Origin of the sequence: Massilia sp. LC238 (assembly GCF_000735635.1) — a bacterium.
Classification (GTDB): domain Bacteria; phylum Pseudomonadota; class Gammaproteobacteria; order Burkholderiales; family Burkholderiaceae_D; genus Telluria; species Telluria varians.
Map to the genome: position 1 here is coordinate 56812 of NZ_JNNN01000012.1, position 56855 is coordinate 113666.

The window sequence follows — 56855 nt, forward strand, 5'->3', positions numbered from 1 at the left end:
GGATCGTCGCCAGCTGCTTGCCCTGCGGCGAAAACACGCGCACCCGTTGCGCCGCATGCTCGGTCACGTACAGGTTGCCGTGGCAATCGACCGTCATGCCGTCCGCACCTTCCAGTCCGCTCACCAGGGAGCGCCCGGCCTGCGGCACGCCTTCGACAATCGGATAGGCCACCAGCAAGCCGTCGCTGGCGTTCACGTACAAGACGTCCCCGGCAGGCGACAGCGCGATCCCGTTGGGATTCGGACGCGTGCCGTCCACCAGCGTCACCTCGCCGTTCGTGCCGACGCGGTAGACGCCCGTCACCGGCTGCCCGCCGGGCGCGGCCGCCTTCTGCCAGTCCGGATCGGTAAAGTAGATCGTCCCGTCGCCCGCGATCGCGATGTCGTTGGGCGAGTTGAACACATTCCCCTTGAAACCGGCGGCCAGCCGTACGGCTTGGCCATCCGGCGCATGGCGCACCAGCGCCTTGTCCTTGTGGCTGGCCAGCACCAGCCTGCCGTCGGCGTCCACCGCCAGGCCGTTGCTGCCGCTGTCCTCGATCGCGGTGCTTACGGTGCCGTCCTGGGCCAGCTTGCGCACGCGCGAGGGAAAGCCCTTGGCGAAGCTGAAGTCGGAGAAGTAGAGCGCATCCTTGACCCACACCGGCCCCTCGAACAGGCCGGGTTCGGCGCGCGAGGCCGTGACGGCGGCAACGCGTTCGGCCTGAAGCATGCCGGAAGGCGGTGCGCCGCAGGATGCGGCGAGGGCGTTCTTCGCCACCAGGGCGAGCGAAAGGAATAACACGTTCGTGGACACAGGCATCAACCCTCCAGGTCCCCGAGCGACTGCTGGATTCCGAGCTGCACGTCGCGCAGGAAGGCGCCGCCCTGTTCGGACAGGGCAATGCCCGGCACGGCCAGCTCCACCAGGCATACCAGCGCCTGGCGGAACCACTCCATGTCGGTGCCCATGAGGGGCAGGGCGTGGGCGTCGTTCAGGTAGTGGACCGCGCGCGTGAGCAGGTTCGGATCGCGTCCGGCGCGGGCGACACCGGGTGCGAAATCGACGACTTCCCGGAAGAAGCGGTCTGCCAGGGTCTCCAGGATGTCGTTCGAGACCTGGGGCTGGCCGGCGGCCAGCACCACCCGGGCCAGTTCCTGGCAGGCGTCCTGCAAGCTCTGTTCGTCGAGGCGCTCGGTCATGGTGGCCTTTACTGTGCGGCCCAGCCGCCGTCCATGTTCCAGGCCACGCCGCGCACCTGGTCGCCGGCCGGGCTGCAGAAGAACACGGCCAGCGCGCCCAGTTCCGCCGGGGTGACGAATTCGCCGGAAGGCTGCTTTTCGCTCAGCAGGGCCTTCTTGGCCGCGTCGTTCGAGAGGCCGTCGCGGGCGGCGCGGTCGTCCACCTGTTTCTGCACCAGCGGGGTCAGGACCCAGCCCGGGCAGATCGCGTTGCAGGTCACGCCGGTCGCGGCGAGTTCGAGCGCGGTCACCTTGGTGAAGCCCACCAGTCCATGCTTGGCCGCGACATAGGCCGACTTCCCGGCCGAACCTACCAGGCCGTGCACCGAAGCCAGGTTGATGATGCGCCCCCAGTTTTTCTGCTTCATGCCGGGGATGGCCAGGCGGCTGGTATGGAAGGCCGAGGTCAGGTTGATGGCGATGATCGCGTCCCACTTCTCGGCCGGGAACTCGTCCACGGTGGCCACGTGCTGGATGCCGGCATTGTTGACCAGGACGTCGACGCCGCCGAACTTGTCGGCAGCAAAACGCATCATCGCCTCGATTTCAAGCGGCTTGCTCATGTCGGCATTGTGGTAGGCGGTCTGCACGCCGAATTCGGTGCCCACGTCCGTGTAGAGCTTCTCGATCTGCTGGGCGTCGCCGAAGCCGTTGAACACGATGTTGGCGCCCTGTTCCGCCAGCGAACGGGCGATCCCCAGGCCAATGCCCGAGGTGGAACCGGTGACGAGTGCTGTTTTACCGCTGAGCATATTGGATTTCATTGCGTCCTCTTTCGTGGGTGAACGGGTTGCTTCCTCAGAATTGGTAGAATTCTAATGGCAATGCCAAGTAAAATGGCGTGTTGCGATGCAAAGTAATCAATATTGTCATGACTGAGCGGGGGCGAAGGTGCAAATCGGCGAAGCCAGATTGAATAGCGTGCAGTGCAGTTCGCCCGCCGGCCTGCACCGCATGGCCTACAAGGAGTGGGGCGACCCCGCGAATCCGAAGGTGCTGGTCTGCGTGCACGGCGTTACCCGGGTGGCCGACGACTTCGATGGTCTGGCGCGGGCACTGAGCGACGAATACCGCGTGGTCTGCCCGGACGTGGTCGGCCGCGGCCGCTCCGGCCGCCTGCGCGATCCGGAGTACTACACGGTGCCGCAGTATGTCGCCGACATGGTCACGCTGATTGCGCGCGTTACCGCCGACGACACGCTCGGGGTGCACTGGTTCGGCACCTCGATGGGCGGCCTGATCGGCATGATCCTGGCCTCGCTCGAAGACAGCCCGATCCGCAAGCTGGTCCTCAACGACATCGGTCCGGTGCTGGACCAGGGCGCGCTGGCCCGCATCGGCGAGTACATCGGCCAGGACATCCGCTTCCCCGACTTCGACACCGGCGCGGCCTACGTGAAAGCCGTGTCGATGTCCTTCGGCCCGCATACCGAGGAAGAATGGTTCAAGCTGGCGAGCGACGTGCTGCGCCAGGAGCCGGGCGGCCAGTGGGTGCGCCATTACGACCTCGGCCTGGCCCAGCCTTTCCGCGCCATCACGCCGGAACGCGCGGCCGGCGACGAAGCCCAGATGTGGGCGGCCTGGGATGCGATCCGCTGCCCGACCTTGCTCGTGCGCGGCGAGCAGTCCGACCTGCTGTCGCGCGAGACGGCCCTCGAGATGTGCACGCGCGGACCGAAGCCGCGCCTGGTCGAGATCCCGGGCGTGGGCCATGCGCCCACCTTCGTGCGTGCGGACCAGATCGCGATCGCACGCGAATTTTTAGTCGGCGGAGCATGAGGCTTCCGCCAAGTTTTATAAGAAAGCAGCTATGGAAATCAAACGACTCCACGTAGGCAAGCGCCTGTCCGAAACCGCCATCCACAACGGCACCGTCTACCTGGCCGGCCAGATCGCCGAAGACACCACCCAGGGCATCGAAGGCCAGATGCGCGAGGTGCTGGGCCACGTCGACCGCCTGCTGAACGAAGCCGGCAGCGACAAGTCCTGCGTGCTGATGTGCCAGATCTTCATTTCGAGCATGGAGCACTTTGCCGGCATGAACAGCGTCTGGGACGAGTGGGTGCCGCAGGGCCACACCCCGCCGCGCGCCACCGTCGAGGCCAAGCTGGCCAATCCCGCATGCCTGGTCGAGGTCTGCATCACCGCCGCACTGCGCTGAGTCGGAGGCATACAAGCTAGATGGTATCAAGCGTTCTACTCGGTGACGCCAGCACCCAGCTGGTCCAGGGACTCAGCGTGGAAGACTGCGCGCGGGTCCAGACGGCGCTCGACTACGCCAGCAGCATGTACGGCGAGCGCAGGGCCGGCACGGGCCAGGATGCGTTCGAATTCTCGCTCGGCGTGGCCGGCACGCTGGCGGTGCTGCGCACCGACGCCGAAACCCGCATCGCCGGCCTGCTGTTCGAGCTGGCGATGATGGATCCGGCGGTGGCGGGCTCGCTCGAGGAGCGCTTCGGCAAGGAAGTGTCCGACCTGGTGCAGGGCGTGTACCAGCTGGTCAAGCTGCGTGACCTCACGGCCGGCAAGGACCAGGTGGCGGAAGCGAAAAATGCGGGCAAGAACGCCGCCCAGCAGGCCGCCGCCCAGGTCGAGACCCTGCGCAAGATGCTGCTGGCAATGGCCTCGGACATGCGCGTGGTGCTGATGCGCCTGGCCGCCTGCGCCGCCAGCCTGCGCTATTTCTCGGAGCAGAAGCGCTTCGACGAGGTCACCCGCGCCTATGGTCGCGAGGTGCTCGAATTCTATGCGCCGCTGGCCAACCGGCTCGGCATCTGGCAGCTCAAGTGGGAGCTGGAAGACCTGTCCTTCCGCTTCATCGAGCCGGACGCCTACAAGCAGATCGCCAAGATGCTCGAAGAGAAGCGCATGCAGCGCGAAGGCTTCGTGCAGTCCTCGATCGACCGGCTGGAAAAGGAGCTGCGCGACGCCGGCATCAAGGCCGAGGTCTCGGGGCGGCCGAAGCACATCTACAGCATCTGGAAGAAGATGCGCGGCAAGGAGCTCGATTTCTCCTCGCTGTACGACGTGCGCGCCTTCCGCGTGATCGTCGAGGACGTCAAGGCCTGCTATACGGTGCTCGGCATCGTCCACAACATCTGGACCCCGATCCCGAAGGAATTCGACGACTACATCTCGCGCCCGAAGCCGAACGGCTACCAGTCGCTGCACACGGTCGTCACCGCCGAGGACGGGCGGCCGCTGGAAGTGCAGATCCGCACCCAGGAGATGCACAACTTCGCCGAGTACGGCGTGGCCGCGCACTGGCGCTACAAGGAAGAGGGCGGGTCGAACTTCAAGAGCCAGAAATACGACGAGAGGATCGCCTGGCTGCGCCAGCTGCTGGCCTGGAAGAGCGACGTGGCCGACGTGGTCGCCGGCCAGGAAGACCTGCAGAAGGAATGGGTCGAAAAGCTCAAGGCCGCCACCCTGGACGACCGCATCTTCGTCCTGACTCCGCAGGCGCGGGTGCTGGAACTGCCGCAGGGCGCGACCCCGATCGACTTTGCCTATCACCTGCACAGCGAGGTGGGCCACCGCTGCCGCGGCGCCAAGATCGATGGCGCGATGGTGCCGCTGAACACGCCTTTGCGCAACGGCCAGACCTGCGAGATCATCACCGCCAAGGGGCCGACCGGCACCCAGGGGCCGTCGCGCGACTGGCTCAGTCCGGGCTATACGGTCAGCAGCCGGACCCGGTCGAAGATCCGGGCCTGGTTCCACGCGCAGGAACAGGCCGAGACCCTGGCCCAGGGGCGCGCGCTGGTCGAAAAATCGCTCCAGCGCGAGGGCAAGACCGCCGTCAACCTGGAAGCGCTGGCGCAAAAGCTCGGCTTTGCCAAGGTCGACGAGCTGTTCATTCAGGTCGGCAAGGAGAAGTTCAGCCTGCGCCACGTGGAAGCGGCCCTGCACGACACGGTGGAAGCGCCGCCGCCCATCGACGAGGCGGTGGTCAACAAGAGCCGCGCCTCGAGCGTGGAGCAGGGCGCCAAGTCGGGCGTGCTGGTGGTCGGCACCGAGGGCCTGATGACCATGCTGGCCAAGTGCTGCAAGCCGGCGCCGCCGGACCCGATCTGCGGCTTCGTCACGCGCGGCAAGGGCGTCTCCATCCACCGCCTCAGCTGCAAGAACTTCGCCGAGATGCGCGCCAAGGCGCCGGAGCGGGTGATCCAGACCGAGTGGGGTTCGGCCGGGCTGGAGACCGTGTATCCAGTCGACCTGTTCATCCTGGCGATGGACCGGCAGGGACTGCTGCGCGATATCTCGGACGTGTTCATGCGCGAGAAGATCAACGTGATCGGCGTGAACACGCAGAGCAGCAAGGGGCAGGCGCGCATGGTCTTCACGGCGGAGATCGGGTCGACCGGGCAACTGAACAAGGCGCTGGCGGCAATCGCGGAAGTGAAGGGGGTGATGGAGGCGCGCCGCCAATGACGGGGTTCGCGCTGCCGGCGGTATCGATTCGATACAAAAAACGGGCATATCCACCAAAATTTGTATCATATTGACACCATGCGCCGAACCCTCAACCTCTACGCCAAGCCAAGCCTGTGGGGCCTCGCGTTCCTGCGCTACCTGCGCAGCTGGTGGTACATGGTGCACCTGGGCGCTGTCGCGCTGGTGATGGCGCTGTCGCCCTCGACCTACAACCGCGCCAACCGGCTGGCGGCCGCGCGCCACATCTACGCCAGCACCTGGCAGGTGCTGCCGGGGTTCTCGCTGGCCTCGGCCCTGATCAGCCTGGTCATCATCCGCATCGTGCTGGTCACGGCCAAGAGCTACGGGCTGTCGCATTTCGCACTCGAGATGGTGGTGCGGGTGCTGGTGCTGGAACTGATTCCCCTCTCCGCCGCGATGTTCGTGGCCCTGCGCGCCAGCATGGCCTTCGACGCGTCGGCCCTCGGGCTGGCGCGTGCCGGCCTGTCGCCGCAGGCCGCCAACGACGAAGCCCTGCGCCGCCTGCGGCGCGACATGGTGCCGCAGCTGCTGGCGAACTCGGTCGCGGTGACCAGCCTGGCCATGGTCACCAGCACCATCGTGCTGGTGCTGGCCTACTTGAACGTGTACGGCCTGCTGCCCTGGGGGATCACGGACTACACCCGCACCGTCGGCCGCGTGTTCTCGCCCACGGTGACGATCGGCTTCGTGCTCAAGACCGTGTTCTTCGGCCTGGCCGTGGCGCTGATCCCGACCGCCGCCATCCTCGAGCTGCAGCGCTATCCGCGCCGCGTGCATTCCACCGTGCAGCCGGGCGCGCTGCGCCTGCTGTTCGTGCTCCTGGTGATCGAGGCCGCCTCGCTGGCGCTGAAATATATTTAAAAGAATAGGAAGCCATGACCGAACCTTTGCCGGACGAACCGAAACATGTCGAACTCAAGGCGATGATCCTCCTGGCGGCGATCGGCATCCTGGTCGTCGCCTTCTTCGGCTACGTGATGCACGCGCGCGGCGTGTTCGAGCCGACCCAGCGCCTGGTCCTGGAAACCGACGACTCGTCCGGCGTCATCCCCGGCATGGACATGAGCTTCGCCGGCTTCCCGATCGGGCGCGTCAGCCAGGTCGAGCTCTCGCCCGAGGGCAAGGTGCGCATCCTGGTCGACGTGCAGAGCAAGGACGCCAAGTGGCTGCGCACCTCGAGCGTGTTCACGCTCGAGTCGAGCATCGTCGGCGAAACCCGGCTGCGCGCCTTCACCGGCGTGCTGAACGATCCGCCGCTGCCCCCCGGCGCCACCCGCCAGGTGCTGCGCGGCGACGCCACCGCCGAGATCCCGCGCATCGTCGCCACCGCCAGAGCGCTGCTGGAAAACCTGGAGACCATGACGGCGAACGACTCCGACATCAACGCCAGCCTGGCCAACATCAATGCCGTCACCGGTCGCCTGAACGGCCCCGGCGGGGTGCTGGGCGGCGTGATGGGCGGCGATGCCGAGGCGCGCAAGCTGGGCGAGGCGCTCGACCGCATCAACTCCCTGCTGGGCAAGACCGAACAGCGCGTCTACGGCAAGAACGGCGTGATGGACGACGCCCAGGTGGCGATCCGCCAGCTGCACGTGGTGCTGCAGGACGCCAGCACCACGCTCAAGAAGGTGGACGCGGTGCTGGTCGAGGCCCAGGCCGTCGGCGCCAATGCGCGCGTGGCCACCCAGGACCTGGGCGCACTGCGCGGCGAGGTCGACGCCAGCCTGCGCAAGGTGAACCGCCTGGTGGACGAGATCAACCGCAAGTGGCCCTTCGCCCGCAGCAACCAGGAGATCAAGCTGCCATGAAAATCGTCGCCTTCCTCGCCGTGGCCATGCTGGCGGCCTGCGCCAGCAAACCGCTGCCGCCCGACTGGCAGCTTGATGCCAAGGGGGCCCTCGACGGCTCCGTCGAGGATTACCTGAAAGGGCACACCGCTGCCGCAGCCGCGGAATTCCGCACTGCGCGTACGGCCACCACGAGCACCGGCCGCGCCGATCATGTGGCCCAGGTCGAACTGGTGCGCTGCGCCGCACAGGTAGCCAGCCTCGACTTCGACGACTGCCCGGGCTACGCCGCGCTGGCGCAGGAAGCCACGCCGGAACAGCGCGCTTACGCCGACTATCTCTACGGCCGCTGGGAGGGCTTGAACGTGGCGCTGCTGCCCGGACAGCACCAATCCGTCGTCGCCACCGGCCAGGTCGCCGCCGTGGCCGATCCGCTGGCGCGCCTGGTGGCCGCCGGTGCCGCCTTCAAGGCCGGGCGCATCAGCCCGGAAGGCATCGTGCAGGCCATCGACACGGCCTCCAACCAGGGCTGGCGCCGGCCGCTGCTGGCCTGGCTGGGCGTGCAGGTGAAGCGGGCCGAGGCGGCCGGCAACGCGCAGGAAGTGCAGCGCATCCGGCGCCGGATCGCGTTGGCCTCGGGGCAAGCTTGAGGCGCGGACCGCCGGTCAAGCGCATGTATCAGGAACTGGGCGGCACAAGCCTGCACCTCGAGCCTTGAGCGCTTGCCGAGGAGCGCACATGCAGCGTCCCGACGTTTTACTCATGGACATCTTGATCCGCCAACTGACGGCGCTTGGCGTCGGCCGTGGCGATGCGGTCATGACGCACGTCTCGCTGCGCGCCGTCGGGCCTCTCGCTGGCGGCCCGGCGGCCCTGCTCGAAGCGATCCTGGCCTGCGTCGGCGCGGAGGGCAACCTGATGGCCTACGTCTCCTGGAGCGACTCGCCGTACGAGGAGACACTCGGACAGGCTGCCATTCCGGACGCCGTGCGCGACAGCTGGCCGGCATTCGATCCCGACCACGCGCCTACCTATCCCGGGTTCGGCGCCTTCAACGAGTTCATCCGGATGCACCCGGGATGCCGGCGCAGCGCGCACCCGGATGCCTCGATGGCGGCGATCGGCGCCGATGCGCTCTGGCTGGTCGCTCCCCATCCCATGGACAGCGCCTATGTTCCGGGTTCGCCGATCGAGCGTCTGTTGCACAAGCGCGGCAAGATCCTGTCGATCGGCGCCGGTCCGGACGCCATTACCGCCTTGCACTATGCCGAAGCGGTGGCGCGGATTCCCGGCAAGCGCCGCGTCAGCTATTCGATGCCCGTGCTGGATGAGGAAGGCAAGCGCGTGTGGGTGACGGCCTCGGACTGGGACTCGAACGGCATTCTGGACGAGTACGCGCAAGCCGGCCAAGCCGATGCGGTCGAGCGGATCGCGCGCGACTATCTTGCGTTCGGACGGCATCGGGAAGGGCAGGTGGGCCGCGCAGCAGCCCGGCTGATCGATGCGAACGATATTGTCCGCTTCGGCCAGGCCTGGCTCGAGCGGCGCCATCCCCAGGCGGCTTCGGATGCGGCCCGTCTGGATGAACCGGAAGTGAGCCGCGGCCGGCCCCAATAAACTTTTCCCGGTCTGGCCTAAACGATAATTTCCGGTGCACAATTGAAGCGTATCCACTCAGCATACGCGCCATGACCGATCCTGCTCCCCAAGCCTTCGCCTGCGACGATGCCGGCGTCTACCGCACCCTGCTCGAATCGACCAAGGCCATCCCCTGGCGCATCGACTGGGCCACCATGCGCTTCACCTATATCGGTCCGCAGATCGAGGCGCTGCTCGGCTGGAGTCCGTCCAGCTGGCAGTCGGTCGACGACTGGGCTGCGCGCATGCACGAGGACGACCGCCAGAAGACCGTCGACTTCTGCGTCGCCCAGTCGAAGCAGGGCGTGGACCACGAGGCCGATTACCGCGCGCTGACCCGCGACGGCGACTACGTCTGGATCCGCGACGTGGTGCACGTGCTGCGCCGCCCCGACGGCAGCGTCGAGGCGCTGGTCGGCTTCATGTTCGACATCACGGCGCGCAAGCAGGCGGAAGACAAGATCCTGCAGCTGCAGCGCGAGCTCGAGGTGCTGTCCTACCGCGACAGCCTCACCGGCGTGGCCAACCGCCGCATGTTCGACACCCTGTACCCGGTCGAATGGGCCAAGGCGCATGCGACCGGGGAGCCCTTGTCGCTGCTGGTGGTCGACGTCGACTACTTCAAGCAGTACAACGATTACTACGGCCACATGCAGGGCGACGAATGCCTGCGCCAGGTGGCCGCGGCGCTCGACGCCGGAGCGTCACGCTCGCGCGACCTGTGCGCGCGGCTGGGGGGCGAGGAATTCGTGCTGTTGCTGCCGGCGACCGATGCGGAGGCGGCCCGCAATGTGGCAGAGCGCTGCCGCCGGCTGCTGGCGCAAAAGGAATTGCCGCACGCGCGTTCCGGCGTCGGTCGCCTGGTCACGGTCAGTATCGGCGCCGGCACCATCGTGCCGAGCAAGCAGGACCGGGCCGAGGTCTTCCTCGACCGCATCGACCGGCGCCTGTACCAGGCCAAGTCGGCCGGGCGCGATCAGGTCTGCGACAGCGAGGCCTGATCCGGCGACGCCTGTTCCAGCGCGGGCCGCAGCGCCCACGGTAGCATATTGTGGATGGTCGTCGCCGCCAGCGCCGCCTGCCCGGTCGCCACCGCGATCTGGTTCAGTCCGCGCGTGACGTCGCCCACCGCGAACAGCCCCGGGACCGAGGTGCGGCAATGGTCGTCCACCAGCAGCTTGCGGCACTCGACGGTTTCCGCCCCGAGCGAACTGGCCAGGTCGGAGCGCGCGTTCTCGCCCAGCATCGGGTAGAACACGTCGCAGTGATAGTCCTCGCCGTCCTTGGTATGCAGGATCGGCTTCATGTCCTCGCTCATGCTCACGCCGGCCAGCGGCGAATCGATGTAGCGCACGTTGGCGGCCGCCAGGCGCTGGCGGTCCTCGTCGTTGATGGTCGATACCGGGCCGCGCTCGAACAGCAGCACGTCGGCGCTGAAGGTGCGCATGAACAGGGCGTGGCCGACCGGGTTGACCTCGGAGGTGACCACGCCGATGCGCTTGTCGATCACGTCCCAGCCGTCGCACACCGGGCACAGGCGCACCGCGCCGCAGCGCACCGCCTCGTCCCAGCGCTCGACCGGCATGCCGGCGTCGACCACGCCGGTGGCCAGCAGCACGGTCAGCGCCCGGATCTGGCAGGGCTCGCCGCCATCCAGCGGCGCATAGTCGCCGACGAACACCCCGTCTTCCAGGCGCAGGTCGAGGATCTCGCCGGGCATCACGCTGCCGCCGTAGTTGGCCAGCTGGGCGCGCAGGTTCTCGAGCAGCGCCACGCCGTTGATACCTTCCGGAAATCCGGGGTAGTTGTGCGAGACCGGAATCCAGGACAGCCGGCTATTGCCCTTGTCGACCAAGGCGATGTGGCGGGGGAAGCGGCGCAGGTAGACGCCGGCGGTCAGGCCCGCCGGGCCGCCGCCGATGATGAGGGTGTCGAATACGGTGCGTGAACAGTCCATGCGCCGATTATGCTGACCGGGCAGCGTCCCGGATATCGGCGTGCGGGCAGGGCGCGGGTAAGAGAGTGCTTACAAGGTTTCAAAGCGACTTGCCGCCGGCCGCCTCCGGCTGCAGGGTGACGTGGTCGATGCCGTGCTTTTCGCGCAGCATCGCGCGTACCGCGGCCAGCACGGTGGGCCACTGCTCGAGGCTGGCGATCTCCAGGTGGCCGATCAGGGCGGGGTGGCCGGGCGACATGTCCCACACGTGCAGGTCGTGCACGTCGAGCACGCCGTCGATCGCCTTCAGGCTGGCGCCGACTTCGAGGTAATCGATCTCGTGCGGGACGCCCTCCATCAGGAAGTGGTAGGACTCGCGCAGGATGCCGCTGGTGGAACGCAGGATCAGCATCGCCACGAAGATCGACAGGATCGGGTCGACCCGCAGCCAGCCGGTGAAGTAGATGATGGCGCCGGAGGCGATCGCGGCGATCGAGCCGAGCAGGTCGCCCATCACGTTCACCAGCGCGGCGCGGGTGTTGATGCTCTGGTTGTCGCGCGACAGGATCCAGGCGACCAGCAGGTTGATGGAGGCGCCGATCGCGGCCACCACCAGCACCACGCCGCCCTGCACCGGTTCCGGGTGCAGCAGGCGCTGCACGGCTTCCCAGGCGATCCAGGCCACCAGCGCCAGCATGGCGAGGCTGTTCACGAAGGCTGCCAGCGCTTCGGCGCGCACGAAGCCGAAGGAGTGGCGCGAAGAGGGCGGGCGCTTGGCGATGGCCTGGGCCAGCAGCGCCAGGCCGAGGGCGGCGGCATCGGTCACCATGTGGCCGGCGTCGGAGATCAGGGCCAGCGAGTTCGAGATGAAGCCGGTAATGACCTCGATGACGGCGAACAGCAGGGTCAGGCCGAGCGTGACCCCGAGGGCCAGCTGGCTGCGGCCCTCGATGACGTGGGTATGGCTGGCATCGCCGTCGAGGTGGGCGTGCAGGTGGTCGGAAGAGGGCTCGGCTTGGTTGGCAGACATCGTCGGCGTGGTGATTTGAACAAGCTTCTAGTGTAAAGCAATGGCCGACCGGGGGCGCAGGCCGGCTCGCCAGGAAACTTTAATTCGGACAAGGCTTGCTTAACGCGTGTGCGCTCCCTATAATGGCGGCATCGGGCGGTTAGTTCAGCTGGTTAGAATACTTGGTCGACATCCAAGGGGTCGCAGATTCGAATTCTGCACCGCCCACCAGAATACCCAGCGAGGCTCAAAGAAGCGTAGCGAGCGGCAGCAGTTCCGGTTGAGAAGCGCAGCTGTACTTGAGTACAGCGAGCATCGCAAACCGGAAATGCAACGCGCAGTAGCTTGTTTGAGTCGCGCACATGTAAGAGCGAGAAAGGCACCGACGGTTATGACACCGCGAACTACGACTATGTTGTGGGGGAATCGCTAGACGCGGTACGGTGGTCTTTTGTCCAAAGAAGCTCGACAACACTGAAGAAAACGCGCCTAGTGCGCGTTTTTTTTCGTCCAAACTTTTTTGCTTTCAATATTTTCAACATTTAACGGCGCGCGCTGCGCCACATGGAGAACAGCAATGCTCAACGTTCGACTTCCGGATGGTTCCAGTCGTCAGTTTGACGGCCCGGTCACCGTTGCCCAGGTGGCCCAGAATATCGCCCCGAGCCTGGCCAAGGCCGCGCTCGCCGGCAAGGTCAACGGCAAGGTGGTCGACACCTCGTTCCTGATCGAAGACGACGCCGACCTGGCGATCGTCACCGACCGCGATCCGGACGGCCTGGAGGTCATCCGCCACTCGACCGCCCACCTGCTGGCGCACGCCGTCAAGGAATTGTTCCCGGAAGCGCAAGTCACCATCGGCCCGGTCATCGAGAACGGCTTCTACTACGACTTCTCGTACAAGCGTCCGTTCACCCCGGACGACCTGGCGGCGATCGAGAAGAAGATGGCGGAGCTGGCCAAGAAGGACCAGCCGGTCACCCGCAAGGTGCTGCCGCGCGACGAAGCGGTCAGCTACTTCAAGTCGATCGGCGAAGACTACAAGGCCGAGATCATCGCCTCGATCCCTGCGAACGAGGACGTGTCGCTGTACGAGCAGGGCGGTTTCACCGACCTGTGCCGCGGCCCGCACGTGCCATCGACCGGCAAGCTGAAGGTCTTCAAGCTGATGAAGCTGGCCGGCGCCTACTGGCGCGGCGACTCCAGGAACGAGATGCTGCAGCGCGTGTACGGCACCGCCTGGACCAAGAAGGAAGACCAGGAACAGTACCTGCACATGCTGGAAGAGGCCGAGAAGCGCGACCACCGCAAGCTGGGCAAGCAGCTGGACTTCTTCCACTTCCAGGACGAAGCCCCGGGCCTGATCTTCTGGCACCCGAAGGGCTGGACCATCTGGCAGCAGGTCGAGCAGTACATGCGCAAGACCTATCAAACAACCGGCTACAGCGAAGTCAAGGCGCCGCAGATCATCGACGTCACCCTGTGGCAGAAGACCGGCCACTGGGACAACTATCGTGAAAACATGTTCACGACCGAGTCGGAAAACCGCACCTACGCCCTGAAGCCGATGAACTGCCCGGGCCACGTGCAGATCTATAACGCCGGCCTGCGTTCCTACCGCGATCTGCCGCTGCGCTACGGCGAATTCGGCCAGTGCCACCGCAACGAGTCCTCGGGCGCGCTGCACGGCCTGATGCGCGTGCGCGGCTTCACCCAGGACGACGGCCACGTGTTCTGTACCGAAGAGCAGATCGCTCCCGAGGTGGTGGCCTTCCACGCCCAGGCGATGAAGGTCTACGAGGACTTCGGCTTCGAGAATATCGACGTCAAGATCGCCCTGCGTCCGGAAAACCGCATCGGTTCCGACGAGGTGTGGGACCAGGCCGAAGAGGCCCTGCGTTCGGCGCTGCGCGGCTGCGGCGTGGAATGGACCGAGCTGCCGGGCGAGGGCGCCTTCTACGGCCCGAAGATCGAGTACCACCTGAAGGACAGCCTGGGCCGTCCATGGCAGGTCGGCACCATGCAGGTCGACTTCTCGATGCCGGGCCGCCTGGGCGCCGAATATGTCGCGGAAGACAACACCCGCAAGGTGCCGGTCATGCTGCACCGTGCGATCGTCGGCTCGATGGAACGCTTCATCGGCATCCTGATCGAGAACTACGCCGGTGCGCTGCCGCTGTGGCTGGCTCCGGTGCAGGTCGCGGTCTTGAATATCTCGGATGCGCAAGCAGATTATGTGAAGCAGGTCGAAGCCAAGCTGCGCGCGGCGGGCATCCGCGTTCACGCTGATTTGCGGAACGAGAAGATTACTTATAAAATTCGCGAGCATTCTGTCCAAAAACTGCCGTACATTCTGGTTGTTGGCGATAAAGAACGTGAAGCAAATACGGTGGCCGTGCGTGCCCGCGGCAATGTCGATCTCGGCGTGATGCCGGTCGACGCGCTCGTGGAGCGCCTGGTTGGCGAAGTTGCCGCCAAGGCGAAATAATCCCGGCCTCAATCAATACTTTCAAAGGAAACGACATAGCTACTGACAAACAGCATCGCATCAACGGCGAGATCACCCATCCCGAAATGCGCCTGAACGGTGTGGACAACGAACCGCTGGGCATCGTGAGCCTGGCGGAAGCGTTCCGCATGGCCGAGGAAAAGAACGTCGACCTGGTCGAGATTGCGCCGAACGCGGTCCCGCCGGTCTGCCGCCTGATGGACTACGGCAAGTTCAAGTACTCCGAGCAGAAGAAGGCGCACGAAGCCAAGCTGAAGCAGAAGATCATCCAGGTCAAGGAAGTCAAGTTCCGTCCGGGTACCGATGAGGGCGACTACAGCATCAAGCTGCGCAACCTCATCAAGTTCCTGGAAGACGGCGACAAGACCAAGATCACGCTGCGCTTCCGCGGCCGTGAAATGGCGCACCAGGACATCGGCATGCGCATGCTCGAGCGCCTGCGCGGCGACCTGGAAGAATACGGCCAGGTCGAGCAATTCCCGAAGCTCGAAGGTCGCCAGATGATCATGGTGGTCGCGCCGAAGAAGAAGAAGTAATTCTTCGCGCCGTCAGATGAATGGGCCGGGTCCCGGTGTCAGCGTGAGCTGCGCCTGGCCCGGCCTGCGTTCGTTTGTGCGCTTCGTCGGACTCGGCGACAAAACCCTGGTGCCGCCCCAACAATTCCCTGCAAACCTGTGCTATCATCTGCGGTTCCTGTTTTTAACAAACAGGTTGTAGTCGACAGGAAGTGGCGTCGGCTGCAAGACAAGTGAAAGCAGGCATCCAAGAGCGGCGTTGCCGCCACCTGCAATCCTGTCGTATAGAGGCTGCCTGTAAAAGGGCAGAATACTATGCCAAAAATGAAAACCAAAAGCTCCGCGAAGAAGCGTTTTCGCGTGCGTCCGGGTGGTACCGTCAAGTCGGGTATGGCGTTCAAGCGTCACATCCTGACCAAGAAGACCACCAAAAACAAGCGTCAACTGCGCGGCACCCGTAACATCAATGCATCGGACGTGACGAGCGTCTACCGCATGATGCCTTCCGCTTAATCTCACTAATCATATACAAAGGGAGCTACCATGCCTCGAGTAAAACGTGGGGTTACTGCACGTGCCCGTCACAAGAAAGTCCTTGAACTTGCCAAAGGCTACCGCGGCCGTCGCAGCAAGGTATTCCGTATTGCCAAGCAAGCAGTCATGCGCGCTGGCCAGTACGCCTACCGCGACCGTCGTAACAAGAAGCGCGTCTTCCGCGCCCTGTGGATCACCCGTATCAACGCGGCATCGCGTTCGCACGGCATGACCTACAGCGCCTTCATGAACGGCCTGAAGAAGTCCGGGATTGAACTGGACCGTAAAGTCCTGGCCGACATGGCAGTGCACGACAAGCCGGCATTCGCCGCGATTGTCACCGCCGCCAAGGCCAAGCTGGCTGCCTAATCAGTCAGTTAGCTAGCAAGACCAGCTTTCCCGCCAACGGGAAAGCAAAAAGAGCGGGGCACACGGTCGAAATACCTGTGCCCCGTTTTTGATTGTGGTGGGGACTCGCAGAAGCTACTGCGCGTTGCACTGCCGGCCTGCGATGCTCGCTGTACTCCTCGTACAGCTGCGCTTCTCGGCCAGCATTGCTGCCGCTCGCTACGCTTCTGCGAGTCCCTGAAGCGCCGCCACCTAAACAGGAAAAGAACAAGCATGCAATCGCTGGAAGATCTCGTCTCCTCGGCCCAGGCTGATTTCACCGCCGCCGCGGACGCCGCCGCGCTCGAAAATGCAAAAGCCAAATACCTGGGCAAGACCGGCCAGGTCACCGACCTGATGAAGGGCCTGGGCAAGCTCGACCCTGAACAGCGCAAGGCGCAGGGCGCCCTGATCAATGCCGCCAAAGAAAAAATCGAACAGGCACTGACTGCCCGACGCGACGCCCTGGCCAACGCCCAGCTCGAAGCGCGCCTGAATCTCGAGGCCATCGACGTGACCCTGCCGGGCCGCGGCCGCGCCAAGGGCGGCATCCACCCGGTGATGCGTACCTGGGAACGTGTCGAGCAAATCTTCCGCTCGATCGGCTTCGACGTGGCCGACGGCCCCGAGATCGAAACCGACTGGACCAACTTCACCGCACTGAACAGCCCGGAAAACCATCCGGCCCGTTCGATGCAGGACACCTTCTACATCGAAGGCAATGACAGCACCGGCAAACCGCTGCTGCTGCGCACCCACACCAGCCCGATGCAGGTGCGCTATGCGCGCACCCACACCCCGCCGATCAAGGTGATCGCGCCGGGCCGCACCTACCGCGTCGACAGCGACGCCACCCACTCGCCGATGTTCCACCAGGTCGAAGGCCTGTGGATCGGCGAGGACATCAGCTTCGCCGACCTCAAGGGCGTGTACCTGAACTTCGTCAAGGCCTTCTTCGAGACCGAGGACCTGGAAGTACGCTTCCGTCCGTCCTACTTCCCGTTCACCGAACCGTCGGCCGAGATCGACATTGCCTTCGGCTCCGGTCCGCTCAAGGGCCGCTGGCTGGAAGTGTCGGGGGCGGGGCAGGTGCACCCGACTGTCGTACGTAATTTCGGCCTCGATCCGGAGCGGTTCATCGGTTTCGCCTTCGGCTCCGGCCTGGAGCGCCTGACCATGCTGCGTTACGGGATCAACGACCTGCGCCTGTTCTACGAAGGCGACCTGCGATTCTTGAAGCAATTTAATTAATACGGTCGCTGATTCAGTACGCCCAGTCAACAACGCGGTTACAAGGTAAAAAGAACATGCAATTCTCCGAAAACTGGCTCCGTTCCATGGTCGATCCGAAGATGACCTCGAGCGAACTGTCCCACCTCCTGACCATGTCCGGCCTCGAAGTCGAGGAAGTCGAAGCGGTCGCGCCGCCGTTCACCAACGTGGTGGTGGCCGAGGTGAAGGAAGTCGCCAAGCACCCGGACGCCGACCGCCTGAACGTCTGCCAGGTAGACGTCGGCAGCGGCACCCTGCTCAACATCGTGTGCGGCGCCCCGAACGTGCGCGCCGGCATGAAGGCGATCTGCGCCAAGGCCGGCGCCGTGCTGCCGCCGGGCGCCGACGGCAAGCCTTTCGCGATCAAGGTCGGTAAACTCCGTGGTGTCGAGTCGCAGGGCATGATGTGCTCGGCCAAGGAACTGAAGATCTCGGAAGAGAGCAGCGGCCTGATGGAACTGCCGGCGGACGCACCGGTCGGCGCCGACATTCGCGACTACCTCGGCCTGGACGACCTGAAGTTCACCATCAAGCTGACCCCGAACAAGGCCGACTGCCTGTCGGTGCTGGGCGTGGCGCGCGAAGTGGCGGCCCTGACCGGCACCCCGCTGCACGTGCCGACCACCAAGCAGGTCGCCGTCAACCTGGATGAAACGCTGCCAGTGAAGATCTCGGCGCCGGACCTGTGCGGCCGCTTCTCGGGCCGCGTCATCCGCGGCCTGAACGCGCGCGCCGCCACCCCGGACTGGATGAAGCAGCGCCTCGAGCGCAGCGGCCAGCGCTCGGTGTCGGCCCTGGTCGACATCTCGAACTACGTGATGCTGGAAGTCGGCCGTCCCTCGCACGTGTTCGACCTGTCCAAGATCCACGGCGGCCTGGACATCCGTTGGGGCAGGAAGGGCGAGCAACTCAAGCTCCTGAACGGCAATACCATCGAGGTCGACGAGTGGGTCGGCGTGATCGCCGACGACAAGGAAATCGAATCGCTGGCCGGCATCATGGGCGGCGACTCCACTGCCGTCACGCTGGATACCACCGACATCTACCTGGAAGCCGCGTTCTGGTGGCCGAACGCCATCCAGGGCCGCGCCCGCAAGTACAACTTCTCGACCGATGCGGCGCACCGCTTCGAGCGCGGCGTGGACTACGCGACCACGGTCGAACACATCGAACGCATCACCGCGCTGATCGTCGAGATCTGCGGCACCGCGGAGACGAAAGTGGGTCCGGTCGACGATCAGTCGGTCAACTTGCCACAGCCAAAGCCGGTTGCGATGCGCACCGCCCGCGCCGCCAAGGTGATCGGCGTGCCGCTGACCGATGACGTGGTTGCGGACATCTTCACCCGCCTGCAGCTGCCGTTCACCTTCGACGCCGGTGTCTTCCACGTCACCTCGCCGTCCTATCGCTTCGACATCGAGATCGAGGAAGACCTGATCGAGGAAGTCGCGCGCGTGTACGGTTTCGAGAACATCCCGACCCGCCCGCCGGTTGCGCCGACCGCGATGCTGATCGAGCCGGAAAACACCCGCTCGCTGTTCGCGATCCGCCACCAGCTGGCCGACCTGGGCTACCAGGAAACCGTCAACATGAGCTTCGTGGAAGCCCAGTGGGAACAGGACTTCGCCGCCAACGCCGACCCGATCCGCCTGCAGAACCCGATTGCCAGCCAGATGAGCGTGATGCGCTCGAACCTGGTGGGCAGCCTGCTGGCCAACGTGCGCTACAACGTCAACCGCAAGGCCGGCCGTGTGCGCGTGTTCGAAGTCGGTGCCGTGTTCAAGCGTAACGCGGCGGTAGCGGACGGTCCGCTGTCGGTGGCCGGTTTCGAGCAGCCCAAGCATGTCGCCGCCATGGCCTACGGCCCGGTCAATGACGAGCAGTGGGGCGAGAAGACCCGCCAGGTCGACTTCTTCGACGTCAAGGCCGACCTCGAGGCCCTGTTCGCACCAAGCGTGCTGCGCTTCGTGAAGGGCGAGCATCCGGCGCTGCATCCGGGCCGCAGCGCCTTCGTCGAACTGGATGGCAAGCAAATCGGCTTCATCGGCGAGCTGCACCCGCGCTGGCTGCAGAAATACGACCTGCCGCAGGCGCCGGTCGTGTTCGAAGTCGATGCCGAAGCGCTGCGCCAGCGCAGCGTGCCGGCCTATGCCGAGATTTCGAAGTTCCCGGGCGCCACGCGCGACCTGGCGCTGGTGGTGAAGCAGGGCGTCGCGGCCCAGGAAGTGCTCGATTGCTTCCATGCCGAGATCGCTGCGAATCCTGGCGGAAAGATCGTGCAAGCCGTTGTTTTGTTTGATGAATACCGCGGCAAGGGCCTGGAGACGGATGAAAAAAGCCTTGCTTTCCGCTTTGGCTTGCAAGATACTCAATCGACGCTGCAGGACGACGCGGTGGACGCCATCATGGCGGCCGTGGCCCGTGCGGCACAAGAAAAAGTCGGCGCAAAGCTGCGTGCATGATGTGTTTTACGGGCGCTCCAACAGAGCGCCCTGGTAAAGCATGTCATATCGTTCCAAAACATCGTTTCTTGAAGGTAGGGCTTCAAAATTAATAACAACGACGTTGATTCGGCCGTGTTCCAGGAAGCGCTGGCGGCCGATCTGCATCGCGCGACACAAGTGGCGCGGATGCGGAAGGAAGCAGAGAAGGACCTGCCGACCCTGACCAAGGCCGAGCTGGCCGAGCTGCTGTTCGAGCAGGTCGGCCTGAACAAGCGTGAAGCCAAGGACATGGTCGAGACCTTCTTCGACGAAATCCGTAACGCGCTCGAGCGCGGCGAGGCCGTCAAGCTGTCGGGCTTCGGCAACTTCCAGTTGCGTGACAAGCCGCAGCGGCCGGGCCGCAACCCGAAAACCGGGGAAGAGATCCCCATCACGGCGCGCCGCGTCGTGACTTTCCACGCGAGCCAGAAGCTCAAGGGAATGGTCGAGGAGACTAGTCCGCCGAGTAACTCTCTGGCCCGCGCCGCCTGAGTACAATACGTAGATGAGCGAACGACCGAACAAGCCTGAGCCCGTGGTGCTGCCGCCGATCCCGGCGAAGCGCTATTTCACGATTGGTGAAGTGAGTGATTTGTGCGGCGTCAAACCGCATGTGCTGCGCTACTGGGAACAGGAATTCACCCAGCTAAAGCCGGTCAAACGCCGAGGTAACCGTCGTTATTATCAGCACCACGAAGTGCTGCTGATCCGCCGCATCCGCGAACTGCTGTACGAACAGGGCTTCACGATCAGCGGCGCGCGCAATCGCCTCGACGGCCGCGGCCATGTGGTGGACGCTGCCGACGAAGTCGAGCTGCCGCCGCCGGCACCGGTCGTCGATGTCGAGATGCTCAGGGCCGAGCTGCTGGACATTCTCGCTCTCCTGAAGCACGGCAGTCACGCCGGCATCGCCTGAGCGCGTTCAGGCGCGCCGTACCGACGCCGCGCTGTCTTCTTGACGGAGACTCCCGATGCATTGCGCTCGTCAAAACTGTCCGATAAGCCATTGCGCGGACTTGTTGATGGGTGCCGCGCATAACTCAGCAAGTGTGTGCCTTGATGCCATGCGCCGTAGTGATAGAATGTCACTTGCGGTCATGCTTATATATGCATGCAAGCCGGGGCGTATGCACGGACCTGGCACTTTCCTGAAAAGGGAAAATTTAAGGGAAGACAATGATACGCGTTGCCATTTGTGACGATCACCAAATAGTTCGAGCAGGATTCAAACAGATTTTCTCGTCGTCGGGCGAGTTCGAAGTCGTCGCCGAAGGCGCCACCGGCCGCGAGGCCCTCGATATCGCACGCCGCGAAATCTGCGACGTCCTGTTGCTCGACATCGCCATGCCGGACCAGAGCGGCATCGATATCCTGCGCACCATCCGCCAGGGCCAGCCCAACCTGCCGGTGCTGATCTTGTCCGGTTATCCGGCGCAGCAGTACGCGCTCAACCTGTTCAAGATGGGTGCCAACGGCTATCTGAACAAGGAATGCGAAGCCGACGAGCTCAAAACAGCAGTGCGCACCGTGTACCAGGGCCGCCGTTATGTGAGCTCGACCGTGGGCGAGCTGCTGGCCCAGAGCTTCGACCGCGACCCGAACACGGCGCTCCACACCGAGCTGTCGGACCGCGAGTTCCAGGTCTTCCTGCGCCTGGCCAAGGGAGCCACCGTGTCGGACATCGGCAACGCCCTGTCGCTGTCGATCAAGACCGTCTCCACCTACCGCACCCGCATCATGGAAAAGATGGGCCTGCAGTCGAACAGCGACCTGACCTATTACGCCATGAAGAACAATCTGCTCGACTGAGCAGTTCCCGGACGCGCCGGCCCCCGGCGCGTTTCCCGTGCCGCCTCCGCTGTCCCTCCGGCTTGCCAGCCAACAACTGTTTCCAAGCGTTACAAAAATTTCGCCGCTGTGCAACATTTGTATTGCATACCGCCGCGTCCTCGCGCACACTGCTAAGTGCCTGCCACCCAGCATTTCTGTTTCCATTAACAATGGCTGGCATCCGCGTAACGTCTGGTTACCCCAAGGGCCTCACTGCACTGTCGAGCTAACGCGACTATAATCGGCCCGGACGGCATCAGTTGCGCGAAAGGAAGCCCATGTACTTTTCCACTGCCTTCGACGGCAAGCGGCTGCGTGGTCTGCCGCTCTCCAAGACCCTGTTGTGCGTGGCCTGTGTCGTCATCCTGGTCATCAACGCGGTCTTCCTGATCCGTAACCTGGATGACCTGCGCTCCGCGAACGCCCTGCAGGCCCAGACCGCGCGCGTCTCCGACGAACTCCAGTATCTGAACCTCCTGGTCACCGATGCCGAGAGCGGCTTGCGCGGCTATTTCCTGTCCGGCTCGGAAGTCAACCTCGGGCCTCTGCACGCGGCGCCCCAGCAGATCGACAGCCAGTTGCGCGCGCTGGGCGTGCTGCTGGCCGACAATCCTTCGCAAACGAAAAACCTGGCCCAGCTGCGCAGCCTGGTGCAGCGCAAGCTCGGCCTGATGCACGAGTCGCTCGAGGTCTACCGCCGGGGCGGGCTGGTCGACATCGTCGCGATCTCGGCGGCCGCCGACGAGCGCGGCCAGATGGACGAAATCCGCCTGCAGGTCGTGATCATGACGCGCGAGCAGAACGAACTGCTGGCCAGCCGCACTGCCGCGTTCTATGAACAGTCGCGCCGCACGGTGCTGCTGGGGGTCGGCATCAATGCCGCCGCCATCCTCGTGATCCTGTTATTCCACAGCCTGGTGCAGCGCAGCTTCGGCCTGCGCCTGGAAGCCGAGCGCGCGCTGCAGCAGACCAACGACAGCCTGGAAGCGGTGGTTGCCGAGCGCACCGAGCAGTTGTCGGTGCTGTCGCGCCACCTGATCCGGGTGCAGGAAGAAGAAAAGTCGCGCCTGGCGCGCGAGCTGCACGACGAGATGGGCGCCAACCTGACCGCGATCGGGATGGACATGACCTCGGTCAGCGAACAGCTCAAGGGCACGCACCCGGAACTGGTGTCGATGCTGGGCCGGGCCCGCAAGACCCTGATCGACACCGTGCAGCTCAAGCGCCGCATCATCGAGAACCTGCGTCCCAGCCTGCTCGACAACATGGGCCTGTCGGCCGCGCTGCAGAGTTATTGCGCCGATTATGCGCGGGTGACCGCGCTCGACTGCGATGCCCTGATCGATGCCGAGGCGGACCGTGCCGGCTCGATGCAGGCGATCGCGCTGTTCCGCATCACCCAGGAAGCCCTGAACAACATCGCCAAATACGCCAAGGCGCGCACCGTGATCGTCAACCTGACGCGCGAGCCAAGCGGCTGGGAGCTGGAAATCACGGACGACGGCATCGGTATCCCGGCGGACGCGATGGCCAAGTCCAAGTCGCACGGCCTGCTGGGCATGCGCGAGCGTGCGCTGCTGCTGGGCGGCAGCCTGCAGGTGGCGCGCGGGGTGAACAATGTCGGCACCTGCGTGCGCGCCTGGATTCCGGCGGCCGCGCCGGGCGGGGATGGCAGCGCCAATGCCGCTCCGGTGTTCGCCGGCGCAGAAACGACAACGCCGTCCCTGTCGATCGGGACGGCGGTCGAAGCCAGGAGCGGCAAGGCGCCCGATGGGGCGCCGGTCAATTCTTAACGGGCCACGTCGCTCAGCAGGCGGTCGTATTCCGACTTGGCGACCTTGTAGCATTCGCCTGCGTACTCTTCCAGGCCGGCGCGGTCCAGCACGGTGATGTTGCCGCGGCGGTACTGGATCAGGCCTTCGTCCTGCAGCTTGCCGGCAGCAGCGGTGATGCTTTCGCGGCGCACGCCCAGCATGATCGAGATGAGTTCCTGGGTCACTTTCAGCTCGTTGCTGGCCGAACGGTCCAGGCGGTCGAGCAGCCAGCGGCACAGTTTCTGTTCGATCGAGCTGTGGCGGCCACCGACGGCGTTCTGGGCCATCTGGGCGAACAGCGCGTTGGTGTAGCGCATCAGGAGCTGGGGCAGGGCGCCGCCTTTGGCGAAGGCGTCACGCAGGAACTGGGTCTTGAGGCGGTAGCCGTAGCCGGCGCTCTGGACCACGGCGCTGCAGGTGGCGCGTTCGCCCATGAACAGCGACACGCCGACCGCGCCTTCGTGACCGACCACCGCGATCTCGGTGGTGGCGCCGTCTTCCATCACGTACAGCAGCGACACGATTGCCGTCGTCGGAAAATACACGTATTCCAATTTGCTGCCATACTCGAACAACTCCTTGCCGAATGGCAGAGGAACGAGTTCCAGGTGCTCGAACAGGGTTTCCAGGTCTTGGCGGGGCAGGGCGCCGAGCAGTTCGTTCTGCTGGGTGCCGCTGTAGCTGACAACGGGGCGGGACGCGGCTTTCACAGTCTCACTCGTGGCTGGGATCTTGTGTTGCGCTTTTTGCGTACCACCAAGCTGAGCGTTGTTCATTTTCTGTCCTCTTATCTCTAACGTGTGTCGGTTTGCGATTGCTTGAGGTCTTGTTTTCGTTTCCTCATCGCGATGTGTGAACAATAAAGCTATAGTCTGTTGGCGAACATAAGACTGGCAGTCGCCCCTGTGTAGGCTTGCCGCATCCGGTCTTGTAAGTCCAGTCCTACTGGAGAGATTGTCGCTCTGTCATCTCTTTTTCTTTTGCTGAGGAAACGCTTTTGCGCCCGTTTCGCGCATAATGTGGCTTTCCTTTTGCCCCGCCCGACAATGCCCTTGCCACTGCTGCTGGTCGAAGACGATGCCGTGCTGGCCGACGGGCTGCTGCGGACCCTGCAGGCCCAGGACATGCAGGTCGAACTGCTGCATGACGGACTGGCCGCCGATGCCCGGCTGCAGAACCCGCAGTCGGCGGCGCAGCTGGCCGTCATCGTGCTGGACATCGGCCTGCCGGGCATCGACGGCTTCGAAGTGCTGCGCCGCCTGCGCGCACGCGGCGCCAGGACCCCGGTGCTGCTCCTGACCGCCCGCGACGCCGTCGAGGACCGGGTGCGCGGGCTGGAGGCGGGCGCCGACGATTACCTGGTCAAGCCATTTGCCACTCCCGAACTGGTGGCGCGCATCCGCGCGCTGGCGCGGCGCTTCGCCCCACCCCCGAGCCAGCTGGGGCTCGCGCGGCTCAGCCTCGACGGCGCCACCCGCCGCGCGCGCGTCGGCGAACGCGCCCTCGAGCTGTCGGTGCGCGAATGGGGCGTGCTCGAATACCTCCTGCAACATGCCGGCCGGGTGGTGTCGAAGCAGCAGATCATCGACGCCATCGCGCCCTGGGGCGACGACCTGACCCTGAACGCGGTCGAGGTCTACGTCTCGCGCCTGCGCCTGAAGCTCGACGGCGCCGGCGTGGCCATCCGCACCATCCGCGGCTTCGGCTACCTGCTCGAAGCCGGGAACTAGGGCCTTCGCGAGCGGCCCATGAGCAGCATCCGCCTGCGCCTGCTGAAGTGGCTGGTCGCACCCATCCTCGTGTTCAACCTGCTGGCCGCGAGCCTGACTTACCTGCTGGCCTGGACCCCGGCCCAGCGCGCCTTCGACCAGGGCCTGCTGGACGCCGCCACCGGACTGGCCACGCGCCTGCGTCCGGGCGGCGCGTCGGTCGACCTGCCCGCGAACCTGCCTGACGCGGCGCGCGTGCTGGGCGCCGGTTCGCCCGACGCCAGCTGGTTCGTGGTGCGCGATGCGCGAGGCCGGGTACTGGCCGGCGACCCCGCTTTTCCGCGCCGCAGCGGCAGCGCGCCGGTGCGCGACGATCGCATGCACGGGCAGCCGGTGCGGGTGGCCAGCCTGCTGGTGCCCGGCAGCGGCGGCCCGGTCGAGGTGGGGGTGGCGCGCACGCTGAGCCAGCGCCAGCAGGTCCGCTCGGCCATCGTGCGCGCGCTGGTGCTGCTCGAAGTCGTGTTCAGCCTGGCCCTGGTCGGCCTGGTGTGGTTCTCGGTCGGTAACGGCCTGGCGCCGCTGGCGCGCCTGCGCGCCCGCCTCGATGCGCGCGGCAGCCACGACCTGGCGCCGCTCGAGGATGGCGGCATGCCGCGCGAGCTGCTGCCGGTGGTGAACGCCTTCAATGCGCTGCTGGAACGCATCGCCGCCGGCGCCAGGGCCCAGGACGACTTCCGCGCGAACGTCGCGCACCAGCTGCGCACCCCGCTGGCCGGGCTGCGCCTGCAGCTGGAATGGCTGGCCGGCCGCCATCGCGACGATCCCGAGACCCTGCGCACGGTCGAACTGCTGTTGCAGGCCAACGAACGCATGATCCGCCAGGCCAACCAGCTGCTTTCGCTCGAACGCGCCGGGCCGGAGCGCTTCGCGCAGGCGCGCTTCACCCGGCTCGACCTCTCGGGCATCGTCGGCGAGTCGGTCCAGTCGTTTGTCGAGCGCGCGCTGCGCAAGGACATCGACCTGGGCTTCGAGCTGGCGCCGGCGTGGCTGGAAGGGGAGCGCCACATGCTGCGCGACCTGGTCGACAACCTGGTGGACAATGCGCTGCGCTACACGCCGGCGCAGGGCAGGGTCACGGTCTACTGCCGCCCGACGCCGGATGGGGTCCTGTTCGCGGTCGAGGATTCGGGCCCGGGGATCGCGCCGGAGAAGCGGGCCCAGGTATTCCAGCGCTTCGTGCGCCTTGACCAGCACAGCCAGGGCTCGGGCCTGGGCCTGGCGATCGTGCGCGAGATCGCCGCCGCGCACGGCGCCCGCGTGGAACTCGGCGAGGGAGCGGGGGGAAGCGGCTTGCGGGTCGCAGTCCGCTTCCCCCTGGAACGGTCGCTACCCGTTCAGTCGGCGCCCGAGGTATAGCTGTAGCTACGCTTGCGCCGCGAGTTGATGTTCGGGCGGATCTTCTGCGGCGCGATCGCCACGCTGGCGCCGGCGCTGCGCTGCACCGCGCCGATCACGACCGTGGTCGCCTGCGGCTTGCCGTCGACCGTGACCGGCACGCCGGTCGCCAGCACCGGGGAGGGCGGCAGGCCGCCGCCCACGAAGGGCGAGGAGCGCTGGCCGCCGCAGGTGGCGTTCACGCCGATCGCGCCGGAGCCGTTGAGCAGGTTGACCCAGTAGCCGCGCGCTTCGCCGAGGGTGGTGGAGCAGGTCCCGGCCAGCGGCGGGATCGGACGGTTGGTGCTGAAGGTCACCATGCCGCCGGCGATCAGCGCCGAAGTCACGACCTGCTCGCCCTGGCCGTTCTCGTTCAGGTCCATGAACCAGCCTTTCAGGCTGCTGCCGGGCAGGATCGCCGTGTTCGAACAGGTATTGCGCGCATTCGCGCTGTAGTCTTCCAGGGCGTCCAGGTTGGCCGGATCGACGTTCGCGCCGTCCGTCAGGCTGTCCTTGTACACGTAGAAGCGGTTGGTGACCCCATTGAACGGGTACTGGCTGGCCAGCGGGTGCTCGCGGTCGCCGCTGCCGATCGCCACGTAGACGTGGTCCTGGGCCGCCAGCAGGGCCGGCGCGAACAGGAACTTGCGTCCGTCGCCGCTGGTCCCGGCTACCTTGCGGCTGGTCCAGGCGCTGCTCGATCGTGCGCTGCGGCTGGCGTCGACGAAGTCCACCCGGTACAGGTTGCCGCCGGTGTCGGCCGCGTACGCATAGTCGGGCATGGCGTCATTGTCGACGTCCACCATCGCGATGTCGGCCGCCACCGGGCGCGCGGTCGGGAAGCTGCGCAGGAGCGCGCCGTTGTTGGCGTCGAGGACGTAGATCACGCCGCCCTTGGCACTGGCGCAGCTGGGCGCCTTGCTGTCGGCGTCCTCGCAGCTGTCGTAGCCCCCGCCCACGACGATGACCGGGCTGGCGCCCTGTTCATAGCCCTTGAGGAAGGCCACGCTCGGCGTCGACCAGGTCTGGCCGATGCCCGACATGCCGGTGGTGCAGCCGGTGTCGTTGTCCAGGTTCGGGCAGCCCGCCTTCCATTTGAACTTCGGCGTCAGGGGCTTGCTGACGTCGAGGGCATAGATCATGCGGCCGCCGCGGCGCATGGTCGGGAAGATCCAGACTTTCGAGCTGTCGGCGTTCTGGTAGACGCCAGTCGAGCCGTCGAAGAAATAATCCTTCCGGGTCGGGGCGATGTCCTGGTCCGGCATGCCGGGATAGGCGACCAGCGGCGTGTTGCTCATCAGGCGCGACAGGCGCGGGAAGAACTCGGGCGCCACGAAGGCCCAGTGCTCGACGCCGGTATCCGCGTCCATGGCGCGCAGGGTGCCGTCGTTGGCGCCGTAGAACACGGTCACGCCGAACTTCTTGCTGTCGACCTCCTTGCCGCCGTAGTTGATGGGCAGGGGACGGGAATGGATCACGTCGCCGTGGATCGAGGGACGGGTGCTGCTCGCGCCGACCGTGCCCTTCTCGCCGGTGACGTCCTCGCCGCGGATGAACCTGACCAGGTCGGCCGCCATGCCGCTGTTGGCGCTGGTGAGGTCCGTCAGGCCCGAGGCGGTATGGGTGAGCACCTTGCGGTTGACCGCCTGGGTGCCGGCGCCGTTCCCCTCGCGCAGGACTTGCGCGGCCGCGCCTTTTTCCACGAAGGGCCCGTCGGGCAGGTCGGAGAAGGGATCGAAACCCTTGGTGTCGCAGGTGCCGAGCGGCGCCGGGTCGATGCCCAGGCCCTCCCAGTAATTCTTGCTGTCCTTGGTCCAGTAGCTGGCCGCGCAGGGCGTCACGAAGCCGGTGACGGTGTTCACCGCGACCTTGCCGTTGACGTCGCCCAGGTCGATGTTGCCGTTGTTGTCGATCAGTTGGTAGCGCTTGAGGTTGCCGAACCAGCGCGGCTTGGCCTTCTTGTCGGGACGGAACATGCCGATGAAGACCTGGTTTTCGTTCTGCGACCGGTTGGTGGCGTTCACCGGCAGGCTGGTCGAGGCGAAGGTGCTGTTGACCGCCTGGATCTCGATCAGGATGTTCTTCAGCGCCTCGACGATCGAATCCTCGTTCTTGGCCAGGAAATACTTGCCGCCGCCGGCGCGCGCCATGCTCAGCAGGAGCGAGGTGTGCTCGGCGTTCGGCTGGGCGTTATGGACGTCGATCGTGTATGTCGTCACGTTCGGGCGGATGCTGCCGCTCGGCATGGCAATGCCGCGGTCGTGCAGCAAGCGCGCCCATTCGTCGGCATTGCGCGGGCCGGTGTCGGTGCTGAAGGTGCCGGTCGGGCTATTCGTGATCTCGATGTCGGTGGCCACCACGCTGTAGCGGCTGTTGCCGGTGGTGCAGACGCCGACTTCGCTGGGCACCGCATTGCCGATCTTGCAGCCTTCGGTGTAGCCGTCGCAGACGGTGCTGAAGGAGGGCAGGGCCGAGGCGGCCGCGGTGGCGCTGCCGTAGCAGGCGGCGGTGGTGCCCACCGTGGTCGAGGTGGTCGTGCTCTTGCTGCTGAAGTTCGGCAGGCCGAGCTGCTTGACGGGCTGGCCGTTGAGCGTGTTCAGCAGGGCGGTGTTGGCGGCGCTGTCCTTGGACGGGCCACTGGCATTGGGATTGCCGATGAAGATGACGAAGCTCTTGCCGCACAGGTTGTCGAGCGTGAGCGGCGACTTGAAACGCGAAAAGGCCGTGGTGTAGCCGTTTTTGTCGGCCTTGCTCGCCAGCGTGGCGCCAGGCGAGTACGAATTGGCGCCGGCAAAGTAGTTGTACACGTCGTACATCAGGTTGCCGTAGGGCGTGTTCGAGTTGCGCTTTTCGTCCGGGCTGTTGATGTTGTTGTAGATCGTGGTCAGCTGGGTGCTGATCGCCTCCCGGTTGGTTTGGTCCATCGGCTGGACCGCGTAGCGGATGAAGCCGCCGTCGTCGTTGGCGTTGCCGCCGGTGACGTACTCCATCAGGCCCAGGCTCACCGAGCCGTCGAGCTCGGCCACGACGCGCTGGATCGCCCTGACTTCGGACTGGCCCTGGGTGAGCCCGCCCGGCCATTTCTGGTTCTGGCGCGCCCAGTTCGAGGTGTTGTCGAGCACGATGAGGATGCGCGGATTGAGCTTGTCGCCCGCCGAGGCGCCGGTGAAGATGTCGATGTCGTCGGCGCCAGCCGGCAGCGGCAGCAGGGCCAGCGAGCTGGACAAGCCCAGGGTCAGGCGCAGGGCGGCCGGACGGGAAAAGAGGCGCATGGTGCGGAACATGGTGAATCCTTCTCGGCTTCAGGTACTGGGGCAATTGTTGGTAACGTCGTCGCGCGCCACGCGCACGGCCACGCCCTGGGTGACCGTGACCTGGGCCTCGGTCTCGACGTCGGTGGCCTCGGCGCTGATTTCCCAGATGCTGTCGGCGCAGGCCGAGTTGCCGTCGACGGCGCCGGCCACGCCGAAACTCTGCGAACTGCCCATGCTGCACACCTGGTCTTCGGCCTTGGCGAGGTCGAGCGCGGTGTTCTTGATCACCGGCGCCTTCACGCATTTCGGGCTCGGCGCGATTCTGACCCGCACGTCGTCCTTGCCGTCGCCATTGGTGTCGACGCAGCGCTGGTTGTCCTCGCCACAGGGGTTGGCCAGCACGTGCTCCGGCGTGACGGTGAAACGGGTGTTGCTGATCACTTCCTCGATGGTTTCGCGGGCCGCTGCTGCGGCTTCGTCGCGCTGCTGCATGTTGCTGACGATTTGCAGGTTCGACTTGCCGACGTTGAAGGTGGTCAGCGCGACCAGGGTCAGCAGCACGAGCAGGACCAGGGCGGTGATCAGGGTGACGCCGCGCTGGCGGCGGGCAATCGTTGTCATGGCAGCCTCCTTCCGGCCGGGTTGGGCAGCGCCACCTGGGTCTGGAAGACGTGGCGCTTGTAGGCATCGTTCGCGGCGTCGATGGTGTGGGGTTCGCCGTCGGCATCCAGGCCGAGCGTGTAGCTCTTGCGGTCGACGTAGCCGGGGCTGGCCCGGGTGTTGCGCGCCAGGACGTGGATGCGCACGGCGACCGCGGCGCGCCAGTTGGCCACCGCGCAGGCGGCGCTGGCGCAGCCGTCATAGGTGGACGGATTGGCCGTGGTGACGTCCGCCACGCCATCCTTGGCCAGGTCCAGGCCGTATTCGACCTGCAGGTTCTCGATGCCTTCGGCGAGCGGCACCACGGTGTTCCAGGTCGGGGCCTGGCCGGTGCTGCCCAGCTCGAGGCGCTTGAGGGTCGGGATGCCGTCGCCGGCGCGGTTGTTGTTGGCCACGTAGTAGATATGGGTCAGGTAGCGCCGCTTGGCGGCCAGGGTGCCGCTGCCCGCCACCGGGCTGCAGTCGCGCTGGTGGCGGTTCAGGTTGACCTCCGACAGGCTGAGCGCATAGAAGTCGGCCACGTTGGGCGAATCGAGTTCTGTGGCGTTGTTGCACAGCGAAGCCTGGAAGAACGGCCCGCCATTTGCCAACGGGGCGCAGCTGCCGACGCCGGCGACGCAGGTGGCGGTGCGGCGCACCACCAGCACGTCGGTGCCGTGGCGCACGTCGCCCAGGCAGGCCGGCAGGGCGGCGCCCGCATCCAGGCCCTGGACCGGCAGCACCAGGCCGGCCTTCAGTTCGTCCAGGTTGGCGGCGCACAGGGCCGGCAGGGCGGCCGGGTTGGCCAGCACGCTGGGGTCGAACTCGGCGTAGTAGCCGGCGTTGCGCAGGTCGACGCCGAGCACGTCGATCGCGTAGCGCCCGTTCTCGACCTGCAGGTGGGCCTGCTCGATTTCCTGCTGGGTGCGCATGTTCTTGACGAACATCGTGGACAGGCCGGCCAGGATCGCCAGGCCGAGCGCCGAGGCGATCATCAGCTCGGCCAGCGAAAAGCCGCGCGCGCGGCGTAAGGAAGGAATGGGTCGCATGCTGTTCTCCTGTGCCGGATTCACGTGCAGCCCGGCAGGCCGATGGCGACCCGCGCCGACACCGTGCGGCGGTGGGTGTCCGCGCCGTACTGGTCCTTCCCGCACGCCTGGGCCGGGGCCTTGGTGGCGTGCATGCCCTGCCAGGCCACGGTGACGAGGTAGACGGCCGGGGTGCAGACACCCGCGGCATCGTTTTCGGCGCGCACCAGCTCGACGCAGCCGCGCGCGCCCTGCATGGCGCCGGCGTTGTTGCCGCCGCGCTGCTCGGCCGCGCCCTTCAGGGCCAGGTTCCACTCGCACAGGTCGCGGTCCTTGCCCGCCGCCGCGGCGGCGCAGTCGCTGCCCAGCGTGCTGCCGGTGCCGAGCGGCGCCTCGGTGACGTAGGCGCCGGCCTGGGCGCCGTTGGCGGACAGGCGCGCCTGCATGTCCTGCAGCAGCACCGCGGCCTGGGCGCGCTGGTAGGACTCGATGGTGCCGACGTGGGCCTTGGCCTGGAAGGCCGCCAGGCCGAGCAGGCCAAAGGCGAGCACGACCATCGTGATCAGGACTTCGACCAGGCCGACGCCGCGTGCGCGCAGGCGGGAGGGGAGGGAAGGCAAGCGTGTCATGGCATCAGCAGGCGGATTGGGTTTGGTTCGGACGCCCGGACAGGTCGACCTTGACGCAGCGCAGGTCGCCCCCGCTCTTGCCGGCGATCTCGAAGGTGGGCAGGATCGTGCCCTTGACGCGTCCATTGGCCAGGTAGGTGACGCGCTCGGGGCCCGTGATGCTGGCCACGGCGGCCCCGGGGTGGCTGTGCAGCAGGCGGCCGGCGTCGCTTGGGGCGGCGATGCTCCAGCCGGCCAGCCAGCCGGCGGCGCCCGGGGCCAGGGTGACCTCGGCATTGCGCTTGATGGCTTCGCTGCGCGCCAGCATCAAGGCGGTGTGCAGGTCGGTGCCGGTGCTGCGCGCGCGCATGGCGGCCACCCAGTTGCCGTAGGCGGGCGCGGCGATCGCGCCCAGGATCGCCATGACGGCCAGCGCCGTCAGCAGCTCGGGCAGGGTGAAGCCGCGCTGGCGCGCCTGACTTACCATTTGGCGCTGGGCGTGCGCACGCCCGCCTGGTTAATGCTCAGCTCGCCATCCGCGAGCTGAGTCGAGCCGGGCCACGGGGTGGCGGTAATCGTATAGCCCTGCGGCGGGCCTTCCACCAGGGTGATCTTGACCTCGTACTTGGCGGTCACCGGGCCGGGTGGCGTCACGCCCAGATCAGTGTGGGAGGCGGCGTAGCTGCGGCTGTCGGCCATGTACTGGGCCTGGGCCTGGCTCAGTTCCATCAGGTAAGACTGGGCCGCGGCGCGGGTGCTGCGGACCACGTACTGGTTGTACGAGGGCAGGGCGATGGCCGCCAGGATGCCGATGATGGCAACCGCGACCATGAGTTCGACCAGGGTGAAACCGCGCGGGCGCCGGAAGACTCGGGAAATCATTGTTTCCTCACGGAACGATAAATGTTGCCCAGTATAAACACTGAAGCTGTCAAATTGCTGAAGCAAAGCTGACAAAATGCTGACAATGACCTGGGCTTGGAAGCGGCTCGGTGCGCGCCGTCCACACAAGGCGCTCGGTACCCGGTAAAATCGCCGGTTTTGCATCAATCCACTGGCCGAGACCATGTCCACCGATACCGCAGCACCCGGCAACGAGAACGCCGACGAGATGTCCCTTGATCCTGGCGCCGCTCAGGCAGGCAAGCCCGCCGCCCTGATCGCGCGCGAAGTGGCGCGCCGCCGCACCTTCGGCATCATTTCCCACCCTGACGCGGGTAAAACCACGCTGACCGAGAAGCTGTTGCTGTTCTCGGGCGCGATCCAGATGGCCGGCACGGTCAAGGGCCGCAAGAGCGGCCGCCATGCGACCTCGGACTGGATGGACATCGAAAAGCAGCGCGGCATCTCGGTCGCGTCCTCGGTGATGCAGTTCGAATTCCGCGAGCACGTGATCAACCTGCTCGACACCCCGGGCCACCAGGACTTCTCGGAAGACACCTACCGGGTGCTGACCGCGGTCGACTCCGCGCTGATGGTGATCGACGCCGCCAAGGGCGTGGAAGAGCAGACCATCAAGCTGCTCGACGTCTGCCGCATGCGCGACACCCCGATCGTCACCTTCATGAACAAGCTCGACCGCGAAACCCGCGACCCGCTCGAGCTGCTCGACGAAGTGGAATCGGTGCTGAAGATCGAATGCGCGCCGGTGACCTGGCCGATCGGCATGGGCAAGAACTTCCGCGGCGTGTACCACCTGCTGCGCGACGAGATCATGCTGTTCAAGGCCGGCGAGGAAAAGGCCGACGGCGCCTTCGAGATCGTCAAGGGCATCGACAACCCGAAGCTGGCCGAGATGTTCCCGCTCGAGATCGAACAGCTCAAGATGGAAGTGGAGCTGGTGCACGGCGCCTCGCACGTGTTCGACCTGGAGCGCTTCCTGTCGGGCGTGCAGACCCCGGTGTTCTTCGGCTCGGCGATCAACAACTTCGGCGTGCGCGAGATCCTGTCGGCGCTGGTCGACTGGGCGCCGGCGCCGCGCGAGCGTGACGCCACCGTGCGCGCGGTCGAGCCGACCGAGCCGAAGTTCTCGGGCTTCGTCTTCAAGATCCAGGCCAACATGGACCCGGCCCACCGCGACCGCATCGCTTTCCTGCGCGTGTGCTCGGGCCGTTTCGAAAAGGGCATGAAGGTCAAGCACCTGCGCCTGGGACGCGAAGTCAAGCTGTCGTCGGTGGTGACCTTCATGGCCTCGAGCCGCGAACAGGTCGAAGAAGCCTACGCCGGCGACATCATCGGCCTGCCGAACCACGGCAACATGCAGATCGGCGACAGCTTCTCGGAAGGCGAGATACTGACCTTCACCGGCATTCCGTATTTTGCCCCGGACCTGTTCCGCACGGTGCGCATCCGCAATCCGCTCAAGGTGAAGCAGCTCCACAAGGGCCTGCAGCAGCTGGGCGAAGAGGGCGCGGTGCAGGTGTTCAAGCCGCTGCTCGGTTCGGACCTGATCCTGGGCGCGGTCGGCGTGCTGCAGTTCGAGGTGGTGGCGAGCCGCCTGTTGAACGAATACGGCGTGGATGCGGTGTTCGAGAGCAGCAGCATCTCGAGCGCGCGCTGGGTGTCGAGCGAGGACAAGAAGGCCTTGTCCGACTTCGAGAACCAGCTCGGCCACCAGGTCGCGGTCGACGCGGCCGGCAACCTGGCCTTCCTCGCCACCTCCGGCGTCAACCTGCGCCTGACCCAGGAACGCTGGCCGAAGCTGACCTTCCACGCCACCCGCGAGCACGCGGCCAAGCTGGCCTGAGGTCTTTCCACTCCGGGTCGCCGGCCAGGGCCGGCGACCCGCGTCCCATCAGAAGCCGAACCCGACGCTGCCGCGCAAGCCGGTGGCGTTGGAATTGCTGCGGAACTTGTCGGCGCTGCCATTCATGATGACCTCGCCCTTGAGCGTGGCCTTGTCGTTCAGCTTGTACTTGGCGCCCAGCGCGCCGTAGGCGCCGGTGCCGGTCTCGCTCCCGAACACCGTGGCGGATTTGCCGGCGGCATGGGCTTCGGCCATCCGCGGCGTCACGAAACCGTCGTTCTTCACCACGCTCTGGGCAACGCCCAGCTTGCCGTAGGCGGTCAAGCGCTCATTGACCGGCACGCTGATCTTCGCTGCCAGATAGGTGGTGTAGCTCCTGGCGCCGAGCACGCCCGCACCAAGCGCCTCATCGATCGCCATCTCCCTGGCATTGAAGGGGTTCGGCTTGTGGAAACCGCGGTCGTCCAGGTGGGAATAGCCGGCCTCCAGCGCGAGGTACTGGTTGAACGCATAGCCGAGCACCAGCCTGGGGTCGGTTCGGAATCCCTGGGCCTTGAACAGGCGGTCATTCGGGTTGGCGGCCTCGTTGCCGCCGTAGAGAGGCTGGTAGCGTTTGAAACCCTCGGCCAGCGGGCCGAAGCGTCCGCCCGTCTCGGCCGACAGGGACGAGGACGGTGCATCGACCAGTTGCGCCTGCGCGCTGCCGATGGCCAGGAGTGCGGCTGCAACAACGATGCGTTTGGCGTTCATGCGTGTTCCTTTTCGTGACGTGCTTGTTCAGGTCGAGCGGAAGGATACAACGTGCAGCAGGAGCAACTATATCAAATTAGTAAGTGATTGTTTCACAATACATATGCCTGTTGGTTCCGCAGCGAAGATGGCGGGCGATCTGAGCGACCGCAAACCGGCACCAGATTGAAGCGCGTAGATTCGTTGAATGCGTTCAGGAAATTAAACAAAGATCCACGCCATTCTCAGGGAGGCATCATGCAGCCACATTCGACTCCTTCCCGTGCCGGGCATTCTTCGCACCGCGGCTGAGCCATGCTGTCGCGACTGAAAATCGGCCCCAAGCTGCTGCTCGCACCCGGCGTCGTCCTGATGCTGCTGGTACTGCTCTCGAGCGCCGCCTACTATGCGATGGTGAAGCAGCACCAGTCGCTGCAGTCCATCGTCGGTCCGCGCGCGGTGCAGATGCGCAGCGCCACCGAGCTGGTGGCCCAGGCCCAGCGCGTCCATGCCGACACCTACAAGCTGCTCACCTGGCTCGGCAGCAGCTTCTCGCGCGCCCGCATCGACGTCCTGATCGCCGACATCCACCGCCAGCACGGCGCGATCGAACGCGCCTTCGGCGAGCTGATGCAGCGCACCGGCGACAGCGCCGAACGGCGCCACGTCGAGCAGGCAGCCCAGGCGCACCGCCTGTACGTGCGGGCGGCACGCGAGGTGGTCGAACTGGCGCACGCCGACCAGACCATCGGCGCGAATGCCATGATCAAGCCCGAGGCCGCGTTTTCAAGGCTGGTGGAGCGCATGGGCATGCTGGCCAGGCTCGAGCGGGAGCTGTCCGAACAGGCGTCCGTTGCCGCCGCCGCCGACTTCCGGCTCACGGCCGCCCTGATGCCCTTCGTGGTCCTGCTGGCGGTCGGCGTGTCGCTGGCCATCACGGTGGCGGTGCGGCGTGCGCTGCTGCTGGAAATCCGCGGGATCGGCGCGGCGGCGCTGGGCCTGGCGAGCGGCGACCTGACGGTCGGCGAACGGGTCTATGGCGAGGACGAGATCGGCGAAACCTCGCGCGCGCTCGACGCCGGTATCCGCAACCTGAACGGCACCTTGCGCATCGTGCTGGAGTCGGCGCGCACCATCGGCAGCGCCTCGCGCGACCTCAGCCTCGGCAACCTGAGCCTGCACAGCCGCGCCGTGTTCCGCAGCCGCTCGCTGGAAGACACGGCGGCCAGCATGCAGCAGCTGGCCGAAACCGTGACCGTCACCGCGACCAATGCGCTGGCGGCCAACCGGCTGGCACAGTCGGCATCGTCCCGTGCGCGCGAAGGCGGGCAGGGCGTCGAGCGCATGGCGGCCACGCTGGCGCGGGTGAAGGACGGCGCCGCCCGGGCGGCCGAGGTGGCTGCGGCGATCGATGCGTTTGCCAGCGAAGCCGGCACGCTGGCGCTGAACGCGGCCCTCGGCGCGGCCCGCAACGGGGCACAGGACCACGAGTTCGCCGACGCGGCCAACGGGGTGCGGGCGCTGGCCCAGCGTGCGGCCGGCGCCGCCCGCGAAGTGCGCGAGCTGGCGGCGCGTTCGGTGGCCGAGATCGAAGGCTGCGCGGCCTGGGCCGCCCAGGCCGGCGCCGGCGTCGAGGACGCGCTCGGGGCGGCGCGCGAGATGGAAGACGTGCTGGGGCGGATCGGCAGCGCCAGCGCCGGTCAGGCCGGCAGCCTGGCCGAGGTCAACTAGGCGATCGTGCGGATGGACGAGGTGACCCAGCAGAACTGCGCGCTGGTCGAGGAAGCGGCGGCGGCCGCGCGCACCCTGCAGATGCAGGCGCTGGCGCTGTCGCGCAGTGTGGCGGCCTTCCGCCTGGAAGAGCCGGAGCGGGCGCCGCCGCCACAGCCGGAGAGCATGGCGCCGCCCCCAATGGAAAGCGGCGCCCCCCGGGATCTTCCCAGGGAGCGCCGTCGTCACGAGCGGTCGCACTTGCGGCTCGCATCGAGCCGCAAGTGACCCCTCGTTCAGTCACTTTGCTGAACAGCGCATGGTCAAGTAAGGTTCTTGCGTCGGCTTGCCTGGCGCTATGTTGAGACAGCTCCTCAGTCTCGATTCCTGAGCTGCTGATCGACGCCGCCGGGAACGTCCTGCCTCCGCCGCCACGCCCAGGCGGCATCCTCCACGTACAACATTCTGCCGTCGACATCAAGGATCGAGCTGGACAAGCGCCGCAACCAGGCGGGCAGGAAAATACCGTCATGGACGTCGCGCTCGGCCTGCTCGAGGAGCGCGAAGCCCCTCGCACCCGTGCAAAAAACGCATAGCAGCCTTGCATCGTTTTAAGTTGCACGATGACATGAGGATATGAAATTATCTAGAACATAAATTCTAAAGTCTGAGTTAGTTAATAAAGATACGGAGACCGACCCATGCCCCACAACAGCCTTCCCCGCAGCGCCTCCGGCTGAACGCCAGCCCTGACGATCCGCTTCACCGTCTTTCGTTTCATCCGCCAGTCGCAATCCGAGACGACGCAGATTGCGGGATTGGCCACGCCTGCGACGTCAGCCGCAGGCTGATGCGCAGCCCGCACTCGCGCGTCGGCAGGCCGGCCGAGACCATGACGGCAGGCCTGGCCTGGCGCTTCCTGGCCGTTCCGGGCGCATCCGGGCCAGATTCATTTCAGTTCGCAACGCAGGACCGGGTGTGGAGCACACCCGGCATATCGCAGTTCCAACCGAGGATCAGGCATGTCCGAGCAATCACCGTGGTTTTTCATCGTTCACTGGCTCCGGCTGTACTTTGGCGCCAACCTTCTGTTCTCCGGCATCCGCTACGCGGCCACCGGCTTTGTTCCGGAAATTCCAGGCGTCGGCGGCGAGTGGGTCCAGGCCAACGCAAATATCTACTTGTACCAATTCATCAAGTACCTGGAAATCGTGACCGGCGCGATGCTGTGTCTTAACCGCTATCCCTTGTTGGCACTCATCCTCCAGTTTCCAGCTTCGATCAACATATTCTGGCTCAATACGTTCATCGTCGGCACCCCGCGCCAGCTGTTCTCGGGACCGCAGGAGCTGTTCATGAATGGATCACTGCTGCTGGCCTACAGCGGCTGGATGGCTGCGGCGCTCAAGCCGAAGCTCGAGCCGCTCTGGTTGTGGCGAGGAGACCTGGCCTACCGGCCCGGCATCGAGAGCCGCCTTGTCGGCGCTGCCAATAACAGCAGCGTGAACACCACGAACGGCGGGATGAAACTCACAAACGGTACATGGATCGCCATTGCGGCCTGCGCAGGCCTGACCGCAGTGGCGTATATCGGTTCGACCGGACTGTTCTACGCCGACTTCAGGGAGATCCGCAATCGCGACCTGGTGGGGTATGCCGTGGCGTGGATTGGCATGCTCTACATGATGGCATGCCGCCGCGGCCCTGGACGCGGTTCTTGCCCATGAAAAATGGCGACCCGAGGGTCGCCATTTAAACGCTAGAAGTTCTAGATTGTTTACTCGTAGTCGCTGATCGGCGCGCAGCCGCAGAACAGGTTACGGTCGCCGTAGACGTTGTCCGCACGTCCGACCGGCGGCCAGTACTTCTTCTTGCGCAGCGAAGCTACCGGGAAGGCCGCGACTTCACGGCTGTAGGTGTGCTGCCAGTCGTCGGCGGTCACCACCTCGGCGGTGTGCGGGGCGCCCTTGAGCGGGTTGTCCATCTTGTCGTACTCGCCGCGCTCGACCTTCACGATCTCGGCGTGGATGGTGATCATCGCCTCGATGAAGCGATCCAGCTCGGCCTTCGATTCCGACTCGGTCGGCTCGATCATGAGGGTGCCCGGCACCGGGAAGCTCATGGTCGGGGCGTGGAAGCCGAAGTCCATCAGGCGCTTGGCCACGTCTTCGTTCGAGATGCCGGTCTTGTCCTGCAGCTGGCGCAGGTCGATGATGCACTCGTGCGCGACCAGGCCGTCGTGGCCGGTGTACAGCACCGGGTAGTGCGGCGCCAGGCGGCGCGCGATGTAGTTGGCGTTCAGGATCGCCACTTCGGTCGCGGCGGTCAGGCCCGATGCGCCCATCATCGCGATGTACATCCACGAGATCGGCAGGATCGAGGCCGAGCCGTAGGCGGCCGCGCTCACTGCGCCGATACCCGCTTCGTTACGCACGTAGCCGGTCGACAGCTGGTTCGGCAGGAACGGGGCCAGGTGGGCGCCGACGCCGATCGGGCCGACGCCCGGGCCGCCGCCGCCGTGCGGGATGCAGAAGGTCTTGTGCAGGTTCAGGTGGCTGACGTCGCCCCCGAAGGCGCCCGGCGCGGCCACGCCGACCATCGCGTTCATGTTGGCCCCGTCCACGTAGACCTGGCCGCCGTGCTGGTGCACGATCTCGCACAGTTCGCGGATGCCTTCCTCGAACACGCCGTGGGTCGACGGATAGGTGACCATGACGCAGGCCAGGTCCTTGCTGTACTGCTCGGCCTTGGCCTTCAGGTCGGCCAGGTCGACGTTGCCGTTCTCGTCGCAGGCGGTGACCACGACCTTCATGCCGACCATGCTGGCCGAGGCCGGGTTGGTGCCGTGCGCCGACGACGGGATCAGGCAGATGTTGCGGTGGCCTTCGCCGCGCGACTGGTGGTACTTCTGGATCACCAGCAGGCCCGCGTACTCGCCCTGCGAGCCGGCGTTCGGCTGCAGCGAGATCGCGGCGTAGCCGGTGGCGGCGCACAGCATCGCTTCCAGCTGGGCGATCATCTCGCGGTAGCCGACGGTCTGGTCATCAGGCGCGAACGGATGGATGTTCGAGAATTCCGGCCAGGTGACCGGGATCATTTCCGAGGTCGCGTTCAGCTTCATGGTGCACGAACCCAGCGGGATCATGGTGCGGTCCAGCGCCAGGTCCTTGTCCGCCAGACTACGCAGGTAGCGCAGCATCTCGTGCTCGGCGTGGTAGCGGTGGAAGGTCGGGTGGGTCAGGTATTCGGTGCTGCGGGCCAGTGCGGCCGGGAAGGCGTCCTGCGCGTCCGCATCCAGCGCGTCGATGTCCACGGTCTTGCCGTTGCCGAAGATGGCGAACAGGGCGGCCAGGTCGTCGCGGGTGGTGGTTTCGTCCAGCGAGATGCCGACGTGGCCGTCGTCGATACGGCGCAGGTTGATGCCGGCCGCTTCGGCGGCGGCGTGCAGCGCTTGCGCGTCGCCCTTGACGGTCAGGGTGTCGAACCAGGTGGTGTTCACAACTTCGGCGCCGAGCTGCTTCAGGCCGGCGGCCAGGATCGCGGTCTGGCGATGCACGCGGGTGGCGATGCGCTTCAGGCCCTGCGGGCCGTGGTAGACCGCGTACATGCCGGCCATCACGGCCAGCAGCACCTGGGCGGTACAGATGTTCGAGGTCGCCTTCTCGCGGCGGATGTGCTGCTCGCGGGTCTGCAGCGCCAGGCGGTAGGCCTGGTTGCCCTGGGCGTCGACCGTCACGCCGACCAGGCGGCCGGCCATGGAGCGCTTGTACTCGTCGCGGGTGGCCAGGTAGCCGGCGTGCGGGCCGCCGAAACCGAGCGGCACGCCGAAGCGCTGGCTGTTGCCGACGACTACGTCGGCGCCCCAGGCGCCCGGTGCTTCCAGCATCGTCAGCGCCAGCAGGTCGGCCGCCACGACGACCATCGCGCCGGCGGCATGCAGGTGTTCCACGGCGGCGCGGTAGTCGCGCACTTCGCCGTTCACGCCCGGGTATTGCAGCAGCACGCCGAAGCAGGTCTCTTCGAGCTTCTCGATCTCGCCGGCGGCAATCACGCGCACTTCGACGCCGATCGGCTCGGCGCGGGTGCGCACCACTTCCAGGGTCTGCGGCAGCACGTCGTCGGCCACGTAGAACACCTTGGAGGCCGACTTGCCGACGCGCTGCAGCAGGGTCATGGCTTCGGCGGCGGCGGTGCCTTCGTCCAGCATCGACGAGTTGGCGATGCCCATGCCGGTCAGGTCCGTGATCATCTGCTGGAAGTTCAGGATCGCTTCCAGGCGGCCCTGCGAGATTTCCGGCTGGTACGGGGTGTAGGCGGTGTACCAGGCCGGGTTCTCGAAGATGTTGCGCAGGATGACCTTCGGGGTGTGGGTGCCGTAGTAGCCCTGGCCGATCATCGACTTCATGACCTTGTTCTTCGAGGCCAGCGCACGCAGGGTTTCAAGCGCCTGTTCTTCGCTGCGCGGTTCGACGAACTGGCCCAGGTCCATCGTGTCCTGGCGGCGGATGTTCGCGGGCACGACGGCGTCGATCAGGGCGGCGCGCGAGGCGTAGCCCAGGGTCGACAGCATGGCTGCCTGTTCGGAGTCGGAAGGGCCGATGTGGCGCGGGATGAAGGAATCGCGCGCTTCGAGTTGAGTGAGGCTGGTGCGGGTCATGGTCAGAGTCTGGAGAGATCGGGCGCGGGGATCGGGCGCCGCTGTGAAGGAGATCGGGTAGATCGGGACGGATCCGTAAAACAAAAGGTGCGCCCGAAGGCGCACCCGTACTACTTATTAGTTGCCAGTGGTCTTGCCGTAGGCGTCGGCATCCAGCAGCTTGTCGACTGCGCCGGCGTCGCTCGGGGCCAGCTTGAACAGCCAGGCGCCGTAGGCATCCTGGTTGATCGAGTCCGGCGCGTCGGCGACCGACTGGTTCACGGCGGTGACGGTGCCCGAGACCGGGGCGTAGATGTCGCTGGCGGCCTTGACCGACTCGACCACCGCGGCGTCGTCGCCGGCGGTGAATGCCTTGCCGACCTGCGGCAGTTCGACGAATACGATGTCGCCCAGTGCGTCCTGCGCGTACTCGGTGATGCCGACGGTCAGGCTGCCGTCGGCCTCGCGGCGCACCCACTCGTGGGACTCGGTGTATTTCAGGTCGGTTGGAATGTTCATGTAAGGCTCCAGTAGAGGGTGAGGCGGTAGTATAAAGTTGTTCTGGTTATTCTTGTTGCTCAGACTGCGAGAACCTTGCCGTTACGTACGAACGGCAGCTTCACCACGCTGGCAGCCAGTTTCTTGTCGCGGATTTCCACGTGCACGGTGTCGCCCACGGCCACGTCCAGGGGCACGCGCGCCAGGGCGATCGCCTGCTGCATGCTCGGGCTGAAGGTGCCGCTGGTGATTTCGCCCGCGTTGCCGGAAGCGGCGACGACCTTCTGGTGGGCGCGCAGGATGCCGCCTTTCTCGCGCAGGATCAGGCCGACGAAGTTGGCCTGCTGGCCCTTGGCCTGCAACGCGCTCTTACCGATGAAGTCGCGCTCCGAGACCAGGTCGATGGTCCAGCCCAGGCCTGCGTCCAGCGGATTGATATTGTCGTCCATGTCCTGGCCGTACAGGTTCATGCCCGCTTCCAGGCGCAGGGTGTCGCGCGCGCCCAGGCCGGCCGGCTTGACGCCCGCGTCCTTCAGGGCATTCCACAGGGCTTCCACCTGCGAGGCCGGAACACCGATCTCGAAGCCGTCCTCGCCGGTGTAGCCGGTGCGCGCAACCATCGCTTCGCCGAACGCGGTGTTCGGTACGATCACGACGTTGAAGGGTTTCAGGGATTCGGAAGCGGCCTGGGTCTCGGGCAGCACCTGCCAGACCTTGGCGCGCGCGTTCGGGCCCTGCACGGCGACCAGGGCGATCGGATCGCGATTTTCTTCGCTGCGGTCGCGGCGCTGGGTGATGACGACGCCGGATCCGGTCGCATCATTCTGTTGCGCCATCCAGGCCACGTCCTTCTCGGCGGTGCCGGCGTTGACCACCAGGCGGAACCAGTCTTCGCTGAAGTAATAGACGATCAGGTCGTCGATCACGCCGCCTTCGGGATTGAGCATGCAGGAGTAGAGCGCCTTGCCGGGAACCTGGAGCTTGTCGACGTTGTTGGCCAGCAGGCCGCGCAGGAAGGCGCGCGCATTGGCGCCTTTCAGGTCCACCACGCACATGTGCGAGACGTCGAACATGCCGGCATCAAGGCGGACGGCGTTGTGCTCTTCGATCTGGGAGCCGTAGTTGACCGGCATGTCCCAGCCGCCGAAGTCGACCATCTTGGCTCCGAGGGAGCGGTGTGCGGAATTGAGCGGGGTCGCTTTGAGCGTCATGGAATCCTCGGGCAGTGAATAGGGGTGCGTGCACCGTTGCCGGTGCCTGTATCCCCTCTGTCCTTGGTACCTGAGAGATAGCGGCATGCGCCGCCTGCCCCTTCGGTGGGCCCCGTGTTGGCGGGGCCGCTCTCCAGAGTGTGAGCCGGCCGCGCCTTGCGCTGCCGTTCCCTGACCAGTCCTTTTGCCTGAGAGTTTGTGGGTAGTGCCCCTTCGGCGGCAGCTGATTCTGCGCTCTCCCGGTCAAGACTGTGGAGGATATGCCAGCATTGATGCGGTGTCAACCGAGGAGGGCCCTTCCATAGGGGGAATTGGCGCTTGCCAAAAAGAATTGCTGCGCACTATTGGTGCGCCCGATGGCCGGACCAGCGGGCGTGTTTTGCTACACTTATCCCACACACTTTGCAGTGGGAAAAACTATGAGCGAAGACAAAGCACAGAAGGTCAAGGAAGCCTGGTTCACGCTGTCGGGCGACGTCAACAGCGACATGGTGCACCGTGTGTTCGAGGCGGTGTCGATGATGACCGAGGACGGCATCGAGACGGCCCATGTCCTAGTGCAGTCGAACGGCGGCTACGTCAGCGATGGCCTGTGCCTGTACAACTTCCTGGCGAATTCGCCCATCAAGTTCGTCATGTACAACGGCGGGGCGGTGGCCTCGATCGCGGTCATCCTCTACCTGTCCGGCGACGAGCGCTATTGCAGCGAGACGGCGCGCTTCATGGTGCACAAGTCGCACGCGACGGCCTCGCCCGGCTCGCGGCCGGATGCGCTGAACATCATCGTCGAAGGCCTGCGCGCCGACGACGCGCGTACCGAGTCGATCCTGCGCAAATGCATCGAGCTGACGCCGGAGCAGTGGGCCATCCACCAGTACTCCGACCTGCACCTGAACTCGCGCGATGCCAAGACCGCGGGGCTGGTCAACGACATCCGGGACTTCCGTCCGCCCAAGGGCGGCATGCTGCGCAATATCTGATGCCGTAAAAAAGCCCATCGCGGCTGCGACGGGCTGGCGACAATCCTGGTCGTGGGCAGGCCGGGCCTGCCGCGCGCTCAGCGCTTCTTGTCGTTCTTGTGGCTTTGACGGCCGGCTTCGGCGTGCTGCTCCGGGGTGCCGCCGCGGGTGCCGCCGCTGCCGGCGCTGCCGCCCGAGCGCGAGCCCGAGCCGGAACCCGATTGCTTGCTGCCGCCCTGGCGGCCTGCTTCGGCGTGCTGCTGCGAGCTGCCGCCTTGCTTCGATTTACCTTGGGCCATGATCATTTCCTTTCAATGTGGGGAAAGTGTTTTGCATGCCGAGCTGTGGAACCTTACCGCAGCATTTCCGGTCGAGCCATCATGCGTTTCGTATTGATGAACCGGTATCAGACCGCGGCGTGATCCAGTGTAGGACAGGCGCCGACGTTCTCAAGGCATTATTTTCTGGCCTGTGGCGCTGAAACAGGGGCGTTCGCCTGCATCAAGCCAGAACCCACCCTTTTTCTATTGCCACGTGGAAATATTGTGGCAAAATGGGATGATCGTGAATACTGCCCAGACACCTGCCCTCCGCAAGGCCGCCAGCGCGCAGCAGGCGACGCTGGACGAGCTCGTCGCCATCGCGGCCGGCCGCGCTGCCGACGGGCTTGCCGACATGGCGAAGCGCATGACGGCCGTGTTGCTGGACATGACCGGCGCCCGCAACGACCCGCAGGCCGTGGGGCGGCGCATCCGTTCCGGCAACCTGCTGCAGGATAATGCCTACGCCTTCGTGCACCTGGCGTCGACCGCTATCGAGCTGGCCCTGCGCAAGGAGGTGGCCCTCCTGGCGCCGGCGAGCAGGGCGGCCGCGCCAGCGCCGCTGACGCTGAGCCTGGTGCCGATGGAGGAAATGGACAGCCAGCTGGCCTTCGCCGCCATCAGCCGGCCTTTCGACATCCAGCAGTCGGAACGGCTGGCCAGCCTCGGCGTGCGTCTGGGCCTGCTGCTGGGGCGCGAGCTGGTGCGCGCCAGCCACAATCCCTTCCGTCCCGAAGTCTTCCTGCGCGCGCTGCAGGAGGCCTGGTGCGAGTTCGAGCCCGACGAGGCGGCGCACGCGCTGATCGTGCCGCTGCTGCGAACAGGGGTCGTGTTCGACTTCGCGCCCATCCTCGAAGCCCTTAATGAAAGGCTCAAGCCGGCCCGTGTCCGGGAGGAGCGTTTCGCCAAGACCGATGACAGTGCCGCCGCCAGGGCCGCGCGGGCGCGCCGCGACGCGGCCGTATCGCAGGGGTTGCGCCAGCTGTTCGGTGCGGCCGAGGCGGCTGCCGGCGCCGAGCTCGACATCCCCCTGATCCCCGATTTGCCGCAGGGCGGCGGCTGGCGCCCGAGTGCGGCGGCCGGCTTCGCCGGCGCCATGCCGCCCGGCGGCGGCCAGCCTGTGCCCGCGCATGCCGGCGCTCCGGTGCCGGCGCCAAGCGCAGCGGCGGCGCCGCTGATCGAGGTGCTGGAAAAGCTGGCTGGGGCCTTGCCGGCGCCAGGCCCCCAGGCGGGACCGGCTGCCGGCCCGCACGAGGTGTTCTACCTGCCGCGCCTGAAACAAAGCCTGCCTCGCGGCAGCCTGTCGCGCGGCGACGAGACCACGCTCGACCTGCTGTCGCGCATCTTCGAGACCGTCCTGCTCGACGAGTCGATTCCGCAGGAGACGCGCGAGCTGATCGCCTTCCTGCAGGTGCCGGTGCTGAAGGCGGCGCTGAAGGACCGCAGCTTCTTCTTCGAAGACGCGCACCCGGCGCGGCGCATGCTCGACCTGCTGTCGAACGCCGGCTGGGAACGGCCCGCCAGTGCCGACGACCCGGTTTACCGGGCGATGCAGCGCGGCGTCGACAAGGTACGCCGGGAGGTGCAGCCCGACGCTTTCGTCGTCGCCGTGGCCGACCTGGAGGCCAGCATCGCCGAGCGCGAACAGCTGGAAGCGGCCGCGATCGCCGGCCCGATCGCCCTGGCGACCCGCCAGGAAAAACAGGCCGCCGCCGCCCGTTCGGCAAACAAGGCGGTGTCGCTGCGCCTGGCCGGCGAACAGGTGGTGGCGCTGGTCGGCACTTTCCTGGAGCAGCGCTGGACCCCGGTCCTGACGCTCGCCTACACCATCGAGGATAGCAAGCCGGGCGCGGTGGACAATGCCACCCGCGCCATGGACGACCTGATCTGGAGCGTCAAGCCCAAGGCGACCCAGGAACAGCGCAAGGCGCTCATCAAGCGCCTGCCGGCCCTGCTCACCACCCTCAACAAGTGGCTGGATGCCGTCAAGTGGCAGGATGCCGAGCGCCTGCAGTTCTTCGCCGCCCTGGCCGACTGCCACGCCACCATCGTGCGCGCTCCGATCGAGCTGTCGCCCGAGCGCCAGCTGGAGCTGGCGGTGGAGGCCGCCCAGCAGGACGCGCTGCGCCGCGTCGCCCGGGAACAGGCCGAGGCCGCCGAACAGGAAAGCACCCCGGATCCCGCCGGCGCGCTGCTCGCCAGCCTGGAGCGCGGCATGCGGGTCGAGTTCAAGGGCGCGCTGGGCGTGCGCAAGGTCCGCCTGGCCTGGGTCAGTCCGCTGCGCACGCTTTTCATCTTCTCCGGCGCCAACCGCCAGGAGGCCTTCTCGCTGCCGGCCGAGCGCCTGGCCGAGGCGTTCCGCACCGGCAGCATCCGCGTGCTGGCCGCCGAGGGTGTGGTCGGACGCGTGCTGGGCGAGGCGGTCGGGCAGGGCGCCATGAACGATCCGGGGCGCGAACCCGTCCCTGCGGCGCGGGCAGGCTGAGTTCCTCGGCATCCGGCAAGAAATTGCTGGGTTCGCAAGACTTCTTCTTGGCCGAAAAGCAATCAACAAATGGTATGATTGGATCTTTGACGACTCTCCAACCCTAGCCGAAGCAACGTGCGCCTTTCATCCATCAAATTGTCGGGATTTAAGTCTTTCGTCGATCCCACCAATTTCCAGGTGCCCGGCCAGCTCGTCGGCGTGGTCGGCCCCAACGGCTGCGGCAAGTCGAACATCATCGATGCCGTGCGCTGGGTGCTGGGCGAATCCAAGGCGTCCGAGCTGCGCGGCGAGTCGATGCAGGACGTGATCTTCAACGGCTCCACCTACCGCAAACCTGCCGGACGCGCCTCGGTCGAACTGGTGTTCGACAACAGCGCCGGCAAGGCGGCCGGGCAGTGGGGACAGTACGCCGAGATCGCGGTCAAGCGCACCCTCACGCGCGACGGCACCTCCACCTACTATATCAACGGCCAGCCGGTACGGCGGCGCGACATCCAGGATATTTTCCTCGGCACCGGCCTGGGGCCGCGCGCCTACGCCATCATCGGCCAGGGCATGATCGCCCGCATCATCGAATCGCGCCCGGAAGAGCTGCGCGTCTTCCTCGAAGAGGCGGCCGGGGTGTCGAAGTACAAGGAGCGCCGGCGCGAGACCGAGAACCGGCTGTCGGACACGCGCGAGAACCTGCTGCGGGTCGAGGACATCCTGCGCGAGCTGAACGCCAACCTGGAAAAGCTGGAAGCCCAGGCGGCGGTCGCCAACCGCTTCCACCAGTTGCAGGCCGACCAGGAAGAAAAGCAAAAGCTCCTGTGGCTGCTGCGCAAGAACGAAGCCAGGGCCGAGCAGGTCCGTTATTTCCGCGAGGTGGAAGAGGCGCAGACCGCGCTGGAAGCCCAGACCGCCAAGCTGCGCAACGTCGAACTCGAGCTGGAGAACATGCGCCAGGCGCATTTCTCCATTGGCGACCGCCTGCACACGGCGCAGGGCGCCCTGTACCAGACCAATTCCGAGATCGGCAGCCTGGAAGCCCAGATCAAGTTCGTGGTCGAATCGCGCACCCGCCTGCAGAACCAGCTCGGCACCCTGGGTGCGCAGCGCGATCAGTGGCTGGCGCAGCGCCAGGAATACGAAGAGCAACTGGCGGAAGCCGAAATCACGCTGGAGGAACTCGGCGCGCGCGCCGAAGGGGCCCAGATCGCGGTGGAAAGCCATGGCGAGCGGGTGCCGGAACTGGAAGCTGCCTGGCGCCAGGCCCAGGAGCGGGCGAACGAATCGCGCGCCCGTATCATGCAGGTCCAGCAGCGCATCGAACTGGCCAGCGCCCACCAGCGCAATGCCGCCAACATCCTCACCAGCCTGGCCGCACGGCGCGAACGCCTGCAGCAGGAGCGCAACGGCCTGAACCTGCCGGACAGCGCCACCCTCGACAACCTGCGCCTGCAACTGGAAGAAAAGCAGCTGGCGCTGGAAGAGCAGACCATGTTGCTCGAGGAGGCATCGGGGCGCCAGGACGCCGTCGAGCAGGAGCGCAAGGACGCCCACGCGCAGGTCCAGCAGGAGTCCAGCGCAACGGCCCAGCTGGAAGCGCGCCTGGCCGCGCTGCGCCAGGTGCAGGATCGCGTGCAAACCCAGGGCAAGGTCCAGCCCTGGCTGGAGAAGCATGAACTCTCGGGCCTGCCGCGCCTGTGGCAGAAGCTCGACATCGAGGAAGTCTGGGAAACCGCGCTGGAAGCCGTGCTGCGCGAGCGTTCCGGGGCGCTGGAAGTGTCGAACCTGGACTGGGCCAAGGCCTTCTTCAGCGACGCGCCGCCGGCGCGCCTGGCCCTGTATTCGCCGGGCGTCGCCACGCCGGCGCCGGCCGCAGCGCTGCCCGCCGATACGCCGGGCCTGAAACCCTTCGCCAGCCTGCTGCGCCTGAACGACCCGGGCCTGCGCGGGGTGCTGAACGACTGGCTGCACCACGTCTACGTGGCCCAGGACGCCGCCGAGGCCTTTGCCGGGCGCGGCCGCCTGCCGCAGGGCGGCGCGTTCGTGACGCGCCAGGGCCATCTGGTCACGGCCTCCTCGGTGCGTTTCCATGCGCCGGATGCGGAGCAGGACGGCATGCTGGCGCGCCAGCACGAGATCGAGAACATCGGCAAGCAGCTGCGCGCCCAGGCCCTGCTGCTGGACGAAGCGAAGAGCCGCGCCACCCGCGCCGACGCGGCGGTCAGCGAGCTGACGCGCCGGCTAGGGGATGCGCGCCAGCGTTCCGGCACGCTGCAGCGCGAAGTGCACGCGCTGCAGATTGAGGTGCTCAAGCAAAGCGAGATCGAGGCGCGCTTCAACCAGCGCAGCGGCCAGATCGCCGCCGACCTGTCCGAGATCGCGGCCCAGGAGGCCGAGCAGCGGCAAGCGGCTGCGGAAGCCGAGCAGGAATTCGAGCAGCTCGACATGGAATTGGCCGAACTGCAGGGTAGCCATGAGGACGGCCAGACCGCCTTCATGGAAAAGGAGCAGCTGCTCGCGGACGCGCGCCAGAAACTGCGCGACCTCGAACGCAGCGCCCAGGAAGCCCAGTTCGCGGAGCGCTCCCAGCGCAGCAAGATCGAGGAACTGCGCCGCAATATCGCCACCGCATCCAGCCAGGCCGAGCAGGTCAGCGCCAGCCTGGCCGCCGGCAAACTGGAACTGGAAGCGCTGGAGTCCGGCACCGCCCACGAGGGCTTGCAGGAATTGCTCGAGCGCCGCAGCACGCAGGAGCGCGCGCTGGCCGACGCCCGCCACGAGCTCGACCAGATCACCCAGCAGCTGCGCCAGCTCGAGGAAATGCGCATGGGGAACGAGCGCAGTCTGCAGCCGCAGCGCGACCGCATCACCGAGATGCAGCTGAAGGAGCAGGCCGCGCGCCTGAACCAGGAGCAGTTCGCCGAGGCGCTGGCCACCACCGGCGCGGTCGAAGCCGAGCTGGCGGAAAAACTCACGCCGGACATGAAGCCACAATACTTGCAGGGCGAGGTCACGCGCCTGACCAATGCCATCAGCGCCCTTGGGGCGGTGAACCTGGCGGCGGTGGACGAGCTGGCCCAGGCGACCGAGCGCAAGCGCTACCTCGACTCGCAGAACAACGACCTGCAGGAAGCCATCAATACGCTGGAAGACGCGATCCACCGCATCGACCGCGAGACCCGCGAGCTGCTTGCCGACACCTTCGACCGCGTCAACACCCATTTCTCGGAACTGTTCCCGATCCTGTTCGGCGGCGGCCAGGCCAGGCTGGTGATGACCGGCGACGAGATCCTGGATTCCGGCGTGCAGGTGATGGCCCAGCCGCCGGGCAAGAAGAACGCGACCATCCACCTGCTGTCGGGCGGGGAGAAGGCGCTCACCGCCACCGCGCTGGTGTTCTCGATGTTCCGCCTGAACCCGGCGCCGTTCTGCCTGCTCGACGAGGTCGATGCGCCGCTGGACGATGCCAATACCGAGCGCTTCTGCCGCATGGTGAAGCGCATGTCGGACCATACCCAATTCCTCTTCATCTCGCACAACAAGATCGCGATGGAGATGGCCAACCAACTGATCGGTGTGACGATGCAGGAGCAGGGCGTATCGCGCATCGTGGCGGTGGACATGGAGTCCGCCGCACATTTCGCAACTGAGGCACAAGCAGCATGACTGATTTCCAAATGAGCCTGATCGCGGCGGCCGGCGTGTTCGTCGGCGGTGTCGTCGTCTACAACAAGTGGCAGGAATACCGTGCCCGCAAAAGCGTCGAACGCGCGTTCACATCGGAGCATGACGATGTCCTGATGCGCAGCGGCGACAGCCCGCTCGAGGGCGCTGCGGCCGAACGCGGCCCGGTGGAGCGCCAGGAACCGGTGCTCGACCTCGGCGCCGAAACGCCGCTGGCGCCGCTGGACCTCGATCCGGGCGTGCCGCATGACAGCGTCGCGCCGGTTGCCGCAGCTCCAGTCGAGCCCGCGCCGCCAAGCGGCCCGCGCACCCCGACCACGATCGCTTCGCTGGCCCCGGCCACGCCGCTCCCGGAAGGCACGCCGCCTGCGGAACTGGCCGAAAGCCTGGTCGACCCGCTGATCGATTGCATCATCCCGCTGAACTTCGAAGGCGCCCTGCGCGGCGACAAGATCCTGCCGGCGCTCTCGAAGCTGCGCCGCGTCGGCAACAAGCCGATCCACTACGTCGGCTTCGCCGTCAGCGGCGACTGGGAGCCGATCGTGCACGGCGGCGTGTACACCAAGCTGCAGGCCGGCGTGCAGATGGCCACCCGCACCACCGCGCTGAACGAAATCGAATACTCGGAACTCGTCACCCGTCTGCGCGCCGTGGCTGATGAAATCGGCGCCGAACCGGAAGTGCCGGACATGATCGAGGTGATGAGCGAAGCGCGCACGCTGCACCGCTTCGTCGCCGGCCACGACGCCCAGCTGGGCGTGAACCTGGCCGCCAACGGCGCGCCGTGGGCGATCTCGACCCTGATCCAGGCGCTGGAAAAGCAGGGCTTCGACGTGCGCCCGGACGGCAAGTTCTCGATGCCCGATGGCCAGGGCGGCGTGCTGTTCACGCTGTCGACCAACGTCACCCTGGGCGCCGACACCACCAACCGCCTGACCCTGCTGCTGGACGTGCCGTGCGTCGCCCCGAGCCGCGACGGCTTCGGCGCCATGGTCAAGTGTGCCAAGGAGCTGACCCAGCGCCTTGACGCTACCATCGTCGACGACTTCGAGCAGCCGCTGCTCGATCCGGCACTGGAAGAGATCAAGGGACAGGTTGCCGAGTTCTACGAAGAGATGGACGCCTCCGACATCCCGGCCGGCTCCACCCGCGCACTGCGCCTGTTCGTCTGAGGCGAGCATGACGGTGCCACAGGAAGTCCTCGACCGGATGGCTTGGCTGGTCAAGGAGCTGAACCGCCACATCTACAACTACCACGTGCTCGATGCGCCGACCATCCCGGACGCCGAGTACGACCGCCTGTTCAAGGAGCTGCAAGACCTGGAAAGCGCGCATCCCCAGGCGGTGAGCAACGACTCGCCGACCTCCCGCGTGGGCGCCGCGCCGATTCCCGAGTTCAAGCAGGTGACGCACTCGGTGCCGATGCTCTCGCTGAACAACGGCTTCATGGACGAAGACGTCGAGAACTTCGACCGCCGCGTGCGCGAAGGCCTGGAAGCGAAGCAGGTGGGCTATTCGGCCGAACTGAAGTTCGACGGCCTGGCGATCAGCCTGCGCTACGAGAACGGCGTGTTCGTGCAGGCCGCCACCCGCGGCGACGGCTATACCGGCGAGGACGTGACGGCCAACATCCGCACCGTCAGGGTCATCCCGCTGCGCCTGCACGGCGACGATGTCCCTGCCGTGCTGGAAGTGCGCGGCGAAGTGCTGATGTTCAAGGACGATTTCAATCGCTTGAACCAGCGCCAGCGCGACGCCGGACACAAGGAATTCGCCAACCCGCGCAACGCGGCCGCGGGCAGCCTGCGCCAGCTGGACGCGCGCATCACGGCACAGCGCAAGCTGCGTTTCTTCGCCTACGGCATCGGCTTCTTGGCGGGCGCCGAGCTGCCGGAGTCGCATTCGGCGGTGCTCGACTGGTTCGGCCGCCTCGGCCTGCCGGTCTCGAAGGAGCGCGCGGTGGTCACCGGTTGCGACGGCCTGCTCGGCTACTACCGCAGCATCGGCGAGCGCCGCGCCGGCCTGCCGTATGAGATCGACGGCGTGGTGTACAAGGTCGACCGCGTGGCCGACCAGGCCCAGCTTGGCTTCGTGTCGCGCGCGCCGCGCTTCGCGCTGGCCCACAAGTTCCCGGCCGAGGAAGCGCTGACCGTGGTGTCGGCGATCGACGTGCAGGTCGGCCGTACCGGCGCCATCACGCCGGTGGCGCGCCTGGTTCCCGTCTCGGTGGGTGGGGTGACCGTCACCAACGCCACCCTGCACAACGAGGACGAGGTGCTGCGCAAGGACGTGCGCGTGGGCGACACCGTGATCGTGCGCCGCGCCGGCGACGTCATTCCGGAAGTGCTGTCCGTGGTGCTGGAGCGCCGTCCAAGCCCGCAGCCTGCGCCATACAAGCTGCCGGACACCTGCCCGGTGTGCGGCTCGCACGTGGTGCGCGAAGAAGGCGAGGCGGTGGCGCGCTGCTCGGGCGGGCTGACCTGCGCTGCCCAGCGCAAGGAAGCCATCCGGCATTTCGCGGGCCGGCGCATGATGGACATCGAAGGCCTGGGCGACCGCTACATCGACAGCCTGGTCGAGTGCAGCCTGATCCACGGCGTGGCGGACCTGTACAAGCTCACGCTCGACGACCTGCTCAAGATGAAACGCCTGGCCGACGAGCGCGACGGCACGACACCCGAATTGGCCAAACCTGCCGTCAAGCCGGGCAAGGTCGCCACCAAGTGGGCCGACAACCTGCTCGCCGCCATCGCGGCCAGCAAGAATCCGCCATTGGAACGCCTGCTGTTCGCGCTCGGCATCCGCCACGTGGGCGAGTCGACCGCCAAGACCCTGGCCGACTGGCTGGGACGCTTCGAGCTGGTGCGCCAGGCCCCGGCGGCGCTGCTGCGCGTGCTGCCCGACATCGGCGGCACCGTGGCCGAAGCGATTGCCGAGTTCTTCGCGGAAGAAAAGAACCAGCGCGAGATCGACGCGCTCCTCGCAGCCGGCGTGGCGCCGCGGGGCGAGCATGCGCCGCGCGCGCAGCTGCGCGAGAAGCTGGAGGAAGTGAGCCTGCTGGCGGCGCTCGGCATCCCGAAGCTGACCGAGCCGCGTGCGCGTCAGTTGCTTGCCGCCGGCCAGACCCTGGAGTCGCTGGCGCACCTGAACGTGTTCGGCGTGTTCGGCCTGCCGGCGACGGTCGCCGCCGCGCTGGAGGAATGGATGGCGCAGCCCGGCCATCGCGAGCAGCTTGCCGCGCTGGCCCGGCTGCGCGCCGAACTGCTGGCCCAGTTGCCGGAACAGGCCGCGGCCGAGGGCATCCTCGCCGGCAAGACCTTCGTGCTGACCGGGACCTTGCCGACCATGAGCCGCGAGGCTGCGGGCGCCCTGATCGAGGCGGCCGGCGGCAAGGTGTCGGGCTCGGTATCGAAGAAGACTTCCTATGTCGTGGCCGGTGCCGAGGCGGGCAGCAAGCTCGCCAAGGCGGAAGAACTGGGCGTAAGCATCCTTGACGAAGCAGGCCTGCTCGCGCTGCTCAACTCCTGAAAGAAGAAGAACATGACCCTGATTCGCAAAGCAGTCTTCCCCGTCGCCGGTCTCGGCAGCCGCTTCCTTCCCGCCACCAAGGCGCAGCCGAAGGAGATGCTGCCGATCGTGGACAAACCGCTGATCCAGTACGCCGTGGAAGAAGCCGTGGCGGCGGGCATCACCGAACTGGTCTTCATCACCGGCCGCAACAAGCGCGCGATCGAGGACCATTTCGACAAGGCCTACGAGCTCGAGTCGGTGCTGGAAGCGGCTGGCAAGGAAGCCCTGCTCGAGACGGTGCGCGGAGTGATCCCGAAGAACGTCAACTGCATCTACATTCGCCAGTCGGCGCCGCTGGGCCTGGGCCATGCGGTCCTGTGCGCCCGCCCGGTGGTGGGCAACGAGCCCTTCGCCGTCCTGCTGGCGGACGACTTCATGGATACCGACCCAGGGAAGAAGCCGGTGCTGGCCCAGATGACCGACCTGTATGCCTACGAGCGCTCCAGCATCCTGGCGGTGCAGGACGTCCCGCGCGAGAACACGCGCCAGTACGGCATCGTCAGCGCATCGAGCTATCGTCCGAACCTGGAGCTGGTGTCGGACATCGTCGAGAAGCCGGCCCCGGAAGTGGCGCCGTCGACGCTGGCGGTGGTCGGCCGCTACGTGCTGTCGGGCTCGATCTTCGACTACCTCGAGAACCTCGGCACCGGCGCCGGCGGCGAGATCCAGCTGACCGACGGCATCGCCGCGCTGATGCAGGCCGAGCGCGTGCTGGCCTACCGCTACGACGGCCAGCGCTACGACTGCGGCTCCAAGCTCGGCTACCTGGAAGCGACCGCCGCGATCGGCCTGAAGCATCCGGAAACCGCCGCCGGTTTCCGCGCCCACCTCGCGGCGCTGTGCGAGCAGGACAAGCTGCGGTGAGCGTGCGCCCCATCCTGCGCATGGGTGACCCGCGCCTGCTGCGCGTGGCCGAACCCGTGCGCGAATTCGACACGCCCGAATTGCACGCCCTGGTCCGTGACATGTTCGAGACCATGCACGCCGCCAATGGCGCAGGCCTGGCGGCGCCGCAGATCGGCGTCAACCTGCAATTGGTGATCTATGGCTTCGCGAAGAGCGGGCGCTATCCGGACGCCCCGCCGGTGCCGGAGACAGTGCTGATCAATCCCGTCCTCACGCCCTTGTCCGAAGAAATGGAAGAGGGCTTCGAGGGCTGCCTGTCGGTCCCGGGCCTGCGCGGCAGCGTGCCGCGCTATACGCAGCTGCATTACGAAGGCTTCGACCAGTACGGCAAGCCGATTCGCCGCGACGCCGAAGGCTTCCATGCGCGCGTGGTGCAGCACGAGGTGGACCACCTGCACGGCATCCTGTACCCGATGCGTATCCGCGACTTCTCCCGCTTCGGCTTCACCGAAGTGATGTTCCCCGACCTCGATCCAAAGGCCGACGACTGATGCGCATTCTCTCTTTTTTGCTGCTGGCGCTGGCGGCGCCACTGGCCCAGGCCGATGATCTGTTGACGAAGATCGACACGGCGCCCAGGAGCGAATTCTGGCTTGACACCGGCTTTGCCACTGCCCACTTCGACAGCGACAAGGACCTGAACGGCGCCAACAAGGGCCTCGGCGCCGAGTACCGCTTCAACGGCGCCACGGCCGCCACGCTCGGGCGCTTCTACAACAGCGACCGCCGATGGTCGAACTATGCGGGAGTGATCTGGCAGCCGTATGCGCTGGGGCCGGTGCGCCTCGGGCTGGCGATCGCGGCCTTCGACGGCTATCCGAACATGCGCGACGGAGGCTGGTTCCCGGCGGCGATTCCGACGCTGACCTACGAGTACCAGCGGGTGGGGCTCAACGTCGGCATTATTCCGCCGTACAAGGACCGGCTGTATGGCGGGGTGTCGTTCCAGCTCAAGTTCAAGCTGTTGTAGGGTGGGCGGCTATGCCGCCCACGCGGTGATAGTTTGCAGCGAGATCATCAGGCGCGATGACGAAGCCGAGTCGATCACCGCGTGGGCGGCATAGCCGCCCACCCTACGATAATCACGACTCTTTGGGGTAAGGGCTCTTGCCCCCATCCGCAATGAACGCATCGATCCGCTGCTGCAGCACCGGCAGCGGCACCGACCCCAGCTGCAGCACCGTATCGTGGAAGTTCCGGATGTCGAACTTCGCCCCCAGCGCCTTCTCAGCCCGCGCCCGCGCTTCCTGGATCGCCATCTGCCCCAGGTAATAGGACAGCGCCTGGCCCGGCCAGGAGATGTAGCGGTCCACTTCCGTCTCGACCTCGTGCTTGGCCAGCGCCG

50 protein-coding genes, 1 tRNA gene and 2 riboswitches (2 of these 53 only partly in view) are annotated in these 56855 nt (G+C 66.2%); of the genes, 33 read left to right on the top strand and 18 right to left on the bottom strand.

The genetic code is table 11. From position 1 onward, the window contains the following. The 3 genes in view from FG94_RS02940 to FG94_RS02950 are tightly spaced (at most 8 nt apart) and all read right to left on the bottom strand, a layout consistent with a single transcriptional unit that may run on beyond the window. Window positions 1-802 carry the 5' portion of an SMP-30/gluconolactonase/LRE family protein gene (locus FG94_RS02940; protein WP_036206859.1) on the bottom strand. Its footprint begins 119 nt before the window's first position, so 802 of the gene's 921 nt are visible here — the first part of the coding sequence; it begins with the start codon at window positions 800-802; its stop codon lies off the left edge, out of view. Continuing rightward, window positions 802-1182, bottom strand: coding sequence for a hypothetical protein (locus FG94_RS02945; RefSeq protein WP_036206862.1), 381 nt, complete (start codon window positions 1180-1182; stop codon window positions 802-804). Before FG94_RS02945 ends, FG94_RS02940 begins: the two co-directional genes overlap by 1 nt. 8 nt (window positions 1183-1190) lie before the next feature. Beyond that, the gene (locus FG94_RS02950; RefSeq protein ID WP_036206864.1) at window positions 1191-1985 is read right to left on the bottom strand and encodes a 3-hydroxybutyrate dehydrogenase; all 795 of its coding nucleotides are present in this window, start codon (window positions 1983-1985) and stop codon (window positions 1191-1193) included. Window positions 1986-2118: 133 nt separating this feature from the next. On the opposite strand from FG94_RS02950, the gene FG94_RS02955 reads away from it, so the two are divergent. The 8 genes from FG94_RS02955 to FG94_RS02990 all read left to right on the top strand — a co-directional run bounded on the left by FG94_RS02955 (window position 2119) and on the right by FG94_RS02990 (window position 10105). Continuing rightward, window positions 2119-3000 carry an alpha/beta fold hydrolase gene (locus FG94_RS02955; protein WP_036207053.1) on the top strand — a complete coding sequence of 294 codons (882 nt, stop codon included), beginning with the start codon at window positions 2119-2121 and terminating at the stop codon, window positions 2998-3000. 31 nt (window positions 3001-3031) lie between these two features. After that, window positions 3032-3382 (top strand): RidA family protein, encoded by a 351-nt coding sequence (locus FG94_RS02960; protein ID WP_036206866.1) that lies wholly within the window; start codon window positions 3032-3034, stop codon window positions 3380-3382. A gap of 20 nt (window positions 3383-3402) precedes the next feature. Then, entirely contained in the window at window positions 3403-5655 is a 2253-nt protein-coding gene (locus FG94_RS02965; RefSeq protein WP_036206868.1) for a bifunctional (p)ppGpp synthetase/guanosine-3',5'-bis(diphosphate) 3'-pyrophosphohydrolase, read from the top strand. Between the two features lie 78 nt (window positions 5656-5733). Continuing rightward, window positions 5734-6540, top strand: coding sequence for an ABC transporter permease (locus FG94_RS02970; RefSeq protein ID WP_036206870.1), 807 nt, complete (start codon window positions 5734-5736; stop codon window positions 6538-6540). A gap of 14 nt (window positions 6541-6554) precedes the next feature. Then, window positions 6555-7487, top strand: coding sequence for an MlaD family protein (locus FG94_RS02975; protein ID WP_036206873.1), 933 nt, complete (start codon window positions 6555-6557; stop codon window positions 7485-7487). Continuing rightward, window positions 7484-8116 carry a hypothetical protein gene (locus tag FG94_RS02980; protein ID WP_036206876.1) on the top strand — a complete coding sequence of 211 codons (633 nt, stop codon included), beginning with the start codon at window positions 7484-7486 and terminating at the stop codon, window positions 8114-8116. The genes FG94_RS02975 and FG94_RS02980 overlap by 4 nt, the downstream gene beginning before the upstream one ends. Window positions 8117-8204: 88 nt before the next feature. Continuing rightward, window positions 8205-9083 carry an aminoglycoside 3-N-acetyltransferase gene (gene aac(3), locus FG94_RS02985; protein ID WP_051996081.1) on the top strand — a complete coding sequence of 293 codons (879 nt, stop codon included), beginning with the start codon at window positions 8205-8207 and terminating at the stop codon, window positions 9081-9083. A gap of 71 nt (window positions 9084-9154) precedes the next feature. Then, entirely contained in the window at window positions 9155-10105 is a 951-nt protein-coding gene (locus FG94_RS02990; RefSeq protein WP_036206879.1) for a sensor domain-containing diguanylate cyclase, read from the top strand. Here FG94_RS02990 and FG94_RS02995 read toward each other — a convergent pair. Further along, window positions 10081-11061, bottom strand: coding sequence for an NAD(P)/FAD-dependent oxidoreductase (locus FG94_RS02995; RefSeq protein ID WP_051996082.1), 981 nt, complete (start codon window positions 11059-11061; stop codon window positions 10081-10083). The genes FG94_RS02990 and FG94_RS02995 overlap by 25 nt on opposite strands. Before the next feature lie 79 nt (window positions 11062-11140). Next, window positions 11141-12070, bottom strand: a complete 930-nt coding sequence (locus FG94_RS03000; RefSeq protein WP_036206882.1) for a cation diffusion facilitator family transporter — start codon at window positions 12068-12070, stop codon at window positions 11141-11143. 133 nt (window positions 12071-12203) lie between these two features. Between FG94_RS03000 and FG94_RS03005 the strand changes: the two genes are divergently transcribed. From FG94_RS03005 to FG94_RS03055, 11 genes are all read left to right on the top strand, one after another. Next, a tRNA-Val gene (locus tag FG94_RS03005) sits at window positions 12204-12280 on the top strand. A 346-nt stretch (window positions 12281-12626) separates the two neighbouring features. After that, complete coding sequence (gene thrS / locus FG94_RS03010) at window positions 12627-14537, top strand: threonine--tRNA ligase (protein WP_036206885.1); 1911 nt, start codon at window positions 12627-12629, stop codon at window positions 14535-14537. Continuing rightward, the gene (gene infC / locus FG94_RS03015) at window positions 14537-15094 is read left to right on the top strand and encodes a translation initiation factor IF-3 (protein WP_370661394.1); all 558 of its coding nucleotides are present in this window, start codon (window positions 14537-14539) and stop codon (window positions 15092-15094) included. The genes thrS and infC overlap by 1 nt, the downstream gene beginning before the upstream one ends. Window positions 15095-15388: 294 nt before the next feature. Beyond that, window positions 15389-15586 (top strand): 50S ribosomal protein L35, encoded by a 198-nt coding sequence (gene rpmI / locus FG94_RS03020; protein WP_026354218.1) that lies wholly within the window; start codon window positions 15389-15391, stop codon window positions 15584-15586. Window positions 15587-15616: 30 nt separating this feature from the next. Then, window positions 15617-15976 (top strand): 50S ribosomal protein L20, encoded by a 360-nt coding sequence (gene rplT / locus FG94_RS03025; protein WP_027865360.1) that lies wholly within the window; start codon window positions 15617-15619, stop codon window positions 15974-15976. 252 nt (window positions 15977-16228) lie between these two features. After that, window positions 16229-17245 (top strand): phenylalanine--tRNA ligase subunit alpha, encoded by a 1017-nt coding sequence (gene pheS / locus FG94_RS03030; RefSeq protein ID WP_036206904.1) that lies wholly within the window; start codon window positions 16229-16231, stop codon window positions 17243-17245. 56 nt (window positions 17246-17301) lie between these two features. Next, complete coding sequence (gene pheT / locus FG94_RS03035) at window positions 17302-19728, top strand: phenylalanine--tRNA ligase subunit beta (protein WP_036206906.1); 2427 nt, start codon at window positions 17302-17304, stop codon at window positions 19726-19728. A gap of 168 nt (window positions 19729-19896) precedes the next feature. Next, window positions 19897-20241: an integration host factor subunit alpha gene (locus FG94_RS03040; RefSeq protein WP_027865357.1), complete on the top strand. Its 345-nt coding sequence runs from the start codon at window positions 19897-19899 to the stop codon at window positions 20239-20241. Between the two features lie 13 nt (window positions 20242-20254). Further along, a complete protein-coding gene (locus FG94_RS03045) occupies window positions 20255-20665 on the top strand; it encodes a MerR family transcriptional regulator (protein WP_036206908.1) in 411 nt (136 codons plus the stop codon). Between the two features lie 260 nt (window positions 20666-20925). Then, on the top strand, window positions 20926-21558 hold the full coding sequence (locus FG94_RS03050; protein ID WP_027865355.1) for a response regulator transcription factor: 633 nt from the start codon (window positions 20926-20928) through the stop codon (window positions 21556-21558). A 299-nt stretch (window positions 21559-21857) separates the two neighbouring features. Further along, the gene (locus FG94_RS03055; RefSeq protein WP_081925754.1) at window positions 21858-23372 is read left to right on the top strand and encodes a CHASE3 domain-containing protein; all 1515 of its coding nucleotides are present in this window, start codon (window positions 21858-21860) and stop codon (window positions 23370-23372) included. Here the strand turns inward: FG94_RS03055 and FG94_RS03060 are convergent. Then, window positions 23369-24169 carry a Crp/Fnr family transcriptional regulator gene (locus FG94_RS03060; protein ID WP_027865354.1) on the bottom strand — a complete coding sequence of 267 codons (801 nt, stop codon included), beginning with the start codon at window positions 24167-24169 and terminating at the stop codon, window positions 23369-23371. The genes FG94_RS03055 and FG94_RS03060 overlap by 4 nt on opposite strands. Before the next feature lie 270 nt (window positions 24170-24439). On the opposite strand from FG94_RS03060, the gene FG94_RS03065 reads away from it, so the two are divergent. Together FG94_RS03065 and FG94_RS03070 are read left to right on the top strand one after the other, a co-directional pair. Further along, window positions 24440-25123, top strand: coding sequence for a response regulator transcription factor (locus FG94_RS03065; protein WP_036206910.1), 684 nt, complete (start codon window positions 24440-24442; stop codon window positions 25121-25123). Window positions 25124-25141: 18 nt separating this feature from the next. Next, window positions 25142-26518: a sensor histidine kinase gene (locus FG94_RS03070; protein WP_051996084.1), complete on the top strand. Its 1377-nt coding sequence runs from the start codon at window positions 25142-25144 to the stop codon at window positions 26516-26518. On the opposite strand, the gene FG94_RS03075 is transcribed toward FG94_RS03070, so the two are convergent. The 6 genes from FG94_RS03075 to FG94_RS28390 are packed head-to-tail and all read right to left on the bottom strand — an operon-like array spanning window position 26497 to window position 32947. Beyond that, on the bottom strand, window positions 26497-29820 hold the full coding sequence (locus FG94_RS03075) for a pilus assembly protein (protein WP_051996086.1): 3324 nt from the start codon (window positions 29818-29820) through the stop codon (window positions 26497-26499). The genes FG94_RS03070 and FG94_RS03075 overlap by 22 nt on opposite strands. Before the next feature lie 18 nt (window positions 29821-29838). Beyond that, window positions 29839-30411, bottom strand: coding sequence for a PilX N-terminal domain-containing pilus assembly protein (locus FG94_RS03080; RefSeq protein WP_036206925.1), 573 nt, complete (start codon window positions 30409-30411; stop codon window positions 29839-29841). Further along, entirely contained in the window at window positions 30408-31478 is a 1071-nt protein-coding gene (locus tag FG94_RS03085) for a PilW family protein (RefSeq protein WP_036206927.1), read from the bottom strand. Before FG94_RS03085 ends, FG94_RS03080 begins: the two co-directional genes overlap by 4 nt. 20 nt (window positions 31479-31498) lie before the next feature. Then, the gene (locus tag FG94_RS03090) at window positions 31499-32086 is read right to left on the bottom strand and encodes a hypothetical protein (RefSeq protein WP_036206929.1); all 588 of its coding nucleotides are present in this window, start codon (window positions 32084-32086) and stop codon (window positions 31499-31501) included. A gap of 4 nt (window positions 32087-32090) precedes the next feature. Continuing rightward, entirely contained in the window at window positions 32091-32552 is a 462-nt protein-coding gene (locus tag FG94_RS03095; RefSeq protein WP_036206930.1) for a GspH/FimT family pseudopilin, read from the bottom strand. After that, the gene (locus FG94_RS28390; protein ID WP_036206933.1) at window positions 32546-32947 is read right to left on the bottom strand and encodes a type IV pilin protein; all 402 of its coding nucleotides are present in this window, start codon (window positions 32945-32947) and stop codon (window positions 32546-32548) included. Before FG94_RS28390 ends, FG94_RS03095 begins: the two co-directional genes overlap by 7 nt. A 184-nt stretch (window positions 32948-33131) precedes the next feature. Between FG94_RS28390 and FG94_RS03105 the strand changes: the two genes are divergently transcribed. Beyond that, window positions 33132-34811 (top strand): peptide chain release factor 3, encoded by a 1680-nt coding sequence (locus FG94_RS03105; protein ID WP_036206935.1) that lies wholly within the window; start codon window positions 33132-33134, stop codon window positions 34809-34811. Between the two features lie 48 nt (window positions 34812-34859). Here FG94_RS03105 and FG94_RS03110 read toward each other — a convergent pair whose 3' ends face one another. Further along, complete coding sequence (locus FG94_RS03110; RefSeq protein ID WP_036206937.1) at window positions 34860-35561, bottom strand: outer membrane beta-barrel protein; 702 nt, start codon at window positions 35559-35561, stop codon at window positions 34860-34862. A 294-nt stretch (window positions 35562-35855) separates the two neighbouring features. On the opposite strand from FG94_RS03110, the gene FG94_RS03115 reads away from it, so the two are divergent. The 3 genes from FG94_RS03115 to FG94_RS28045 all read left to right on the top strand — a co-directional run bounded on the left by FG94_RS03115 (window position 35856) and on the right by FG94_RS28045 (window position 38977). Further along, a complete protein-coding gene (locus tag FG94_RS03115; RefSeq protein ID WP_229445835.1) occupies window positions 35856-37271 on the top strand; it encodes a methyl-accepting chemotaxis protein in 1416 nt (471 codons plus the stop codon). A 12-nt stretch (window positions 37272-37283) separates the two neighbouring features. Continuing rightward, window positions 37284-37538: a hypothetical protein gene (locus FG94_RS28040; RefSeq protein WP_229445836.1), complete on the top strand. Its 255-nt coding sequence runs from the start codon at window positions 37284-37286 to the stop codon at window positions 37536-37538. A gap of 734 nt (window positions 37539-38272) precedes the next feature. After that, window positions 38273-38977 carry a hypothetical protein gene (locus FG94_RS28045; protein ID WP_229445837.1) on the top strand — a complete coding sequence of 235 codons (705 nt, stop codon included), beginning with the start codon at window positions 38273-38275 and terminating at the stop codon, window positions 38975-38977. A 50-nt stretch (window positions 38978-39027) separates the two neighbouring features. Here FG94_RS28045 and gcvP read toward each other — a convergent pair whose 3' ends face one another. The 3 genes from gcvP to gcvT form a co-directional block, all read right to left on the bottom strand. Then, the gene (gene gcvP / locus FG94_RS03125; RefSeq protein ID WP_036206944.1) at window positions 39028-41907 is read right to left on the bottom strand and encodes an aminomethyl-transferring glycine dehydrogenase; all 2880 of its coding nucleotides are present in this window, start codon (window positions 41905-41907) and stop codon (window positions 39028-39030) included. A gap of 117 nt (window positions 41908-42024) precedes the next feature. Then, window positions 42025-42405, bottom strand: a complete 381-nt coding sequence (gene gcvH / locus FG94_RS03130; protein ID WP_027865340.1) for a glycine cleavage system protein GcvH — start codon at window positions 42403-42405, stop codon at window positions 42025-42027. 59 nt (window positions 42406-42464) lie between these two features. Next, the gene (gcvT, locus tag FG94_RS03135) at window positions 42465-43595 is read right to left on the bottom strand and encodes a glycine cleavage system aminomethyltransferase GcvT (RefSeq protein ID WP_036206948.1); all 1131 of its coding nucleotides are present in this window, start codon (window positions 43593-43595) and stop codon (window positions 42465-42467) included. A 47-nt stretch (window positions 43596-43642) separates the two neighbouring features. Beyond that, window positions 43643-43742: riboswitch (glycine riboswitch) on the bottom strand. Between the two features lie 19 nt (window positions 43743-43761). After that, window positions 43762-43847: riboswitch (glycine riboswitch) on the bottom strand. A gap of 167 nt (window positions 43848-44014) precedes the next feature. Between gcvT and FG94_RS03140 the strand changes: the two genes are divergently transcribed. Continuing rightward, complete coding sequence (locus tag FG94_RS03140; RefSeq protein ID WP_027865338.1) at window positions 44015-44575, top strand: ATP-dependent Clp protease proteolytic subunit; 561 nt, start codon at window positions 44015-44017, stop codon at window positions 44573-44575. Between the two features lie 77 nt (window positions 44576-44652). Here the strand turns inward: FG94_RS03140 and FG94_RS03145 are convergent, their stop codons facing one another. After that, entirely contained in the window at window positions 44653-44853 is a 201-nt protein-coding gene (locus FG94_RS03145) for a hypothetical protein (RefSeq protein ID WP_036207070.1), read from the bottom strand. A gap of 259 nt (window positions 44854-45112) precedes the next feature. Here FG94_RS03145 and FG94_RS03150 point away from each other — a divergent pair, with 259 nt between their 5' ends. From FG94_RS03150 to FG94_RS03180, 7 genes are all read left to right on the top strand, one after another. Continuing rightward, a complete protein-coding gene (locus tag FG94_RS03150; protein WP_036206949.1) occupies window positions 45113-47359 on the top strand; it encodes a DUF1631 family protein in 2247 nt (748 codons plus the stop codon). Between the two features lie 117 nt (window positions 47360-47476). Further along, window positions 47477-51016, top strand: a complete 3540-nt coding sequence (gene smc / locus FG94_RS03155) for a chromosome segregation protein SMC (RefSeq protein WP_036206952.1) — start codon at window positions 47477-47479, stop codon at window positions 51014-51016. Continuing rightward, window positions 51013-52206: a cell division protein ZipA C-terminal FtsZ-binding domain-containing protein gene (locus FG94_RS03160; RefSeq protein ID WP_036206954.1), complete on the top strand. Its 1194-nt coding sequence runs from the start codon at window positions 51013-51015 to the stop codon at window positions 52204-52206. Before smc ends, FG94_RS03160 begins: the two co-directional genes overlap by 4 nt. Before the next feature lie 7 nt (window positions 52207-52213). Beyond that, window positions 52214-54562: an NAD-dependent DNA ligase LigA gene (gene ligA / locus FG94_RS03165; protein WP_036206957.1), complete on the top strand. Its 2349-nt coding sequence runs from the start codon at window positions 52214-52216 to the stop codon at window positions 54560-54562. A gap of 12 nt (window positions 54563-54574) precedes the next feature. Then, entirely contained in the window at window positions 54575-55468 is an 894-nt protein-coding gene (gene galU / locus FG94_RS03170) for a UTP--glucose-1-phosphate uridylyltransferase GalU (protein WP_036206960.1), read from the top strand. Continuing rightward, window positions 55465-56001 (top strand): peptide deformylase, encoded by a 537-nt coding sequence (gene def / locus FG94_RS03175; protein ID WP_036206962.1) that lies wholly within the window; start codon window positions 55465-55467, stop codon window positions 55999-56001. Before galU ends, def begins: the two co-directional genes overlap by 4 nt. Continuing rightward, window positions 56001-56480 carry a hypothetical protein gene (locus tag FG94_RS03180; protein ID WP_036206965.1) on the top strand — a complete coding sequence of 160 codons (480 nt, stop codon included), beginning with the start codon at window positions 56001-56003 and terminating at the stop codon, window positions 56478-56480. Before def ends, FG94_RS03180 begins: the two co-directional genes overlap by 1 nt. Window positions 56481-56592: 112 nt before the next feature. Here FG94_RS03180 and FG94_RS03185 read toward each other — a convergent pair whose 3' ends face one another. Further along, on the bottom strand, window positions 56593-56855 hold the end of the coding sequence (locus FG94_RS03185) for a DUF885 family protein (RefSeq protein WP_229445838.1). It continues 1483 nt past the right edge of the window; only the last 263 of its 1746 coding nucleotides appear in the window; its start codon lies beyond the right edge, outside the window; the stop codon is at window positions 56593-56595.

Bases quoted from the DNA above. Each gene is read 5' to 3' on its own strand.
- FG94_RS02945 (WP_036206862.1), bottom strand. From the start codon at position 1,182: ATGACCGAGCGCCTCGACGAACAGAGCTTGCAGGACGCCTGCCAGGAA.
- FG94_RS02950 (WP_036206864.1), bottom strand. From the start codon at position 1,985: ATGAAATCCAATATGCTCAGCGGTAAAACAGCACTCGTCACCGGTTCC.
- FG94_RS02960 (WP_036206866.1), top strand. From the start codon at position 3,032: ATGGAAATCAAACGACTCCACGTAGGCAAGCGCCTGTCCGAAACCGCC.
- FG94_RS02965 (WP_036206868.1), top strand. From the start codon at position 3,403: ATGGTATCAAGCGTTCTACTCGGTGACGCCAGCACCCAGCTGGTCCAG.
- FG94_RS02970 (WP_036206870.1), top strand. From the start codon at position 5,734: ATGCGCCGAACCCTCAACCTCTACGCCAAGCCAAGCCTGTGGGGCCTC.
- FG94_RS02975 (WP_036206873.1), top strand. From the start codon at position 6,555: ATGACCGAACCTTTGCCGGACGAACCGAAACATGTCGAACTCAAGGCG.
- FG94_RS02980 (WP_036206876.1), top strand. From the start codon at position 7,484: ATGAAAATCGTCGCCTTCCTCGCCGTGGCCATGCTGGCGGCCTGCGCC.
- FG94_RS02990 (WP_036206879.1), top strand. From the start codon at position 9,155: ATGACCGATCCTGCTCCCCAAGCCTTCGCCTGCGACGATGCCGGCGTC.
- FG94_RS02995 (WP_051996082.1), bottom strand. From the start codon at position 11,061: ATGGACTGTTCACGCACCGTATTCGACACCCTCATCATCGGCGGCGGC.
- FG94_RS03000 (WP_036206882.1), bottom strand. From the start codon at position 12,070: ATGTCTGCCAACCAAGCCGAGCCCTCTTCCGACCACCTGCACGCCCAC.
- thrS (WP_036206885.1), top strand. From the start codon at position 12,627: ATGCTCAACGTTCGACTTCCGGATGGTTCCAGTCGTCAGTTTGACGGC.
- rpmI (WP_026354218.1), top strand. From the start codon at position 15,389: ATGCCAAAAATGAAAACCAAAAGCTCCGCGAAGAAGCGTTTTCGCGTG.
- rplT (WP_027865360.1), top strand. From the start codon at position 15,617: ATGCCTCGAGTAAAACGTGGGGTTACTGCACGTGCCCGTCACAAGAAA.
- pheS (WP_036206904.1), top strand. From the start codon at position 16,229: ATGCAATCGCTGGAAGATCTCGTCTCCTCGGCCCAGGCTGATTTCACC.
- pheT (WP_036206906.1), top strand. From the start codon at position 17,302: ATGCAATTCTCCGAAAACTGGCTCCGTTCCATGGTCGATCCGAAGATG.
- FG94_RS03040 (WP_027865357.1), top strand. From the start codon at position 19,897: ATGCGGAAGGAAGCAGAGAAGGACCTGCCGACCCTGACCAAGGCCGAG.
- FG94_RS03045 (WP_036206908.1), top strand. From the start codon at position 20,255: ATGAGCGAACGACCGAACAAGCCTGAGCCCGTGGTGCTGCCGCCGATC.
- FG94_RS03050 (WP_027865355.1), top strand. From the start codon at position 20,926: ATGATACGCGTTGCCATTTGTGACGATCACCAAATAGTTCGAGCAGGA.
- FG94_RS03055 (WP_081925754.1), top strand. From the start codon at position 21,858: ATGTACTTTTCCACTGCCTTCGACGGCAAGCGGCTGCGTGGTCTGCCG.
- FG94_RS03060 (WP_027865354.1), bottom strand. From the start codon at position 24,169: ATGAACAACGCTCAGCTTGGTGGTACGCAAAAAGCGCAACACAAGATC.
- FG94_RS03065 (WP_036206910.1), top strand. From the start codon at position 24,440: ATGCCCTTGCCACTGCTGCTGGTCGAAGACGATGCCGTGCTGGCCGAC.
- FG94_RS03070 (WP_051996084.1), top strand. From the start codon at position 25,142: ATGAGCAGCATCCGCCTGCGCCTGCTGAAGTGGCTGGTCGCACCCATC.
- FG94_RS03075 (WP_051996086.1), bottom strand. From the start codon at position 29,820: ATGTTCCGCACCATGCGCCTCTTTTCCCGTCCGGCCGCCCTGCGCCTG.
- FG94_RS03080 (WP_036206925.1), bottom strand. From the start codon at position 30,411: ATGACAACGATTGCCCGCCGCCAGCGCGGCGTCACCCTGATCACCGCC.
- FG94_RS03085 (WP_036206927.1), bottom strand. From the start codon at position 31,478: ATGCGACCCATTCCTTCCTTACGCCGCGCGCGCGGCTTTTCGCTGGCC.
- FG94_RS03090 (WP_036206929.1), bottom strand. From the start codon at position 32,086: ATGACACGCTTGCCTTCCCTCCCCTCCCGCCTGCGCGCACGCGGCGTC.
- FG94_RS03095 (WP_036206930.1), bottom strand. From the start codon at position 32,552: ATGGTAAGTCAGGCGCGCCAGCGCGGCTTCACCCTGCCCGAGCTGCTG.
- FG94_RS28390 (WP_036206933.1), bottom strand. From the start codon at position 32,947: ATGATTTCCCGAGTCTTCCGGCGCCCGCGCGGTTTCACCCTGGTCGAA.
- FG94_RS03105 (WP_036206935.1), top strand. From the start codon at position 33,132: ATGTCCACCGATACCGCAGCACCCGGCAACGAGAACGCCGACGAGATG.
- FG94_RS03110 (WP_036206937.1), bottom strand. From the start codon at position 35,561: ATGAACGCCAAACGCATCGTTGTTGCAGCCGCACTCCTGGCCATCGGC.
- FG94_RS03115 (WP_229445835.1), top strand. From the start codon at position 35,856: ATGCTGTCGCGACTGAAAATCGGCCCCAAGCTGCTGCTCGCACCCGGC.
- FG94_RS28040 (WP_229445836.1), top strand. From the start codon at position 37,284: ATGGACGAGGTGACCCAGCAGAACTGCGCGCTGGTCGAGGAAGCGGCG.
- FG94_RS28045 (WP_229445837.1), top strand. From the start codon at position 38,273: ATGTCCGAGCAATCACCGTGGTTTTTCATCGTTCACTGGCTCCGGCTG.
- gcvP (WP_036206944.1), bottom strand. From the start codon at position 41,907: ATGACCCGCACCAGCCTCACTCAACTCGAAGCGCGCGATTCCTTCATC.
- gcvH (WP_027865340.1), bottom strand. From the start codon at position 42,405: ATGAACATTCCAACCGACCTGAAATACACCGAGTCCCACGAGTGGGTG.
- gcvT (WP_036206948.1), bottom strand. From the start codon at position 43,595: ATGACGCTCAAAGCGACCCCGCTCAATTCCGCACACCGCTCCCTCGGA.
- FG94_RS03140 (WP_027865338.1), top strand. From the start codon at position 44,015: ATGAGCGAAGACAAAGCACAGAAGGTCAAGGAAGCCTGGTTCACGCTG.
- FG94_RS03145 (WP_036207070.1), bottom strand. From the start codon at position 44,853: ATGGCCCAAGGTAAATCGAAGCAAGGCGGCAGCTCGCAGCAGCACGCC.
- FG94_RS03150 (WP_036206949.1), top strand. From the start codon at position 45,113: ATGATCGTGAATACTGCCCAGACACCTGCCCTCCGCAAGGCCGCCAGC.
- FG94_RS03160 (WP_036206954.1), top strand. From the start codon at position 51,013: ATGACTGATTTCCAAATGAGCCTGATCGCGGCGGCCGGCGTGTTCGTC.
- ligA (WP_036206957.1), top strand. From the start codon at position 52,214: ATGACGGTGCCACAGGAAGTCCTCGACCGGATGGCTTGGCTGGTCAAG.
- galU (WP_036206960.1), top strand. From the start codon at position 54,575: ATGACCCTGATTCGCAAAGCAGTCTTCCCCGTCGCCGGTCTCGGCAGC.
- FG94_RS03180 (WP_036206965.1), top strand. From the start codon at position 56,001: ATGCGCATTCTCTCTTTTTTGCTGCTGGCGCTGGCGGCGCCACTGGCC.